At 29.9% G+C, this 57,671-nt stretch carries 47 protein-coding genes, 3 pseudogenes and 1 riboswitch (1 of these 51 only partly in view); of the genes and pseudogenes, 32 read left to right on the top strand and 18 right to left on the bottom strand.

The features are described 5' to 3' along the window. The first annotated feature begins 246 nt into the window (after window positions 1–246). On the top strand, window positions 247–1,365 hold the full coding sequence (rodA, locus tag PZA12_RS17255; protein ID WP_078117420.1) for a rod shape-determining protein RodA: 1,119 nt from the start codon (window positions 247–249) through the stop codon (window positions 1,363–1,365). A 304-nt stretch (window positions 1,366–1,669) separates the two neighbouring features. On the opposite strand, the gene PZA12_RS17250 is transcribed toward rodA, so the two are convergent. Together PZA12_RS17250 and PZA12_RS17245 are read right to left on the bottom strand one after the other, a co-directional pair. Then, window positions 1,670–2,911, bottom strand: a complete 1,242-nt coding sequence (locus tag PZA12_RS17250) for an Nramp family divalent metal transporter (RefSeq protein ID WP_077837690.1) — start codon at window positions 2,909–2,911, stop codon at window positions 1,670–1,672. Beyond that, window positions 2,908–4,164 carry a magnesium transporter gene (locus tag PZA12_RS17245; protein ID WP_077837689.1) on the bottom strand — a complete coding sequence of 419 codons (1,257 nt, stop codon included), beginning with the start codon at window positions 4,162–4,164 and terminating at the stop codon, window positions 2,908–2,910. Before PZA12_RS17245 ends, PZA12_RS17250 begins: the two co-directional genes overlap by 4 nt. A 236-nt stretch (window positions 4,165–4,400) precedes the next feature. Further along, a riboswitch (M-box (ykoK) riboswitch) is annotated at window positions 4,401–4,572 on the bottom strand. A 229-nt stretch (window positions 4,573–4,801) separates the two neighbouring features. Here PZA12_RS17245 and PZA12_RS17240 point away from each other — a divergent pair. After that, window positions 4,802–5,308 (top strand): phage tail protein, encoded by a 507-nt coding sequence (locus tag PZA12_RS17240; RefSeq protein WP_103697738.1) that lies wholly within the window; start codon window positions 4,802–4,804, stop codon window positions 5,306–5,308. Window positions 5,309–5,570: 262 nt separating this feature from the next. On the opposite strand, the gene PZA12_RS17235 is transcribed toward PZA12_RS17240, so the two are convergent. Further along, window positions 5,571–6,263: a YjjG family noncanonical pyrimidine nucleotidase gene (locus PZA12_RS17235; RefSeq protein ID WP_103697737.1), complete on the bottom strand. Its 693-nt coding sequence runs from the start codon at window positions 6,261–6,263 to the stop codon at window positions 5,571–5,573. Between the two features lie 129 nt (window positions 6,264–6,392). Here PZA12_RS17235 and PZA12_RS17230 point away from each other — a divergent pair, with 129 nt between their 5' ends. The 4 genes from PZA12_RS17230 (at window position 6,393) to PZA12_RS17215 (ending at window position 10,682) form a co-directional block, all read left to right on the top strand. Beyond that, the gene (locus PZA12_RS17230; RefSeq protein WP_206490892.1) at window positions 6,393–7,082 is read left to right on the top strand and encodes a Crp/Fnr family transcriptional regulator; all 690 of its coding nucleotides are present in this window, start codon (window positions 6,393–6,395) and stop codon (window positions 7,080–7,082) included. Between the two features lie 391 nt (window positions 7,083–7,473). Then, complete coding sequence (locus tag PZA12_RS17225) at window positions 7,474–8,130, top strand: response regulator transcription factor (RefSeq protein ID WP_103697735.1); 657 nt, start codon at window positions 7,474–7,476, stop codon at window positions 8,128–8,130. A gap of 5 nt (window positions 8,131–8,135) precedes the next feature. Further along, entirely contained in the window at window positions 8,136–9,596 is a 1,461-nt protein-coding gene (locus PZA12_RS17220; RefSeq protein WP_103697734.1) for a sensor histidine kinase, read from the top strand. Between the two features lie 240 nt (window positions 9,597–9,836). Then, a complete protein-coding gene (locus tag PZA12_RS17215) occupies window positions 9,837–10,682 on the top strand; it encodes a hypothetical protein (protein ID WP_103697733.1) in 846 nt (281 codons plus the stop codon). A 410-nt stretch (window positions 10,683–11,092) separates the two neighbouring features. On the opposite strand, the pseudogene PZA12_RS17205 reads toward PZA12_RS17215, so the two are convergent. Together PZA12_RS17205 and PZA12_RS17200 are read right to left on the bottom strand one after the other, a co-directional pair. Next, a pseudogene (locus PZA12_RS17205) lies at window positions 11,093–12,807 on the bottom strand (methyl-accepting chemotaxis protein). A 626-nt stretch (window positions 12,808–13,433) separates the two neighbouring features. Beyond that, window positions 13,434–13,775 carry a winged helix-turn-helix transcriptional regulator gene (locus PZA12_RS17200; protein ID WP_103697732.1) on the bottom strand — a complete coding sequence of 114 codons (342 nt, stop codon included), beginning with the start codon at window positions 13,773–13,775 and terminating at the stop codon, window positions 13,434–13,436. Window positions 13,776–14,129: 354 nt separating this feature from the next. Between PZA12_RS17200 and PZA12_RS17195 the strand changes: the two genes are divergently transcribed. Together PZA12_RS17195 and PZA12_RS17190 are read left to right on the top strand one after the other, a co-directional pair. Then, complete coding sequence (locus tag PZA12_RS17195; protein ID WP_103697731.1) at window positions 14,130–14,765, top strand: flavodoxin family protein; 636 nt, start codon at window positions 14,130–14,132, stop codon at window positions 14,763–14,765. 50 nt (window positions 14,766–14,815) lie between these two features. Next, complete coding sequence (locus PZA12_RS17190) at window positions 14,816–15,658, top strand: aldo/keto reductase (protein ID WP_103697730.1); 843 nt, start codon at window positions 14,816–14,818, stop codon at window positions 15,656–15,658. 221 nt (window positions 15,659–15,879) lie between these two features. Here PZA12_RS17190 and PZA12_RS17185 read toward each other — a convergent pair whose 3' ends face one another. Continuing rightward, entirely contained in the window at window positions 15,880–16,800 is a 921-nt protein-coding gene (locus PZA12_RS17185; RefSeq protein ID WP_278286259.1) for a glycoside hydrolase family 18 protein, read from the bottom strand. Between the two features lie 500 nt (window positions 16,801–17,300). Here PZA12_RS17185 and PZA12_RS17180 point away from each other — a divergent pair, with 500 nt between their 5' ends. The 4 genes from PZA12_RS17180 (at window position 17,301) to PZA12_RS17165 (ending at window position 22,809) form a co-directional block, all read left to right on the top strand. Continuing rightward, the gene (locus tag PZA12_RS17180) at window positions 17,301–19,025 is read left to right on the top strand and encodes a sigma 54-interacting transcriptional regulator (RefSeq protein ID WP_103697728.1); all 1,725 of its coding nucleotides are present in this window, start codon (window positions 17,301–17,303) and stop codon (window positions 19,023–19,025) included. Between the two features lie 289 nt (window positions 19,026–19,314). Beyond that, complete coding sequence (locus PZA12_RS17175) at window positions 19,315–20,859, top strand: acyl CoA:acetate/3-ketoacid CoA transferase (RefSeq protein WP_103697727.1); 1,545 nt, start codon at window positions 19,315–19,317, stop codon at window positions 20,857–20,859. Between the two features lie 74 nt (window positions 20,860–20,933). Further along, the gene (locus PZA12_RS17170) at window positions 20,934–22,328 is read left to right on the top strand and encodes a GntP family permease (protein WP_077841828.1); all 1,395 of its coding nucleotides are present in this window, start codon (window positions 20,934–20,936) and stop codon (window positions 22,326–22,328) included. A 64-nt stretch (window positions 22,329–22,392) separates the two neighbouring features. Further along, a complete protein-coding gene (locus PZA12_RS17165; protein ID WP_041898146.1) occupies window positions 22,393–22,809 on the top strand; it encodes a MaoC family dehydratase in 417 nt (138 codons plus the stop codon). 271 nt (window positions 22,810–23,080) lie between these two features. Here the strand turns inward: PZA12_RS17165 and PZA12_RS17160 are convergent, their stop codons facing one another. From PZA12_RS17160 to PZA12_RS17145, 4 genes are all read right to left on the bottom strand, one after another. Further along, entirely contained in the window at window positions 23,081–23,464 is a 384-nt protein-coding gene (locus PZA12_RS17160; RefSeq protein ID WP_078117432.1) for a desulfoferrodoxin, read from the bottom strand. A 592-nt stretch (window positions 23,465–24,056) separates the two neighbouring features. Then, window positions 24,057–25,115, bottom strand: coding sequence for a galactose ABC transporter substrate-binding protein (locus PZA12_RS17155; RefSeq protein WP_103697726.1), 1,059 nt, complete (start codon window positions 25,113–25,115; stop codon window positions 24,057–24,059). Between the two features lie 295 nt (window positions 25,116–25,410). After that, complete coding sequence (locus PZA12_RS17150) at window positions 25,411–26,532, bottom strand: DNA alkylation repair protein (RefSeq protein WP_103697725.1); 1,122 nt, start codon at window positions 26,530–26,532, stop codon at window positions 25,411–25,413. A gap of 157 nt (window positions 26,533–26,689) precedes the next feature. Beyond that, window positions 26,690–27,604, bottom strand: coding sequence for a helix-turn-helix transcriptional regulator (locus tag PZA12_RS17145; RefSeq protein ID WP_103697724.1), 915 nt, complete (start codon window positions 27,602–27,604; stop codon window positions 26,690–26,692). A 109-nt stretch (window positions 27,605–27,713) separates the two neighbouring features. Here PZA12_RS17145 and PZA12_RS17140 point away from each other — a divergent pair, with 109 nt between their 5' ends. Continuing rightward, window positions 27,714–28,142 (top strand): PTS sugar transporter subunit IIA, encoded by a 429-nt coding sequence (locus PZA12_RS17140; protein ID WP_103697723.1) that lies wholly within the window; start codon window positions 27,714–27,716, stop codon window positions 28,140–28,142. Between the two features lie 141 nt (window positions 28,143–28,283). Here PZA12_RS17140 and PZA12_RS17135 read toward each other — a convergent pair whose 3' ends face one another. After that, window positions 28,284–29,333 (bottom strand): galactose ABC transporter substrate-binding protein, encoded by a 1,050-nt coding sequence (locus tag PZA12_RS17135; RefSeq protein ID WP_077841822.1) that lies wholly within the window; start codon window positions 29,331–29,333, stop codon window positions 28,284–28,286. Window positions 29,334–29,574: 241 nt separating this feature from the next. On the opposite strand from PZA12_RS17135, the gene PZA12_RS17130 reads away from it, so the two are divergent. Genes PZA12_RS17130 through PZA12_RS17115 form a run of 4 tightly spaced genes read left to right on the top strand, consistent with a single transcriptional unit; the run spans window position 29,575 to window position 31,342 of the window. Further along, window positions 29,575–30,087 carry an RNA polymerase sigma factor gene (locus PZA12_RS17130; RefSeq protein ID WP_103697805.1) on the top strand — a complete coding sequence of 171 codons (513 nt, stop codon included), beginning with the start codon at window positions 29,575–29,577 and terminating at the stop codon, window positions 30,085–30,087. Then, window positions 30,084–30,536 (top strand): hypothetical protein, encoded by a 453-nt coding sequence (locus PZA12_RS17125; RefSeq protein WP_103697722.1) that lies wholly within the window; start codon window positions 30,084–30,086, stop codon window positions 30,534–30,536. The genes PZA12_RS17130 and PZA12_RS17125 overlap by 4 nt, the downstream gene beginning before the upstream one ends. Further along, entirely contained in the window at window positions 30,517–31,044 is a 528-nt protein-coding gene (locus tag PZA12_RS17120) for a hypothetical protein (protein WP_077841819.1), read from the top strand. The genes PZA12_RS17125 and PZA12_RS17120 overlap by 20 nt, the downstream gene beginning before the upstream one ends. Next, window positions 31,037–31,342 (top strand): hypothetical protein, encoded by a 306-nt coding sequence (locus PZA12_RS17115; protein ID WP_077841818.1) that lies wholly within the window; start codon window positions 31,037–31,039, stop codon window positions 31,340–31,342. The genes PZA12_RS17120 and PZA12_RS17115 overlap by 8 nt, the downstream gene beginning before the upstream one ends. Before the next feature lie 378 nt (window positions 31,343–31,720). Here the strand turns inward: PZA12_RS17115 and PZA12_RS17110 are convergent, their stop codons facing one another. Then, on the bottom strand, window positions 31,721–33,388 hold the full coding sequence (locus PZA12_RS17110) for an MFS transporter (RefSeq protein WP_103697721.1): 1,668 nt from the start codon (window positions 33,386–33,388) through the stop codon (window positions 31,721–31,723). Window positions 33,389–33,540: 152 nt separating this feature from the next. Between PZA12_RS17110 and PZA12_RS17105 the strand changes: the two genes are divergently transcribed. The 3 genes from PZA12_RS17105 (at window position 33,541) to PZA12_RS17095 (ending at window position 36,365) form a co-directional block, all read left to right on the top strand. Then, on the top strand, window positions 33,541–34,188 hold the full coding sequence (locus PZA12_RS17105; protein WP_077837667.1) for a TetR/AcrR family transcriptional regulator: 648 nt from the start codon (window positions 33,541–33,543) through the stop codon (window positions 34,186–34,188). 417 nt (window positions 34,189–34,605) lie between these two features. After that, on the top strand, window positions 34,606–34,944 hold the full coding sequence (locus tag PZA12_RS17100; protein WP_026888713.1) for a hypothetical protein: 339 nt from the start codon (window positions 34,606–34,608) through the stop codon (window positions 34,942–34,944). Window positions 34,945–35,555: 611 nt separating this feature from the next. Beyond that, on the top strand, window positions 35,556–36,365 hold the full coding sequence (locus tag PZA12_RS17095; RefSeq protein ID WP_103697720.1) for an ABC transporter permease: 810 nt from the start codon (window positions 35,556–35,558) through the stop codon (window positions 36,363–36,365). Between the two features lie 302 nt (window positions 36,366–36,667). Here the strand turns inward: PZA12_RS17095 and PZA12_RS17090 are convergent, their stop codons facing one another. After that, a complete protein-coding gene (locus tag PZA12_RS17090) occupies window positions 36,668–38,101 on the bottom strand; it encodes a DDE-type integrase/transposase/recombinase (RefSeq protein ID WP_168983577.1) in 1,434 nt (477 codons plus the stop codon). A 174-nt stretch (window positions 38,102–38,275) separates the two neighbouring features. Between PZA12_RS17090 and PZA12_RS17085 the strand changes: the two genes are divergently transcribed. From PZA12_RS17085 to PZA12_RS17045, 9 genes and pseudogenes are all read left to right on the top strand, one after another. Then, window positions 38,276–39,316 (top strand): ABC transporter substrate-binding protein, encoded by a 1,041-nt coding sequence (locus PZA12_RS17085; protein ID WP_103699293.1) that lies wholly within the window; start codon window positions 38,276–38,278, stop codon window positions 39,314–39,316. 15 nt (window positions 39,317–39,331) lie between these two features. Beyond that, window positions 39,332–40,159 (top strand): ABC transporter ATP-binding protein, encoded by an 828-nt coding sequence (locus PZA12_RS17080; protein WP_103699292.1) that lies wholly within the window; start codon window positions 39,332–39,334, stop codon window positions 40,157–40,159. Between the two features lie 142 nt (window positions 40,160–40,301). After that, entirely contained in the window at window positions 40,302–42,350 is a 2,049-nt protein-coding gene (locus PZA12_RS17075) for an alkaline phosphatase family protein (protein ID WP_103699291.1), read from the top strand. Window positions 42,351–42,592: 242 nt separating this feature from the next. Further along, window positions 42,593–42,919, top strand: a complete 327-nt coding sequence (locus PZA12_RS17070) for a thioredoxin family protein (RefSeq protein WP_065416119.1) — start codon at window positions 42,593–42,595, stop codon at window positions 42,917–42,919. Window positions 42,920–42,926: 7 nt separating this feature from the next. After that, a complete protein-coding gene (gene trxB / locus PZA12_RS17065) occupies window positions 42,927–44,150 on the top strand; it encodes a thioredoxin-disulfide reductase (protein ID WP_103699290.1) in 1,224 nt (407 codons plus the stop codon). 339 nt (window positions 44,151–44,489) lie between these two features. Next, on the top strand, window positions 44,490–45,827 hold the full coding sequence (locus PZA12_RS17060; RefSeq protein WP_103699289.1) for a hemolysin family protein: 1,338 nt from the start codon (window positions 44,490–44,492) through the stop codon (window positions 45,825–45,827). 392 nt (window positions 45,828–46,219) lie between these two features. Next, complete coding sequence (locus PZA12_RS17055) at window positions 46,220–46,855, top strand: DUF975 family protein (RefSeq protein WP_103699288.1); 636 nt, start codon at window positions 46,220–46,222, stop codon at window positions 46,853–46,855. A 309-nt stretch (window positions 46,856–47,164) separates the two neighbouring features. Next, window positions 47,165–47,452 (top strand): annotated as a pseudogene (locus PZA12_RS17050) (ATP-binding cassette domain-containing protein); the annotation flags it as partial. 512 nt (window positions 47,453–47,964) lie between these two features. Beyond that, window positions 47,965–49,977, top strand: a complete 2,013-nt coding sequence (locus tag PZA12_RS17045) for a methyl-accepting chemotaxis protein (protein WP_103699286.1) — start codon at window positions 47,965–47,967, stop codon at window positions 49,975–49,977. A gap of 254 nt (window positions 49,978–50,231) precedes the next feature. Here the strand turns inward: PZA12_RS17045 and PZA12_RS17040 are convergent, their stop codons facing one another. The 3 genes from PZA12_RS17040 to PZA12_RS17030 form a co-directional block, all read right to left on the bottom strand. Then, entirely contained in the window at window positions 50,232–51,917 is a 1,686-nt protein-coding gene (locus PZA12_RS17040) for an IS1634 family transposase (protein WP_181006061.1), read from the bottom strand. Window positions 51,918–52,066: 149 nt separating this feature from the next. Then, on the bottom strand, window positions 52,067–52,597 hold the full coding sequence (locus PZA12_RS17035; protein WP_077842564.1) for a hypothetical protein: 531 nt from the start codon (window positions 52,595–52,597) through the stop codon (window positions 52,067–52,069). A 247-nt stretch (window positions 52,598–52,844) separates the two neighbouring features. After that, window positions 52,845–53,408 carry a TetR/AcrR family transcriptional regulator gene (locus PZA12_RS17030; RefSeq protein WP_103698753.1) on the bottom strand — a complete coding sequence of 188 codons (564 nt, stop codon included), beginning with the start codon at window positions 53,406–53,408 and terminating at the stop codon, window positions 52,845–52,847. 199 nt (window positions 53,409–53,607) lie between these two features. On the opposite strand from PZA12_RS17030, the gene PZA12_RS17025 reads away from it, so the two are divergent. Together PZA12_RS17025 and PZA12_RS17020 are read left to right on the top strand one after the other, a co-directional pair. Then, window positions 53,608–54,864, top strand: coding sequence for a multidrug efflux MFS transporter (locus PZA12_RS17025; RefSeq protein WP_103698752.1), 1,257 nt, complete (start codon window positions 53,608–53,610; stop codon window positions 54,862–54,864). A gap of 6 nt (window positions 54,865–54,870) precedes the next feature. After that, a pseudogene (locus PZA12_RS17020) lies at window positions 54,871–55,074 on the top strand (isochorismatase family protein); the annotation flags it as partial. Between the two features lie 104 nt (window positions 55,075–55,178). On the opposite strand, the gene PZA12_RS17015 reads toward PZA12_RS17020, so the two are convergent. After that, window positions 55,179–56,243: an NADH:flavin oxidoreductase gene (locus PZA12_RS17015; protein WP_338481369.1), complete on the bottom strand. Its 1,065-nt coding sequence runs from the start codon at window positions 56,241–56,243 to the stop codon at window positions 55,179–55,181. Window positions 56,244–56,362: 119 nt separating this feature from the next. On the opposite strand from PZA12_RS17015, the gene PZA12_RS17010 reads away from it, so the two are divergent. Then, window positions 56,363–56,728 carry a winged helix-turn-helix transcriptional regulator gene (locus PZA12_RS17010; RefSeq protein ID WP_103698750.1) on the top strand — a complete coding sequence of 122 codons (366 nt, stop codon included), beginning with the start codon at window positions 56,363–56,365 and terminating at the stop codon, window positions 56,726–56,728. Between the two features lie 65 nt (window positions 56,729–56,793). Here PZA12_RS17010 and PZA12_RS17005 read toward each other — a convergent pair whose 3' ends face one another. After that, window positions 56,794–57,671, bottom strand: the 3' portion of a protein-coding gene (locus PZA12_RS17005; protein WP_103698749.1) for a GGDEF domain-containing protein. The gene runs 829 nt beyond the window's last position; the window shows 878 of its 1,707 coding nt (coding positions 830–1,707); its start codon lies beyond the right edge, outside the window — the gene reads right to left on this strand; the stop codon is at window positions 56,794–56,796.

Genomic DNA, 57,671 nt, shown 5'->3' with positions numbered 1-57,671 from the left:
GGTATGTTACAAAAAATTCAGGTGTATATATATTAGTATTAGTATACTTAGAGTATCTATGAGTTTAGCAATATATAGTGATTGGAAATTTAAATGTGAAAATCTAGGTGAAAATTTGATTATATATTGAAAAATTAAGTATTAAATTAAAATTAAGATTTGGCATAAGTGGTTGAATATTACAATTTATTAATACATAATTATCATATAAACTAATTGTTTCGACTTTTCAGGAGGAAATTTTACATGAATAAATATTTGATTAATAATAAGCTTCTAAAACAATTAGATATTACTATGTTTGTAACAGCTATTGTTATTACAATCTTTGGAATCATAAACATTTATAGTGTAACTCATATAAAGTTTGGATTTTATTATGCTGAACTGCAAATGTTGTGGCTAATTATTGGACTAGCAATTGTATATTTTATTTTAGTATTTGATTATAATACTATAGGTGGTTATGCAAAATTAATTTACTGGGCAGGAGTAGGACTTTTATTATTTAATGATATAACAAGCAAAGCAGTAAAAGGTGCATCATCATGGATAAGGATTGGAAATAGAGCTATAGAGCCTGGTGAGTTTGTAAAGTTTGGATTAATACTAATTCTTGCAAAAAAGTTAGATGATCTAGATGGTGATATTAACAATCCAAAAAATTTTCTTATCTTATCTTTCTATGCCTTAATTCCGATGTTTCTAATTGTAATTCAGCCTAATTTAGGAATGACTCTTATTTGTTTCTTTATTACGCTAGGAATATACTTCATTTCTGGATTGAACTTAAAGGTTCTTATCGTAGGATTTTTCTCAGTTGTTCCACTAAGTCTTATCATATGGTTTAGTGATATACTAAAGCCATATCAAAGGCAGAGAATATTAGTATTCTTGGATCCGGAATCATATCAGCAGAACGCTGGTTTTCAATTAATGCAGTCCATAACAGGCATTGGAGCTGGTGGATTAATTGGATCTGGATTTTTAAAAGGAGCTCGTGCATCTGGTGGCTTCATTCCTGAGGTTCACACAGATTTTATATTTTCTGCAGTTGGAGAAGAATGGGGCTTTTTGGGCGCTCTTTTTCTCATAGCTTTATATAGCATTATGATATATAAAATGATTAAGCATGCAAAGGAATCAAAAGACATTATTGGCCGTCTTATCTGTGTTGGAACTGCATCTGGCTTTTTATTTTCAATCTTTCAAAATATTGGTATGACTATTGGTCTTATGCCAGTTGCAGGAATTACTCTTCCGTTTATGAGTTATGGCGGAAGTTCTATACTTGTAAATTTTATGTCGTTAGGAATTGTATTAAATGTTGGGATGAGAAAAAGTAGATTTAACTTTTATAGTTAAAAGACATAGACTATATATTTTATTTTAGTGGTATTAATATATAGATTCTATATAATATACTCGTTATAAAAGCATCTTTACATTCTCTGATAGTTTAGACGAGTCTTAATGAATTAAAATTTTAAAATAAATATTATTTCGAATAAATAAAGTTAAGTAGGCAGAAGAAGATGAGTAATACTTATGGTGATAAATAAAATGGAACAAGGTATGCTTTAAATAACATACCTTGTTCTATTTTATTTATAAAGATCTATAAATAACACAGATTATAATATATATTTTATCTTATAAGTTCATATAATTATGAAATAAGTGGCGATATAAATAAGATTATTGATAAGATTATAATAAATATAACTGTAGCCCAAGAAACAATATTTTGAGTCTTATTATTAACATATTCACCCATTATACGCTTATCATTAATTAAAATTATCATAAATGTTAATATTATAGGAGATAGCAAACCAGCAATTTGCTGTGATACAAGTATAATTTGAATAAGCGATATTCCAGGAAGAAGTATAAATAATGCTCCAAGAACAATTATACCAGTATATATTCCAAAGAATGCTGGTGCATCCTTATAATCATTATCAACTCCGCTTTCCCATCCAAAGGCTTCACATATAGCATAGGAAGTAGATAATGGGATAACAGCAGTAGCAAGAACTGAAGCTCCAAAGAGTCCAGCACCAAAAAGTATAAATGCAGCTTCACCAGCAAGTGGCTTTAGAGAAATTGCAGCCTCTTCTGCACTAGTTATTGTTATTCCAGCTTTATAAAGTGTTACGGCTGTACATACAATTATGAAAAATGCTACTGCATTCCCCCAGAAAGCGCCTAAATAAACATCAAGTTTTTCATATTTATACTCAGATATACTGATTTTTTTATCTACTATGGATGATTGGAGGTAAAACTGCATATAAGGGGTAATTGTTGTACCAATCATTCCTATAAAGGTAAGAAGAAAACCTGTATTTAATTCAATGGTAGGCGTCATCATTGATTTCATTACGTGTCCCCAATCAGGTTTAGTTAAAAACGCTGATATAATATAAGTAAAAAATACAAGAGTAAACAATAGGAAGATATTTTCTACTTTTTTATATGAACCTTTGGTAACAAGTAACCAGATTATTACAGAAACAATAGGGATAGATATATATTTGCTTACATCAAATAATTCTAAGCTTGCTGCAATTCCTGCAAAATCACCAAAAACAACACCCATATTGGCAATTAGTAAAATGGTCATTGCAAAGAAAGTAAGTTTAACTCCGAATTTTTCTCTAATTAAGTCAGACAAACCTTTACCAGTTACTACTGCCATCCTTGCGTTCATTTCCTGTATAACTGCAAGACTGAAAGTGATTAAGAGCAATCCCCATAGCATTTTATATCCATAGGATGCACCAACAGATGCATAAGTTGTGATCCCACCAGCATCATTTCCTGCATTAACAGTAATTAATCCTGGACCAATAATAGTCATAATGAAAAGTAGCTTTTTAAATCTACCAGATAATACTTTCTTCATAGTGCAACCCTCCTTAAGCGTGAATGTTCATGGATACTGTCATTTAATGATACTACACCAACTAAATTATTATCTTCATCAATAACTGGAATTGAAACAAGATTATACTTATGCATTAAGCTTATAGCATCTTCAATTTCATCCGTATCCCTTAAACTTTCTGGCCTAGTTGTCATTATATTATAAAGTTTTGTATCTGGCTTTGAAGTAATAAGTGAGAATAAAGAAATAACCCCAATAAGATTATCTTTATCATTTGTTATATAGATATAATAACTTTCATCTTCGTCAGGAGCATTGCTTTGAATCCATTTAAATACATCACTTACAGTTACATCAGGTAAGAAAGTTAGAAAATCTTTTGACATAATACTTCCTACAGTTTCTTTTTCATACTCCATAAGCTCTCTAATTTCGTCCTGACTTTCTTCATCCATGTGTGTTAATAGTTTTTCAACTCTATCTTCATCCATTTCTTCTAAAATATCAGCTATTTCATCAGAAGGCATAATCTCAAGTATATCAGAAGCTTTTTCATCAGACATAGATTTTAATAAATTTACTTGAACATCAGTTTCGATTTCCTCGAGAACTTCAGCAGCTTTTTGATTGTTTAAGCTGTGAAACAATATATCTCTGCTTTTAGTATCAAGATCTTCGATTATATCTGCTAAATCTGCTGCGTGCAGAGTTTCAATTTTGCTTGCTGGCATTTGAAGTTGCAGATTATTTACCCCAGTAGACAAAGTTTGCACATCATCCCATATAATTAACTTGTTTCTTAATCTATATCTTAAGGCTTCTGTTAATATTATGAAAGGATATTCTACACCAAGACGTCTGAGTAATCCTCTAGTTCCTATATCAACGGCAACAAGCTGCCATTTGGAATTTATATTTCCGAGTCTTACATCATTGACACGTTCTACTTTCTTGCCGTTTATGTCTACTATTTGTTTATCTAAGAAATCTCTTACTAAAAAAATATCATCTTCACCAGGAAACTTTATTGTGAGGCTCTCGCTATTAATTTTAATATGATACTTTTCTTTTTCATCTTTGAATATATCTAGCGCATCAGCAGATAGATAAAAAGATTTTTTCCAATTTGTAATTTGTATATATACTACAGTTGGTTTTTCTTGACTAAAATCAAGAATAAGGTCGTTTAGTTTACCAATTATTTGGCCAGAAATATTGTGAATTTCTTTGTGAATAATTTTACTTACAAAGAAATTTGTTATTTTTTCCATGCTTTTCACCCTTTCAATTAAGGGCACAAAGAGAGTATCCAATTAATGCCCTAAAAATATTATTGCTTGAATTTAAATAAAAATGTATATTATAACTTTCCGTATCATGGTCATCCACTGGATACACCTCCTTTAAAAAAATAATAAAAGCCCTTCACTATAAGTGAAGGGCGCAACAATCAAACACAACATTATACAAATATACAGAATGCGATAGCGCAAAGTACATTTGTTGTATTAACCTTCACTCGTTGAGTTTTAGCACTATAGAGCATAGAAAACCACATGGTTTTCGGCTACATTAAGTAGAACCTTAATCCGGCAATACCTGTTGACCCATTGGCGTCTCTCGACGTTTCCGGGCAGCAGCATGTATCTATATAGGAGCCTCACCTAACAAAGTTTTTATTTAGCTTTTGTTTTCCGCCTTAATTTTACTACGACATGGTACAAGCCGTCAATAGTAGAAAAATTTTTTTTATATACATAGTAAGTGGATTTTATGCAGTTATATTTTTAATATGGAAGTTATAAAACACTAAAGTAAGAATTGATTATAATTGCAAAAAATTAGAATAAAATGTAATATTAATATGATATAATAGTATTATTAATTTAATGGATAGGGGACGATAAAATGGTAAAAAGGTTAATAATATCATCATTACTGGCCATATCAATAATAGGGATTATTCCAGTAGCAGCTTCTGCAACTTGGAAGCAAGATAAATATAAACATTCGTATTGGGTAGAGAATGGAATAAAAGCAAAGGGATGGAAACAAGTCAACGGAGATTGGTACTATTTTCAGGAAGATGGTTCTGCGACAACTCAATGGATGAAGTATAATGGAAGCTGGTATTATTTCTGGACAAATGGAGTTATGGCATCAAATTCATGGTTGAAGAATAATGGAATGTGGTATTATTTTGATGGAAGTGGAAAGTTAGTACAAGATTCAATTATTATTGACGATAAAAAATATGATTTTACCACTTTAACATTTATATTTTCAAAATACTTAACTACTGGTCAAAATATAAATACTGCTAAAGCAGATAACAAAAATATTTCAGATAGTCAAAACACAGCAAATAATCAAGTAAATCAATCATCTGAAAACAATGCAACAAGTAAGAATTAAGGAAAATAACAATATTTAATATAATATTTTAGATCTGGAAGACTAACAGATTGAAGTTGAATTATTCTGTTAGTCTTCTTTATTTTAAAGAAAATTGCAGCATTTCGAATAATGAAAGTTTTGTGTTATTTTGCTTTATTTATAAAGAATGAATTATAATATTTAGAACTTATGTGTCATGTGATATGGCAGCTTAATCCTAAATTTCATAAGTACATAAAATTTAAGGTCTATTAAATTTTAAAATGAAGAGTAATAAATCCTAGGAATTAATTAGTAAATGCTTAAGTTCGTCAAAGTTAGATATTTCATACTTAGGTGCTATATTTGAATTATTCTCAAGTTTATTTGGATTATACCAACAGGTATCTATACCGAAGTTTATTCCACCCTGTATATCAGAGGTCAAGCTATCTCCAACCATAAGTACTGTATTTTTATTAGTGTGATATATATTTTCTAGAGCATGTTCAAATATTTTTGGATTAGGTTTTGAGATAGAGATTTCCTCAGATATAACTACATCTTCAAAATGTTTTGATATAATTGACTTTCTGATTCTATTTTCTTGTACAGCTGTGAGACCATTAGTAATTATTAAGAGTTTATAGCTTTTACTTAAATGCTCTATAAGCTCTAGGATGCCATCAAATAAAAAGGAGCAGTTAGATAAATTTTGCATATATGATTTAGCAAATTCAATCTCATCAAAGGAAATTTTAAGTTTATCCGCAAGTCTTTTAAATCTTTCTACCTTAAGTTTTTCCTGAGTAATTAAGCCTTGTTCAAACTCTTTCCATATAGCAGTATTTATATCGTGATATATTTTTAAATGGTAATTTTCATCGTAATTGATATTAAATTCGAGTATAGTGTTTTTGAAAGCCTCCCTTTCAGATTTTTTAAAATCAAATAAAGTATCGTCTGCATCAAATAGTATAACTTCATAGTTCATAATATGTCCTCCGTATAGTTGAATATAAATTTGTAAAAATCAAAATTAAATTTTATTTACAATGCTCTGTTAATAAAATAATATATTTATAAGAATTTGAAAATGACATAAGTCATGTTAGGAGAGTCTATGAAGAAAATTTTAGATAATAAACTTTTAAATTATTATATTAAGAAGCATAACATAAAAAGCATATTTGATGACACAATACTAAAACATTTTCAGCTTCATTTCTATGAAAAAGAAGAATATATAATGAAGTCAGAAGAAAAACTTGAATATTATTATCTAATTGTTGATGGAAAAATTAAAGTATTTTATCCTTTTGAAAATGGTAAATCAATGCTATTAAAATTTTATAGAGATTTTAATACTGTAGGAGATTTAGAACTTTTAAAAAACATCCCTATACTTTGCAATATTAATGCAGTAGAAGATACTTATTTAATAGGAATTCCATCAGATATATTAAGAGAAAACTATTTTAATAATACGAAGTTTTTACATCATTTAGTAGATTCTTTAAGTGAAAAACTTTATGCAACTATTAATAATAGTTCATATAATTTTGTGTATCCACTTGCTAATAGGTTATCTAGTTATTTGGTGGAACATATAATAGATGAAAGTTACATAATTTTAAATTCATCTTATTTAGAGATTGCTGAATTTTTAGGAACTACTTACAGGCATTTAAATAGAACTTTTAAAGAATTGGAAGCACAGGGAATCGTAAGGTGTGAAAATAAGAAGATAAATATACTAGATATAAAAAAACTAAAGGAGCTTTCAAAAAACATTTATGTAAAATCTCTTTAATATAAATATATCAAAAAGAGATTTCTATTAAGAACTGTAAAAGTACAATCTAATAAAGCCAGCATCGTATTAGAATAATATATATAAATAGATAATACTTAGAGAAATACGAACTCTAAGTATTTTTTAGTGCCAAAATATATCATAAAATTTTAAGGGATAAAATAAGCTTATTTAAATATTTAAAACATTGTGAAAAGTTTAAGGGCTTAGGCCTATTATGAAGTAAGCATAATTTAGCTATCTTGAGCTCATATATGCAGTTAGGTCTAAATTTATTTTACAACTATTTTGCAATTTCATTGGAAGTTATGTTATATAATGGAGATGAAGGTTAAATTGAAGAATTTGCTTTAAAATATCACGTTAGTTATTAGGGGGAAATACATAATTGAAGATAAACATTTTAATTGTAGAAGATGATGAAGCTATATCTAATTTAATACGGATAAGCTTAGGAATGGCTGGTTATGAATGCAAGCAGGTATTTGATGGAATGGAGGCTTTCGATTTAATTAAACAAGAGTCTTTTGATCTTATACTCATGGATATTATGCTGCCAGGTATAGATGGCTTTGAAATAATGAAGAGAATAAGAGGTTTAAATATACCAGTAATATTTCTGACTGCTAAAAATGGACTTGCTGATAAAATAACTGGCTTAAAATCTGGTGCAGAGGATTATATTGTTAAACCATTTGAAACAGTTGAATTACTAGCAAGAATTGAAATAGTACTAAGAAGATATTCAAAAAATAATAACTGTATAGAATTTAAAAGACTAAAAATATATGAAGACGAAAGGATTATAAAAAATGGAGATGAGGCAATTGATCTTACTTTAAAGGAATTTGAGCTCATACTTTTGCTTGTGAAAAATAAAAATATGGCATTATCTAGGGAGTATTTATTAGAAAAAATTTGGGGATATGAGTATATGGGGGAGACCAGAACAATAGATACTCATATACAAAAAATAAGAAAAAAGCTTGATATTGCTGATAACATAAAAACTGTATATAAAATTGGATATAGGTTAGAGGAGTGAAATACATGAAGTTATGGCTTAAAATATATCTTTTTTCGTTACTATTACTTGTATTCACTTTAAACATAGCTGGATTTATATTGATACAAAAACTTCATAATGATCTGCTACAAAAAGAAGTTGATAAATGCTTAGCAGAACAAAAATTTGCGTCTTCACAATTAAGTGTTAATTCTATGTATATGCAAAAAATCTATTCAAGTAATACCTATGATATAAATATATTAATCGGGACTTTAATGGATGAATATAATAAGGCTGCCAATAGTGGAACAGAACAGCATGGAGACGTAGAAATCTTAGATTCTAGGAATAATATATTATTTTCAGACATGAAATTTCCATTTTCAAACGAAAAGGATGAACTAGAAGACCTTTTGCCAGGAAAAACCAACTATATTATTAGGACAGTAGATGGAAAACAGTATTTGTACGCTAGTAGCTTAGTTAATGTATATGACTATCCAATAAAAGTGCACTATGCGAAAGATATTTCAAATATATATTCTGAAAAAATAAATCAATATGCTCTTTTTATGAAATTAGATATTTTAATCTGTTCTCTTTTTGCTATTTTTATGTTTTTTATAAGCAAATTAATAACAAAACCAATAAATACATTAATAGCTTCGACCCAGAAAATATCTCTTGGCCAGTATTCAGAAAGGGTGAAAATTAAATCAAGAGATGAATTTAGCGTGCTTTCAAATAATTTTAATCTTATGGCGCAGACAATAGAAGAAAAAATAAACGAACTTGAAACATCCAATATTGAGAAGGAAACCTTTATAAATAATCTGACTCATGAACTTAAGACACCTTTAACTTCAATAATTGGATATGCAAATTTAATTAGAACATCAAAATATAGCGAAGAGGTATTTGTTGAAGCTTCGGATTACATATATAAAGAAGGAAAAAGGCTTGAAAAGATGGCTTTTAAAATGATGGATTTAATTTATACAAAGACTCAAGAAATCGAGTTAATGCCTGAAAAAATATTTACTATAATAAACGAGGTTAGAAGATTGTTATCTAGTAAACTTAAAGATAAAAATATAGACTTAATTATTGAAGGAGAGGATTGCGTACTAGATATAGACAAGGATCTAATTACTATGGCATTATCTAATCTAGTTGAAAATGCTATAAAAGCATCTAAAAATAATTCGAAAATATATATAAAAATATACATTTTCCAGAATAAAACTTACCTATCTGTAGTAGATTCAGGTTTAGGAATAGCTAAAGAACATTTAGATAAACTTTGGCAGCCATTTTATGTAGTTGATAAAGCTAGAAGTAGAAAAAATAATGGAGCAGGAATTGGTCTTTCTATATGTAAAAAGATAGCAGAGGTTCATAATGCAGATATTAAAATAAGTAGTGATTTAGGTATAGGAACAGAAGTTACTTTGATTTTTAATAATTCCGTTACTAAAATAAATGATAAGCTTGTGAATTAAAAAGTACGAACTTAACTTGTGTGCATACTTTAGATAATTAGTTTTAGATAGTTTGAAGGTCAAACAGCATAAATAAGAATAGGGAATTCTAGATTGTTAATTTACTTTATAAGTTAAGTATATGTAAGTTTACAACTATTTTACAACTACAATAAACTTTTGGGACATTCAAATTTTATACTTAAAGAGTGGGGTAAGTACTTACGCACAATTAAAAAAATGTATTATGGAGGGATTATTGTGCATTCTAAAAAAATAGTAGCAGTATTGTTAACAGTAGGAATAGTAGCATCTACTTTTGCTATATTTAATCAAATTAATATGAAAGGAGCTTTTGCAGATATTATAAAACAAAATGTTGTTTACACTAAAGATAATACTTCAACAATATCACAAGATGATGGAACAGGCCTAGTAATTGGTGATGAGAAGGAAGCTTATAGGCAGAAATCTTTAGATATTTTAAAAGAGTATTTTAACATATCATCAGTTGAAGAAAATGAAGATTTTAAGTTTAATGCAGATATATTAAATGAAAAAACTTTGGATGCAATAAAGCCACTAGAAAAAAAAGATATACAAGATTCATATGATAAGAAAGAAATATCTAAGGAAGAATATGATAAGGAAATGGATTTTGTTGAAGAAAATGATAATGGACTTAAGGATAGGGTAGCAAAATTAAAGCATGGAATGGTTCAAGCAGGATGGGTTGGAATTAATGAAGATAAATGCTATATGTTTGATTTTAATGAAAATACAAAGGAAATAGATTATGTATTGATTAGTGAAGGATATCTTGATGAATCCAAACCTAAGTTAACAATTTCTCAAGAACAATTAAAAGATACAGCTGAAGATTTTATTAAGCAGCATAAGCTAGGGGATATAGAAAAACCTAAGTGTATACTTGTAGCAGGCGAAAATGGACATCGTCTTTTTTATCAAGATGAAAATGATTCTTCTAAAAAAGTGGAGATATTTATTAGTCCATATACAGGCAAGGTAGACGGTTTTTCGATAAAAGCTTATGCAGATTTAGAATACAATATAGAAATTAATGAAACTAGGCTTGGCACTAAATAGGAAAACCTTAAGCTACTAGTCCTAATTTGGAATTGATATATTCTGGAAAATTATCAACACCAGCTTTAATGATAGCAGGATATATAACTCTATTAGATTTGATTATTCCTATGCTGTGATACCCATTTACTGAAGCGTTAGCAAAACTTTTGCTAACGCATATCATGAATCGATCAGCAGATAATTAGTTTGGGTATATGGAGTAAATTCACCCGTGATATACTAATGATTCCATCAGTATGAGCCTAGATGCCTTGAACCTGTGCTTCCATGTATATTACAAAAAAGAAATAGCCTATGCAAATTTTATTTGACAATTTATTATATTATCAAATAAAATTTGTACAGGCTATTTTATATGAGATTTGCAAAGATAATTTTAAACTTTCATAAATTATTTTGATTTTGTATTATATTTTAAATCTTTGAATCATTTCATTAAGTTTTTGTGAAAGTTCAGCTTGACTTTGAGCAGATTTTGTAACATCTGAAAGAGCAAAGGTAACTTCAGTAATGCTATTTAATATTTCTTCTGTATTTGAAGCAGATTCTTGAGCTACTGAAGATACATTTTGTATTGCACCACTTATATCTGCATTATAACTTCATCCATTTGTTTCGAAGAAGAGGCAGATTTATCTATAATATTACTTATAAATTCAGAATCCTTTTCATATTCAATTCCTGTATTCATAAGGAGTTCATAATTAGGTTTAACATTGTCAGCCATAAATTCAAGAACATCTTGTCCGCTTTTTGATAAACTTTCTACAGAAGCTTCAACTTGTGATACCATAGTTTGAATATTATAAACTGCATTGGAAGATTGTTCAGCAAGCTTTCTAACTTCGTCAGCAACTACTGCAAAACCCTTTCCATGTTCACCGGCTCTAGCGGCTTCAATAGCAGCATTTAGGGCCAATAAATTTGTCTGTTCTGCTATACTCCCAATAGAATTTGCCATTATTCTAACTTCTGATACAATTTTAGAATTTTCAATTGCTTCTAAAATGTTTGAACGATTTTTATCATAAATTAAATTACTTTCTTCAATACTTTTTGAAGATTTATTTCTAATATTAGAAGCACGTTCTTTTATTTCATTTACTGATACTAATGAATTTTCTGCATCTTTAGCGATGGAATTTATGGCGCTACTTATTTCTTCCGTTGATGCAGTTACTTCTTCTGTGGTAGCGCTTAAATCTTGAACACCTTTAGATATATGTTTTGTGGATTCATTCACAATTTCCATTTTAGAAGAAATTTCTTCAGTAGTGGCAGAAAGTTCTTCACTTGTAGCGCTTATATCGCTTGAACTGTTCATTATTTCAACGATTAAATCATGTATATTTTCTTTTGCCTTATTTAATGCCAGTGAAAGATTACCTATCTCGTCTTTAGAATCAACAGCTATAGATTTAGTCAAGTCACCATTACCAAGAGCTTCAGAAAAAACTAAAACTTTTTTTACTTGTTTTGAAATCATAAATGAAATTGATAAACCTAAAATAACGGCTAGTAGTAAACTAATAAATATTATAGAGATTGTTATATATAAAGATCTTTTAAAGGTTGAGTTATTTTCCTTGTAAGAATCATCGGCTTGGTTAACATTATTTTGTATTAATTCATCCATATTAGAGTATATGCTCTTTCTGGTTTCGGTAACTTTAGAATAATTTTCATCAGCTTCACTAAAGTTATTCTCATCTACAAATTTTATTATTGAGTTAGATAAATCAACATATTTATTAAGGTTTTCTTTAAGATTAGAAAAAGTAGGTTTCTCAGATTCAGAAATTAAAGTGCTCTCATATATTTTTATAAGTTCACTATTCTTGTCAATTAAGTTCTTAATATCTTTTTTAACTGTATCTTTTTCGCTAACATTTCTTTGATATGTAAGTTTTAGCAAATCTGAACGTATATCAGAAATATTTTGCTTTAAAGTAGTTAAGCTGTTTATTGAGGCTAAGTTGTAATCATGCATGGAAGTTGCATTGTGATTAATTATATTCATATTATATAATCCAATAAAACCAACAATACATACTAAAATTGAAACAAAAGTAAAAGTGGAAATAAGTTTATGAGATATTTTTAAATTTTTAAACCAAATCATTAAATCAGCCCCTCTTTATTTTTTTATGTGAAAGTCTTCTGTTTACTCACCTCCATTAAAAGTTGAATATAAATAATTTGTTTTTGAGAAAAAAGTTTTAATTCAATTAAAAGTCTACATACTCCCCAATTTTAATTCATAGAAATTTGGTTTAAACTACCAGTTGCTGCAAACCAAATAATCTTATCAAAAATGAATTATATTATGCAGAACGTATATATTTATAATAATCGGAATTAAAATCAAAAAATTTAGAGATAATAAAGAAAAATGTAGAAAAAACTAATATTATAACCAAGTATGGTTATAATATTTCTTAGATTTTAAGATAAGTTAAATGAGTTTTTATAATAACATTAATATGATTAAATTAGGATGATATATAATTGATCAGTAGTATAAAATCTCTAATAAATATTTAGAAATACTATAATACTAAAAAGTAGTAATATATCTCAAGATATGAAAAAGTATAATAGTAGAAGATACAGAGAAGGGACATCAGAATAAATTATGCACTCAAGTAATTAATAAAAAGGCAAGATTGATGTATTTAAAGAATAAAGAAGAATCAGATCTAAACAGAAAATGTTCTTCTTTATCTTTTTTATATAAAAGTAATAGAATTAAATACATTTATTATCTAACTCAGGGTAGTGTTTAACCGACCAAGACTCAATTTCCTTAATAATACTAGTAAGCTCTTTTCCTTTATCAGTGAGGGAGTATTCAACTTTTGGTGGAATTTCTGCATAAACCTTTTTACATACAAGTTCATCATTTTCTAATTCTTTAAGTTTTTCATTTAAGACTTTTTGGCTTATTCCTTCAGTCATTCGTTGAAGCTCTAGGAATCTTTTTGGTTCATTATATAAATGACATAATAAAACTGCCTTCCATTTTCCTCTTATAAAATCCATCGCAAAATCTAATAAGCACACATAACTTCTTCCGTTATAATTTACCATTTAGTTACCCGCTTTCGTTTTTTAATATTTAATAAATGTTACTAGATATTAGTATAAACAACCTGTCTGATAATATCAAATCAATTAACTAAAATGAAAAATATATGTTAGTAATGATTTGGAAGATTGTATAGGACAATGGTTATTTTACCATGACTATTAGAATAAGTTATATATTGCGAATTATAATTAGGATATTATTATTTTAGGAAAAATTTATTATGGCCTTACATATAGGTTATTCAATAATTCTTACCAAAAAGTAAGTTGTCTAACTAAAAAGTGCGTACTTGTTACTTACATTACTGAGTTATATAATCACATCATGATTTTAATATTATGGAGGTATGTATTATGAAAGTAGTTGCTTTTAATGGAAGTCCTAAAAAGAATGGAAATACTTACGAGGCAATAAAAGCTGTAGCAGAAGAATTAAAGAAAGAGAATATAGATGTAGAAATAGTTCATGTTGGAAATAAGGTTATACGTGGATGTATGGCTTGTGGCGGATGTGCCAGAAATATGAACGAAAAGTGTGTTATGCAGAATGATGAAGTCAACGATTGGATTCAAAAGATGAAAGAAGCTGATGGAATCATTCTAGGCTCTCCAGTGCATTATTCTGCTATAGCAGGAACTATGAAATCATTTTTAGATCGTGCGTTTTATGTTACATCTGTAAATAATGGTATGCTTAGACACAAAGTAGGTGCAAGTGTTGTTGCAGTTAGAAGGTCTGGTGGAGTTCCAACATTTACTCAGTTAAATAATTATCTTAATTATTCTGAGATGTTAATGCCAACATCAAATTATTGGAACGTAGTTCATGGTACAGCACCAGGAGAAGCAGTGCAGGATGAGGAAGGAATGCAGATAATGAGGGTTTTAGGAAAGAACATGGCATGGTTATTAAAACTTGCTGATTCTGGGAAAGCTAATGTAGAAGAAAGTGAAGCTGAAGAGAAAGTATTTACTAACTTCATAAGATAGAGTTTAAGAGGATAATGACTAAATTAATAATTTATAAGGAGAAAGAGAGTATGATAAGTAAGTTTGATAAAACAGTAACTTTAAGTAATGGCGTAAAAATGCCATTATTAGGTCTTGGTGTTTTTAGAGCAGAAGATACTCCAGAACTAGCTAATGCAGTAAAGGCTGCAATAAAGCATGGTTATAGAAGTATTGATGGTGCAGCTGTTTATGGCAATGAAGTGAGTATGGGGAAAGGAATTGCAGAAGGGATAAAAGAAGCTGGTATTTCCAGAGAAGAGTTATTTATAACATCTAAGGTTTGGAATGCTGATTTAGGATATGAGTCTGCAATAAAGGCTTATGATGAAAGTTTAAATAGGCTTGGACTTGATTACTTAGATTTATATCTTATACATTGGCCTGTAGCAGGAAAGTATAAGGATGCTTGGAGAGCTTTAGAATACTTATATAAACAAGGAAAAGTGAAGTCTATAGGAGTAAGTAATTTTCAAGTAAGCCATCTTGAGGATTTAATGAAGGATTCAGAAATTAACCCGATGGTAAATCAAATAGAATTTCATCCTCGCTTAACACAAATGAAGGTGAGAGAGTTTTGTAAACAAAATAATATTCAAGTTGAAGCATGGTCACCACTTATGGTTGGCAAGTTATTTGATAATGAAGTATTAAAAGAGATTGCTAAAAGCCATAATAAATCTGTTGCACAAGTAATATTACGTTGGGATATTCAAAATGATGTTGTGACTATTCCTAAGTCTATAAATGAAAGCAGAATAATAGAAAATTCACAAATATTCGATTTTGATTTGACTGACGAAGAAGTAGAGAAAATAAATTCATTAAATGAAGATTTTAGGGTAGGACCTGATCCGGATAATTTTGATTTCTAATTGCTTAAAAACATTATTTTAAGATAATTTATGTTTTAGTAGTTTTAAGTTCATGAGCGAAAGATTCGTAATTTTGTATTTTAAAAAAGATTAAAAACTAAATTTAATAAATTAGTATTTCAAAAATTAAATTCAATAAAATGGTATTTTAAAAGATATATATTTATAAGAATAGGATGAATTATGTTACATCCTATTTTTATTTTTTTATGAATATAATATTATTCGTTTAAACCTGTCCATAATTTATTTAGAAGAATACCATTGTAATCTTGATTATATTCCCAGAACATTGCGCCGCCAAGACCTTTTGATTTTATATACTTAATTTTATACTCAATTGATTCTTCATCCTCATAAGTAATAAATGAATCATCATTTTTTAAATAAGCGGCTTTTGCTTCATAATCCCAGTATCTAGTCCAACCATTTTTATTTATATAATTTTCAAGTAGATTTCCATATGAAAGATATTCATGACCATGATACCCATAAAAAGGAATACCTAAATTAATTTTCATAGCCGGAACACCTGCCTGCAAAAATATGTTTACTGATTCATCACAGCTAAAACCTGATCCATAGGGGGAAGAAGTTGGATAAAGATTTGCATTATGAGCATTATAACCAAAGTCATAAGTCATTAAATTTATATAATCGCAGATATTTACTATTTCATTAATTTCAACATTATTAATGTAAAATTTATCTGCTCCAGCTGCAATACTGAGTATTTTATTCGTTCCAATTTTGTTACGTATAGATTTAAGTAAAAGCGTGAAATTTTCTTTATCTTTAGGAGTACATTTAATTAGGTTACAAGAGTCGCTAACAGGATATTCCCAATCAAGGTCTATTCCATCTATACCATAGTTATTTACGATATCCAGACAGCTATTTGCAAAACTATTCCGTGAGGATTCTAAATAGGCTGCATCGGAAAAGCCTTCAGCTCCCCAACCACCTATTGAAAGAATGACCATTAATTTGGGATTTTGAGATTTTAATGATACCAAATTCATTAAATTTTGATCATCAGGAATGAAAATTGAACTGTTTATAATACTTCCAAAAGCGTAATTAATATGAGTTAATTTGTTAGGATTTACATTGGTAGTGGCACCGTGTATATATCCTACTATTCTATATTTAGCTGTATTAGATGAATAATAAGATGAAGTTATTCTTTTTATTTCTATCAGTCCCTTCTAAATGTTTATAAAATATTTATATTTAATTTAAGTACATATATATTGCAATTATTTAGGACTAATTGACTACTTGGCTCGCTAGAGTTTTAAGATAGATTTATTATTGGAATATGTGTGTAGATAAATCAATTATGGCCTGGATTCACACTATGAAATATATCCTAAATAACAATGCTTTTAATTTAGATTCGTTAGATGAGCATATTAAAAAAGTTGATAAAACTTTAAGTTAACACATAAATATAGTTTTAAAGGCTAATATCTATATTTTTAAAAGTTTTATTTGTATTTAATAAAAGTATATGTGGAAGGCTTATAAATGGGAATATAAAGCTGAATACCATGTTCCAAAACAGTTACTTTATCCCTTGTATTTACTTGGAATCTTTAGTAAAATACTTAAAAATAAGATTTAAGAGAGAAGGTGTTACATGAGCAACAAACCATTATTCAAAAATTATATTAGTAAGCTTGAAGTAATATTAGATAATATGTTTAATGCAATAATTGCAGTTGATAGTAACGATAAAATACTTTTTATTAATGAAGCAGCTAGTATTCTTTTTGACATAGATAGTAAAGGTGGTTTAGGCAAGAATATTAACGAAATAATGCCAGAGCCAGATATAGAATACTTTCTGTCAACTAAAAAAGAGGAAATTAAAAGGCCAATAGTAGTTAATGAATTGAATTTGATCTTGAGTATTATACCTTTTGGAGAAAATACTGATACCCAGAGATCGATGCTGATTTTTAGTAATGTGACAAATTATAATCAGTTAATTCATAAGCTTGAGGAAGAGAGAGATAGCAAAGAAATACTAAATACTGTGATTGAAACTGCTTATGATGGAATGATTATCATTGATAAGCAGGGGATAGTTACTATGATCAGTAATGCCTATACAGAATTTTTAGGGATTAAGAGAGAGGATGCTATCGGCAGGCATGTAAATGAAGTGATAGAAAATACTAGAATGCCAATAGTATTAGAAACTGGAAAAGAAGAAGTAGCGCAACTTCATAAGATAAAAGGAAGCTATATGATAGCGTCAAGAATACCAATAGTAAAAAATGGAGAAATTATTGGGGTAGTGGGGAAGGTCTTATTTAGAAATGTAAAAGAATTAAATAGCCTTTATAAACGAATAAGCGTTATAGAAAAGGAATTAGCTACTTATAAATCAAAGCTTAGAGAATTCAATAAAGCAAATTATTCTCTTGAAAATATTATAGGTGATAGTGAACCTATTGTTATGGCTAAAGCTATAGTTGAAAAAGCTGCTCATACAAATTCAAATGTTCTCATTTTAGGGGAAAGCGGTACAGGTAAAGAAATCTTTGCACATGCAATACATTCAGAAAGTAATAGACATGAAGGGCCATTTGTTAAGGTTAATTGTGCAGCAATTCCAAGTGATTTACTTGAATCAGAATTATTTGGCTATGAAGCAGGAGCTTTTACAGGTGCCAAAAAAGAAGGTAAGATAGGAAAATTCGAGATTGCAAATGAAGGTACTATATTTCTAGATGAGATTGGAGATATGCCTCTCCATATGCAGGTAAAGCTATTAAGAGTTATTCAAGAAAGAGAAGTTGAAAAAGTTGGTGGCGTAGCTAGTAAAAAGATTAATATTAGAATAATTGCTGCAACAAATAGGAATCTTGAAAGATTAGTTGAAGAAGGTAAGTTTCGTGAAGATTTATATTATAGACTTAATGTCGTGACAATTGAAATTCCACCTTTAAGAGAAAGGGGAAACGATATAATACTTATTTCTAATCATTTAATAAAAAAGCTTTCAGTTGATTTAGATAAGAAGGTTAAAGGAATCTCTAAGGAGGCTGAACAATATCTTAAAATTTATGAATGGAAGGGTAATGTAAGAGAATTAGAAAATATATTAGAGCGGGCTATAAACATTATGGAGAACAGTGAGATTATTCAAGTAAAAGATTTACCGAAAGAGATCACAGGAAAAAAGGTTTCAATGGTTCCTAAGAAGCTTCAAGATATTCTTGCTGAAAGTGAAAAAAATGCTATTATTCTTGCCCTTAGGGCTGCGGATGGTAATAAAACTAAGGCAGCAAAAATTCTTGATATAGGGCGTACTAGTTTATATGAGAAAATAGAAAAATATAAAATACAAACATAGTTGTTCGTTCTCACGAACAACTACTTTTTTTATGCAAAATAATTGTACGGAAAATCATACACTATGTAAATGTTTACTTAAGAAATTGTACGAAATAACGTACAAAAACTTTCTATGATTAAGAATTTTTTGTGAAATTACTTATAGAAAAGCGCAATTTTACGTTGAATACATGCTCGAAATCTTGGCATGGATATTGCTTATATAAATAAGTGTAAAAGGAATTATAAATAAAATATTACACTCTTGCTTTATGGAGTATATAAAAGTGTGAAAAGGAGGAGTAAAGATGAACAAGATAATGTCGGTAGAACAAGCAATCGCCTTAATCAAAAGTGGAGACACAGTTGCATTTGGTGGATTTATAGGTGCTGGGCATGCAGAAGGGGTTTCTAAGAAGCTTAAGGAAATATACTTAGAACAAGGTGCCCCTAATAATTTAACTCTTGTTTATGCAGCGGGACAAGGAGATGGTAAAGAAAAAGGTTTGAATCATTTAGGACAAGAAGGCCTTCTTTCAAAGGTAATAGGTGGTCATTGGGGATTAGCTCCTAAGATCCAAAAACTCGCAATTGAAAACAAAATAAAGGCTTACAATCTTCCACAAGGAGTAATATCTAGTCTTTATAGAGATATTGCGGCAGGTAAACCAGGTACAATTACTCATGTTGGTTTAAAGACTTTCGTAGATCCAAGAGTTGAGGGAGGAAAATTAAATGAATGTACAACAGAGGATATTGTAAAGGTTATTGAAATTGATAATAAAGAATATCTCTACTACAAAGCTTTTCCTATAGATGTAGCTGTATTAAGAGCAACATATGCAGATGAAGATGGAAATGCAACTCTTCAAAAGGAAGCAGCAACACTGGATGGTTTATCTATGGCACAGGCAGCAAAAAATTCTGGTGGAAAAGTAATTCTTCAGGTTGAGAAAATAGTCTCTAAGGGAACTTTAGATCCAAAGCTTGTAAAAATCCCTGGAATACTTGTAGATTCTATAGTTGTAGCTAATAGTGAAGACCATATGCAGACATTTGCTGAAGTATTTAATCCTGCTTATAGTGGAGAAATAAGAATGCCGGCAGATTCTATCAAATGTCTTTCAATGGATGAGAGAAAAATAATAGCAAGGCGTTGTGCAATGGAACTCATACCAAATGCAGTAACTAATCTTGGCATAGGTATGCCAGAGGGGATTTCAATGGTTGCCAATGAAGAAGGAATAGGAGATACAATGAGATTAACTATTGAATCAGGCCCGATTGGTGGAATCCCAGCAGGAGGTTTAAGTTTTGGTGCAGCTATAAATCCAGATAGCATTATAGATCAGTCATCTCAATTTGATTTTTATGATGGCGGTGGCTTAGATGTAGCATTTTTAGGACTAGCTCAATGCGATGAAAAAGGCAATATAAATGTAAGTAAATTTGGTCCTAAGATAGCTGGATGTGGAGGATTTATAAATATAACTCAAAATTCAAAAAAGGTTATATTCTGTGGCACATTTACAGCCGGAGGACTTAAAATTAATGTTGCTGATGGTAGGCTAGTAATCGAAAATGAGGGAAGGTCAAAGAAGTTTATTAAGAATGTTGAACAAATCACATTCAGTGGAGATTACGCTAGAGATGTGAATCAACCGGTATTATATATAACTGAAAGAGCAGTTTTCAGATTAACAAAAGATGGAGTTACATTAGAAGAAATAGCTCCAGGAGTAGACTTACAAAAGGATATTATTGATCAAATGGACTTTAAGCCAATAATATCAAAGGAATTGAAAATAATGGATGAAAGAATTTTTAAAGATAAGCCTATGAAGTTGAAGTAACAACTAATATAAGTGAATAGGATACGGATAAAATATTTGAAAATAAAAATAATAAAATAACGGAGGTTTTGTATATGGCAGTTATAGGAATTTTATTAAGCTTAGCACTTTTAATGTTTATGGCCTATAAGGGGTTCTCAGTTATTGTTTTCGCACCTATATTTGCGATTATGGCAGCTATATTTTCAGGAATGGCGATTATGCCAACTTATACGGAAATATTCTTACCTAACTTGGGTAACTATGTAAAAGTTTACTTTCCATTCTTCTTACTAGGTGCAGTATTTGGTAAGGTTATGGAGCAATCTGGTGCAGCAAAATCAATAGCAAAATTTATAGTAGATAAATTAGGAAAAAAACGAGCTATGCTATCTGTAATATTAGCAGCAGCTATACTAACTTATGGTGGAGTAAGTCTTTTCGTTGTAGCATTTGCTGTTTATCCATTTGCAGCTTCTATATTTAAAGAAGCAGATATACCAAAGAGACTTGTCCCTGCAACTATTGCTGTTGGTGCTTTCACATTCACAATGGATGCGCTTCCAGGAACACCTCAAATTCAAAACTCTATACCAATGAAATTCTTTAACACAGATTTATATGCAGCTCCTATATTTGGAACTCTAGGTGCAATTATGGTTTTAGTTTGTGGTGTATCTTACTTAGAATGGTGCAAACGCAAAGCTCAGGCAAAAGGAGAAGGATATGGAACAAACCATAAGCAAGAGCCTGTAATTGTTGAAGACAGCAGCTTGCCGAATCCATTTATATCAGCATTACCATTAGCATCGGTACTTATAGTGACTCTAGTTCTTCAAAAAGTTGTATTTCCTAAATGGGATATCGTTTCTTGGGTAACTAAAGCTCCATACAACATACCGGAAGCTGGTGTTGTAGGTTCAATGAATAACTGGGCTCTTATGATTGCACTTGTAATTGGTATTACTCTTGCAGTATCAATTAACCCAAAACGTATGAAAGGAAACTTTGCTGCAGCAATCAATGCTGGTGCAATTGGATCACTTTTAGCAGTTATGAACACAGCATCAGAAGTAGGATTCGGTAATGTTATCAAAACTTTACCAGGATTTCAATCTATAGCTCATGCTTTAACTAATATTAACCCAGATGGAAGCCCATTACTTTCAGAGGCAGTTACAGTAAATGTTCTTTCAGGAGTTACAGGTTCTGCTTCAGGAGGAATGAGTATAGCACTTGACACTTTTGGAAAACAATATTTAACTTGGGCAAATAGTGTTGGAATAGATCCACAATTACTTCACCGTGTTGCTGCTATGGCTTCAGGTGGTATGGATACATTACCTCATAATGGTGCAGTTATAACATTACTTGGAATTGCAGGATTAACTCATAAACAATCATATAAAGATATATTTGTAATCACTTGTATAAAGACAGGAACTGTATTTGCATTGATAGCATTACAAAGCATAATACATTTTGTTTAATTAGAATTAAAAATACTTACAAATAATATTCTGAAAATTATATAGCAAAGAAGGGGGATTACTAGTGAAAGGATTAACTATAAAGGAATTAAAGATTGGAGATAAGGCATCTTTTCAAAAGACTATTACAGAAACTGATGTATATTTATATGCTGGAATAACAGGAGATTTAAATCCAGCACATATAAATCAAGTTGAATCAGAAAAAACAATGTTTCAAGGTAGAATCGCTCATGGAATGTTAACTGCTGGTTTAGTATCTGCAGTATTAGGAATGCAATTGCCAGGGCCAGGTTCAATTTATCTTGGACAAGAATTAAAATTTACGGCGCCAGTAAAAATAGGAGATACAATTAAGGCTGAAGTGGAAGTAATAGAAAGAATTGAAGATAAAAATAGAATAAAATTAAGTACTACATGTACAAATCAAGATGGTGTTGAAGTGCTTAAAGGCATAGCAACAATAATGCCTCCTAAATAAAGACAAGCTTTAAAAAACAGTGTGAATTTCAATAATTTGAAGTTTACACTGTTTTTATGTATTAACTAAAAATATAAAAAAATAACGAATGTATCTGCTTCGTATTTGTATTATATGAAAGTATATTATTATTTTCTTAGAAGGTTTTAGGTGCTAATATCCAAATGACAGTTTTTCAAGCAAAACAGTAAGCCTGTACAATTTGATTAATATATGTAAGGAATAATCAAATGAGTACAGACTTTTATTCATTTAAATAAAAAGTTTTTTATTAAGAATTTTTTTCAGCCCACAAACCATGTAAGTTGCAATATTCTCTAGCAAAAAGGACAGGTTCATCTACCTTAAAGAAAGCCTCAGGCTTTTCACCAGGTTTTAAGAATTTTTTATATACGTTACTTTCAGTATGAATTTCAATCCATTCTATATAGTGATTATCAAGCATAGGATGTTCTACAGAGCCTACCTTTACTAAAACTCCACCTTCAACTTTTTCAATTACAGGAACGTGCTTTTCTGTTGCTCCATCAGTAGTATTTTCAGCTTTAAGCTTCATTGGCTGATTACAACATACTAGTGTACCTCCAGCATTATGAACAACCTCCACAATATTACCACAAACTTCACATTTATAAACTTGTTTTAATTCAGTCATTTTATTACCTCCTAAATTTAATTATAAATCTTTAACTATTTCTTCGTAATTTTTCTGCAAGATCTTGGATATAAAGTTTTACTTGTCTCTAAATAACCAAGTTCAATTGTCATTGCAACAATCTTGTACTCTTTAAATTTATTTCTGAAATGTCTTTTTAATGACTAAGAATCTTAAAATTATTATTTATGTATATTTTAAGATTGAAACCATCAAATTGTTTAAAATTTATCTAACATAATTAGAAAAAATGAGAGTCTTATCGTTAAGACTATTATATACATAACAATCATATTAGTCAATAATTATTATTAGTTAATAAAATGAATTGATATGAATTCTCTATTGAATTAAAAATAGCAGGTAATATGATAAAGAAGTGAATGTTTAGAAACATTATTAAATTAAGCAGATAACATTATAGTAAATATGTAATTTTATTAAACAATGTTAAGTTTATAAATCTGCAAGAAATTTTGCATAGTAAAAAGGCTATTTGTTAACAGATAGCCTTTTTACTTAAAGATTATATTGAAGTATTATTTAACATTTGCTTACAATTCAATGTAATTCTATTTAAATATTTAATTTTTTATTGAAACATTGGGCCGGTATATTCTTCGTATGGTATACGAACAGCAGCTCCAGATTCATCTAATTTGTATGGTGTTCCTTCAGTAGGATTTATTCCATGAGCTAAATTAGAACCTATGGTATAAATAGCATTAGCCATAATACTAGTATCTTGAACAGGAGAACCTAACATGAAGCCTTTTGAAATTAATTCTTTGGCTTCAGGAACGCCATCCACTCCAACAATAGGAATTACCTTGGATTTATTTCCAGTATTATAGCCATATTTTTGTAATGCTTTAGTTGCACCAATTGCCATAGAATCATCATTTGAAATTATTGCTTCCACCTTACTTCCAAACCTCAAAAATAATGCATCTACAGTATTTTGTGCTGTTTCTCTATCCCAATTCAAAACAGGCGACGCAAGTTCTTCTGTTTTGATTCCAGCTTGCTGAATAGTTGAAGTAGAATATGCTGATCTATCGATAGATGTTTTATTAAGTCTTTCGCCAATAAGCATTATGTATTGTAATACGTTATCTTTATTTTTATCAATTAAATCCTTATGCTTGTTCCAAGAATCGGTAATAATTTTACCTTGTAAAGCGCCAGCTTGTTTTGAATCAGTACCTACATATAGAGCCTTCTTATATGATTTTATAGCGTCCATTGTAAGTGGTTCTCTATTAAAAACTATTACTGGAATTTCATATTTTGATATTTTATTAATTAAGTCTCCTATATCATTAACATTAACCATATCTAATAATATTAGATCGACTCCTTCATTAAGTTTAGTATCAAGTTCTGCATTTTGAGTTGATTGATTGAATTTCGCGTCATAAAATGTGAAGATGACTTCGTTTGGATGTTGATTTTGTATATCTTCAAAATTTTTACGGAGAAATATAAGATAATCATCATTAAGATCTGCCGAAAACAGGCCAACTCTAATGGTAGACATTTGTTTAGAATTTTCTGCAACGGCCGTATTATTGAAAAAGTTGCTTCTAAGCACAGCGCTAAATATTATAGTAATTGCAGTTATAGCTAATATCTTTTTTAATATTTTCATTTAAATCCTCCAGTCCTGTGTACTTATAAATGTATTATACGTTTTAAGAAAAAGTTTATACTTAATTTAATGATATCTATAAGTTAAAAATAATTTTCTGTATAAATAAAAAAGCCCCAATAATGGGGCTAAAAGTGGATAGTTTAAATCATGAAAACATCTATATTATATGAAATTTTCGTAGAAATATTCATGTAATATGAATAGTATTTGAATGCAATATATATTCCGATAATGCAATTACATTGTTTGTTTAATATTATTGATACCCCTGTTTTTTAATTTCAATAGTAGATTATTTATAATCATATTTGCCTCCAAAAATATTTAATGTAGTCTGCGCAGCTTCTATGCCGTTAACCATAAGGACAATTTTATGAATGCCAGGATGATGCTTTCGGACAGTAAGATCTGCAAAGCTATGTATACGCGTACCTTGTAAATGTGCATTAGGTAACAATGTTTTGTCAGATAAAAAAAATAATTTACGTGATGGTTTACCATTTGATTTTATAAAATCAATGCCATATTCCAAGCGGATATGTACTGGGGAACCCCAGTCTATATCCAGTGAATAATTCAACTCACAACTGCCTCCAATTTTAAGGTGGTTAGGTTGAGCAGAGATTGAGGCATTTCTAAATATGGGATTTTCAGCTGAAGAGCTAGTGTAACCAAAGAGTGACATTGCATTGGGATTAGCTCTTTTAATAAGAGTGCGACAGCCGTGTCTTAAAATCCAATCAGTATTTTGATTATGACATATCCAATTTTCCGCTATCGCTAAAACAGCGTCAGGGTTATCTTTTGAAATGTCATTAAGGTTGTTAGCAACACTCTTGCGTACATAAAGAGAGTCGTCTTCTTTCAAATTTTCTAACACTTTAAAAACAGGTAATGGATCGGCTTTAAACATCGGAAGAGCTATTCCCCAAGGAAGACGTGGCCGACAACCTTCACTTGAAAGACGCCGTATATGCTCATTGGGAGATAATGACCATTTCATCATATATTTCATTACACTGTTAGAGTCACTCAATAAAAAGGGTCGAATCGCAAACTCTGACGATGATTGTTGAGTGAAGCGTTCTAAAGCATTCATGGAAAGCTCAAAATATTCCCCGTGTCGTCCATATGTAGCAACAAAATCAGGAAAGAATAGATATGGGAATCCCACACAGCTTTCATTAATAGAGAATAAGATATTTAGTGCATTTTCAAAATCATTAGGAAGGTAGTTACCTAATATTTCAGCTATTCTATGAATACGAGCCTTTAAAGGTAATTCATCCCACGGATAAGCTAAAATTGAAGCAACAAAATCGTTCTTATTAAATTCTGCATAAACATTGTGTATTTTATTTGCAAAATCATTTAAAAATTCTAACGTATAAATATTTTTTAATGGTTCACTCATAAGTATTTCATAATCTCCTTGTGACTACTGTATCAAAAACTTGATATTTTATTATAATTTGAATTTAAAATATAATAAAATATTTTAATGACGTAATCCTTATACAGTTAAATTTTATTTATTATTATTTTAATAAACTAAACTTGACTACATTATGTCAAGTTTTGGAAGTATATTTATTTATCATGTTGCCTAAACGGTTAATAATTTCGTTTCGGATATCTATAGGCTCTATAATTTCCAACATTGCCCCGAAAGAAAGAAGATAATTATAAATCCATTCACCTTCAGGCATCGAAATGTCTATAGAGTAAGAGCCATCTTTATTCATAGTTATATTTTCTTCATCAAAATCATCATATACTCTATAGGCACCTTCTGATGATACTTTTAGCTTAAGATGAATTAGTTCACTGAATTTTTCTGATGGTGAATCATTAATAAGATCTTGTAAATCTTGATGTATACAACTTTCATCTGTAATATTAATATCACTCATACGAGTTATCTTAAAGGTTCTAAACGCTGTTCTTTGAAGACAATATCCGTGTAGATACCAAGATTTATCTTTGAATAACAATTTAAAAGGTTCAACATATCTATTACTTTTCATACCGTCAGCACTAAAATATGAGAAATTAATTACTTTTTGCTTTAGTATTGATTCTTTTATTAGATTAAAGATCTTTTTTTGTTTTTTCTCACTACCCCAGTTTGAGAAATCAACTTCAATCCAATTAATATCACTTTTCTGAAAAAGATTGCTTAATTTTGATAATACATCATTAATATCATCGTATCCTACAGCGGAAAGACTCTGTAGAGCAAGTAGAATTTTATCCTGTTCTACTTCAGAAAATAGTGATTTATCAAAAATGAATTTATCTACTAATGAAATACCGCCTCCTTTACCTTGACTTGAATATATAGGAATTCCAGCCTGGCATAGAGCGTCGATATCTCTATAAATTGTTCTGACAGATACTTCAAAATGATCTGATAGTTCCCTTGCTGTTATTGATTTTTTTTTGAGTAGAATATATATAATTTGAAACAATCTGCTAATCTGCATAATATCACCTCACATATAAATATATAATATATAACTTGACAACATAATGTCATATTATATCATTAATATAGAAAGCCTAACCGAAAAAACTTTAAAAGGGGTAATTTTAATGATAGGAATAATTGTAGGAACTCATGGAGATTTATCTAAAGAGTTAGTTAAATCTGCAGAAATGATCTATGGAGAACAAAAGAATATTGGATGTATTACATTTAAGCCAGGAGAGGGAATTGAGAATTTATTAGAGAAATACAATAAACTTATACAAGAATTAAATTGTACAGAAGGAATTCTAGTCATGGTTGATCTCTTTGGGGGAAGTCCATTTAATGCTGCTAGTATGATTGCATTAGAAAAGGAAGATATGGAGGTAATAACTGGAGTTAATATGCCAATGCTATTAGAAGTTTTTGCGAGCAGAGATATTTCATCAAGCCTTTCAGAGCTATTAGAGATTGCAAAAAATGGGGGCAAAAACGCCATAAAACAATTGGAGAAACAAGCAGGCAGGAATTTAGATGATGATGACATATTATGAGCAAATAGGAGAACTAAACCTGAATGGGAGGAAGTTCTCCTATTTGCATTTAAAATGTTAATTATAAATTTTATGATAGTATATACGTTTATATGACCTATAAGGAATTATTTATAGAATAAAGTTTATGAAAATAGAAAATTATTGTTTTTTTATATATTCATGAAAAGGCAATTTGATTATAGGACCAGTTCCATCAAATTCATAGTTTGTATGACTAAGTGGTTGAGCACCAGAAATTAAATTCAATCCTACAGAGTGTATGGCATCTGCATAAGCACGAGTATTTTGAATAACTGTACCTGTCATAAAGCCTTGATCTATTAGTTTCCTAGATTCTGGTATTGCATCTACACCAACAACTGGAATGCATCTTGAATTGCCGCCTTTGTTAAAACCATATTTTTGAAGTGCTTCAATAGCACCAATAGCCATAGCATCATTATTAGAAATTATAACCTCAATCCTACTATATAGATTTAGGAGGGAAGATTGTATGTCGTCTCTTGCACAATCTTTATTCCAATTGCATGTAGACGATAGAAGTTCTTCTGTTTTTATACCCTCATCATTAATTGTTTGAATACAATACTTACTTCTTAAAGGTGTTGACGGATCGCCAATGGGTCCTTTTAACATAATATACTGCATTACATTATCTTTATTTCTATCTAAGATTTCTTTATTAGAATTCCATGTGTCAGTAAGAATTTTTCCTTGAATAGAACCAGATTGGGCATCGTCTGCACCAATTATGACAGCTCGATTATAAGTTCTAATATAATTTATTATGGGGTCACTTGGAATTAGTGTTACAATCAGCGGAATATTATGATTGAATATTTTGCTAAGGGCATTTTGCGAAAAATTTGTGCTAGAGTTAACCAAGTCTACCACAAACAGATTAAAGTTCTGATTAAATGACTCATCAATATTTTGATTTTGAATAGTTTCATTACCTTTTGAATCAAAGAATGTAAACAGGACTCTATTTTTATTTTCTTTTTCAACTGCCTCTAAATCTTTTTTTAAACTTGAAATAAAAGGTGAATTAAAATTGCTTAGGAATACTGCAATTTTAACTTGATTTTGAGAATTAGCATTTGGGCTAGCGTATGCAGAGATTTCAATGTTATGCAAGAGTAATATTGAAATTATTATAAGAGATAGTGCATTTTTAAAAAGCTTCATTGTTGTCCTCCATAGTTAGTAAATTATTTGAAATACACATGTAATTAGGTTGTCCTGTATTAAAAAAATTATTCATTTTAAGAGTCTTATTCTTATAAAATGTTTTATAAGAATAAGACATTTTATAGTGAGAAAGCAAAGTTATTTAATTTAAATTAATAAATTTTTTATAATTTTAAAAAAAGTTGAAGTGTTTTTTATTTATTGATCGTTATATTTAATGTAAGGATTAATTAAGGTGGTGATAGATATTGAAAAAGAACAATTTCCAAATTGCATAAAACAATATGAACGGTTAATTATCACTATTTGTTTATCCTTCACAAAAAATTATTTTGATGCTGAAGATTTGGCTCAGCAAACATTTTTATCAGCATATCAAAATTGGGAAGGCTTTGATGGTGATAACCTTAAGGCTTGGCTTGCTAAAATTGCTGCAAACAAGTGTAAGGATTATCTTAAGAGTAAGGCGAGAAAAACAGTTAGTTTGTCAGAAGATGAGTACCAAGATCTTGAGTATAGAGGAGATTCACCGGAGGAAACAGTAGTTAAAAAGAATACTACAGAGAGAATACAAAGTTTATGCAATAAGCTAAAAGAGCCATATAGAACTGTAGCTACAAACTATTTTTGCAAAGATGTCAAACTATCACATTTGGCAAAGGAAACGGGCCAGAATATTAAAACCTTGGAAACGCAACTTTACAGGTCAAAAAAAATGTTAAAGGATTTATGGAAGGAGGAGTTCATGTGAATAATAGATTATTTGATAAAGAAGGTCATTTAACTAAAGAAACATTAACAATGCTTAAATTTGATATTTTAGGCGACGAAGAAATGATTGATATATTAGAACATATTAGTGATTGCCAAATGTGTGCTGGTGAATTTGCTGATAGTTTTAAAGAAGATGAACTTGCAGAAGCTCCTTTAGGTTTTCAAGAAAAAGTACAAATTAAAATAAAAAGTAAGAGGCAAAGCAAGATTCAGTTCCGTTTTTATTGTGTTAAAGTTGCAGTTGCAGCTAGTGTGGCATTAATATTGGTTTTTTCAAATGGATTAAATTCTTTGGTTAATAAAGCGACAAATCATGTTAAACCATTGGATTCTAGGATTGTAGATTCGGTTAATGTAAATCTTAATAACTTTTCTGAAAAAATAATTAAACTGGAGGTTTTTAATAATGATCAAGAGAAAAAGTAGATTTTTGACTTTTGTTTTTTCAATGTTGCCAGGTGCAGGACATATGTATATGGGTTTTATGAAAATAGGAGTATCTTTTATGTCTGTATTCTTCTTTTTAATATTTCTTTCTTCTTGGCTTAACATAGGACCGCTATTATATATAGCACCACTTATTTGGTTTTATTCTTTTTTTGATTGTGCTAATAGAATGAGTTTAAATGACGATGAACTTTTACTTTTAGAGGATAAGTACTTGTTTTCTATTGATAAGCTAGCAAAATTAGACAAAGATATATTTGAGAAACGTAAACTTACAGTAGGAGTTATATGCTTATTTTTAGGTGTATATTTAGTTATAGAAAATATAATGAGTATTTTAGAACCATATATTCCATATGAACTACGCCGTTTTATTATTTATGATTTAATGAGAGATATTCCTAAAGTAATAATAGGAGTAGCAATAGTTACACTTGGGATAAAACTTATCAAGGGGAAAAAAATGGAGAGTGAGATAGATGATTAAGGGGCGTAAGGTAGGAACGCTAACCTCGGGACTTGCTTTAGTTATATTTGGGATAATGTTTTTACTTAGATTGTTTATAACTAACCTTAGTGTTCTTTTAATTGTATCAATGTGGCCACTTATCTTAGTAAGTGTTGGAATAGAGATTATCGCAGCTTATATAATAAATAATCAAGAAAAAATGCAATATGATTTTAGCGCAATAATATTAGTTATTATTTTAGTTTTCTTTGCTATGGGAATGGGAGGAGCGGAATTTATAGTTACTCATTCGCCACAGTTTGGAGCAACAATTTAATCGGAATTTATGGAGTAAATATTTCGATTTATAAATTAAAGTTATATTTATTACGATTTGATGGTTGATAGATGAAAAGTGAATAATAAATTTATTATATAAAAGTAATTCAAATGAGTGCATATCATTTTAGCTAGAATGAAGACTTGACTATAGATAGTAATATATCTAAGCGTCAATAGCTATGGTAAAAAATAAGCCCAAGGCATATCGAACTGTCTTGGGCTTATTTACTGTAATTAGAATTAAGCAGTATAATTATCAACAGAATGCTGAAAAATAAATATTATATTGAAAAATAAAACTTCTATATTATAATATGATAAGAGTTACTTTACTGAAAATATTAATGTCATTTCAATGGTTATTTTGAAATATTCATACTACAAATTCTGGTTTGGTTTTTCCAAGTTCAGTTTCTTTCATTTTATTAAAAGGTACTGCCGCTAATCCTAAAATTGCGATAATTGCTGTGAGTAGGAAGCACTTATTATAAACTTTATTACTTTCATCATTTTTTATGACAGTCATGTTATCTAAGACCTTATGGATTTCTTTTGTTTGAGTATTAAAGTTTTCTTCTATAGCTGGCTTCGTTTTATCAGGAACAGAAGCTAACACAGTATCCTCTTTGTCTTTAATTAATTTATCAACCATATCTTTCGAAAAGGAAGTATTTTTGCTGGTGTCTGCAGTTTGTATTTTATCAATTATCGTAGATTTCACTTGATCCTCAAGAACTGTATTGTTATTAACAAGTTCTATTATTCTGTTTTTGGAATTATCTATAGCTTGAGTAGTGTAATAGCTGCTTAATGTTGAAACTAAGGCTATAGCTAAACAGGCAGTTAGTTGCCTAAAGCTGTTCAGTATTCCTGAAGCCAGACCATTCTTATCTTTTGAAATCTCGTCAAATGCACTTTTATATAATGGAGAGGTTGAAGCAACACCAAGTCCTACTACAATGAATGCGCCATAAATTATCTCCATATTGTTTGAATTATTCATAAATACAAGCATAAGATCACCTAAAGATACAAAAATTATGGATAATAATGAAATAATTCTAGCACCATACCTCTTAGATATAATTCCAAAGATTGGAGAGGTGAGAAATGAAACACCACTTACTATACCTAAAATAAGCCCAGATTTTAAAACAGAATAACCTAATTGGTTTTCTAGATAGAAATTCATTAAATAAGATATAGGCATATAAGCAAAGAATATTACTCCAACTATTATTATTGAAGAAGTAAAGCTTCTTATTTTGAATAATTTAAATTCTATCATTGGATTCTTTGATCTTAGTTCATATATTAAGAAAGCAATAATTGAAATTGCTGATGTTATTATTAAAGTAACTATTTTTGTACTACCCCAGCCATAAGTGCTTCCTTTAACAAGGAAAAAGGTTAGTGCTCCGATTCCGTAAGCTAATAATATAGAGCCAATAAAATCTATTCGCTTTTCAATTGTTCTATCATAACATTCTGTAAGACATTGAGCCCCAAAGATTAAAGAGACGATTATAAAAGGAACATTTACATAGAATATTGCTTTAAAGCCAAAGGCTTCATTTAAGACTCCGCCAACAACAGGACCAGAAGCAGCAGCTATAGAAATTATCATACCAATTGCAATAGCAAGTTTTGACATGGCATCTTTACCAAATAGTTCGATACCTAAAGGAATGGCTAATGGAGCAAGAATTGCAGCGCCTATCCCTTGCATGATTCTAAAAATTATAATCATGGAAAGGGAAGTGGAAAGCCCGCAAAGTATTGATGAAGTACCAAATACTATAAGACCAATTATAAATAGTTTCTTTCTTCCAAAAATATCTGCAATTTTAGAAAAGTTTATTAAAAGAGCTGAGAATGGAATTAAGTACGCGGTACTTACCCATGATATTCCTGTTATATCTGTGTTGAAATAATCAGCCATAGAAGGTAAAGATACATTAACTATGGTTGAATCTAATACTGTTAAGAAGCAAGCTATTGCCAGTGAAATAAATGCTAATACTTTTTGTTTTTTATTCATGATATCCTCCAAAAAATTATATTATAAAATATGAAACAAAGTTCATATTCATATAATACGCTGGAAAAAATTAAAAGTCAATACATGAAATGAATTTCATATTTTATTGACTTTTATTTTTTTATCTTTTATTATTTATATAGGTGATAAAGATGGAAAGAAAGACAAGAATACCAACACAAAAAAGAGCATTAGAAAAATACGATAGAATTTTAGAAGCGGCTTACAAATTATTCAATGAAAAAGGTTATTATAATACTACAACAGCAGATATATCTAATGAAGCCAATGTAGCAACAGGTTCTGTATATGCCTATTTTGAAGATAAGAAGGAAATTTATCTTAAGGTAATTGGGAGGATTAACCAAAGATTTGATTATCCAAGTCATGATTATTGGTTAGAAAATGCTGATAAGGAATTTGATAATGCTAAAGTAGTAAAACAACTATTTAAAGTATTTATAAAGATGATGTTAGATTATCATGACTTTTCTAAAACTTTTCATGATGAAATGGAAGCATTAACACTATTAGATAAAGATGTAGCTGCTTTGAGAAAAGAATATGATGAGCAGAGAAAAGATAAAATTAAAGAAATTTTCAAAGCTTTGTCTTTACCTTTTAAAAGTAAAGAAGACGAAAAAATATTTTATCATTATTCACTTTTTATTACAGATGATGTATGCCATAGAATTAAATTTGATGATGAAATTAAGGACATAGATTTGTGTATTGAGAAATGTGTAAATATGCTGTATTGCTTGTTTAAAGATTGTACAAATTATATAAAGATAACATAGAATATTAATTTGCTGGCACGAGTGGCTTCGGAGTCAACATTATCTTTTAACATAAAGATAACGATATTCTTATTATAGTGAAAAATTTTCTTCATAGAATTACATACACTTATATATAGATTAAATTTATATTATTAGTATTATTTGTATATATTAAAAAAGCCCCAATAAAGGGGCAAAGAATGAATGCCTAGGTTTAAGAATAAACCCATTCATAGTATACGTAAAGTTGAAATTTTTATACGCAACTACTGTTGAACTTTTATTAATATTTATGAAAATGCGGAATTTCTATTTTATGAGCAATTATTAGAGAGTATATCGTAAAAGCAATAACAAATATAGTAAATTAGCATAGTATATAATTAGAAGTTTAATCAAAAGATTATAAATTTGATAATTTACGGAGGAAAAGAAATGGGATACAGATGTCATAGAAGAAGATATAGAAATTCTAATACTCTTGGAGCTGTAAGTAATAATAATAATTGTAACGGAACTCTTGGAGAAAATGTACGATGCAATTGTAATGGAACTCTTGGGGAAAATGTGCAATGTCATTGTAGGAGAAATTACCCTTCAGCTGGTGCATTAGAAGATGCTTATAATCAAGGATACAAAGATGGATATTGTGCAGGAGTAGAAGCAGGACGTGAAGAAGGGTATTGTCAAGGATACCAAGAAGGTGCACAAGAAGGATGCCAAGATGCAAAAGAAGCTGCTGTAAGGTGTATAAATAGCATTAGATGTAATTAGAGTAACAGATTTTTTATAATAAAAATTAAGAAATAGAGAGAGCAAGGTAGTAGTACAGTGCTGTCTCTATTTTATATAATTTTTATATATTACTACTGTGAAAAAAGTAAGTTATAAAATGTTTAGAATATAAAAAATGCTTAGAGCAAAATAGGAGCTTTAAGTGTTTTTTGCTTTTACGATAAAACATAATTTGGAATTCAATAGTAAAAATAATTTTCATAAGTACCGTTAAGGGATTACTTATTTAGTTAGTGTAAATATATATCAAAATAATTTTACTATAAATGTGAAAAAAATACATGAACTTATTGTGTTGAACATTGAACAATGATAGTATTACATTGTTCAATAATTGAACTTCTTGAGCCGTGTGATATTATCAGGGTTTATATTAATATATAAACATATTTCAAGTTACTATATATTTTTTGGAAAAATAAATCGTACTTTTCTGATATGATTTGTGGTATTTTTTTATTGACAATACTTGGATGGTTTAGTAAGATATATTTAAAATTAAATCATAGTAATTCTATAGGAAAAGTAAAGAAGGGGGATATGTATGAAAAATAGATGTAAAAAGAAATGGGGGAGGGAAATTAACCTATATGAATAATCAAGACATAGCTACGAAAATAGTGAAAAGAAAAAGAGGTGAAATTTTTTATATTGGCATTTCTTTTACTTCTGTAATCATGTTCTTTATTGTATGGGAAATTGCCACGAGCAAAGGCTTGATTAATCAAGTATTTCTTCCATCTCCTCAAAAAGTATGGCAGGCATTTATTGAATTAGTTCAGCAAGGTTATAAAGGAGAAAGCTTGTTATCTCATATTGCAATAAGTATGGAGAGACTTTTCATTGCTATTTTTTTTGCGATAATAATTGGTGTTCCTTTAGGACTTATTGCAGGCAGCTCAAGGATTGTAAGGGCGATTATAGATCCGTTTATTGAATTCTATCGTCCGCTTCCACCACTAGCGTATTATACATTAATTGTGCTGTGGTTTGGAATTGGAGATGAATCTAAAATTATTTTATTATTTTTAAATGCATTTGCACCTTTATTAATTGGGGTTATATTTAGCGTTCAAAAGGTACCACTAGATAGAATTAATGGAGCTAAATCATTAGGGGCAAGAGGAATAAATCTTTTTATTAGTGTTATTTTCAGGTCATGTTTACCAGATATATTAACTAGTCTTAGAACAGCCATTGGTGTTGCTTATGCAACTTTAGTTGCAGCAGAAATGGTTGCAGCTGTATCAGGAATAGGCTGGATGGTATTAGATGCAAGTAAATATCTTAGAAATGATATTGTCTATGTTGGAGTTATAATTATGGGAATTATAGCAATTATATTAGATTCTTTCGTGAGATTTTTGATCAGAAAAGCTTCACCATGGCTAGAAAAATAAAAAAATAGAAAGTTCTTTATATTGAGTAATAGTAGATTATTAATAAAATCAATCAATGTACAAGCAGGTACATAGAGATATTGGTAGTGTAAAAAATATATGAAAAATCAATCCAACTACCATTTAATGTTAAATTATGTTTGCTAGTTGCCCTTGACACACCTAAAGATAAATGGTCTTAGGCAGTTAAGGACGGGTGAATGATAATTTTGAACATGACTAATAGACCCGCCTATTGAGATATTTTACCATTTATCTTTGTGGGCGTGTCAAGGGTGCGTTTCACCAACTGCTTTAGATCATTAGGCAGTTATTGTACAGTTATTTAGAACAAAGTCTTGAGATAGTTCAATAAATTTGCACCATCTAGTAGGCATGTTGGACATTGACTCTAACTCTTCAAGGATTACAGGAGTTTTGCCTTCAAGGGCAGAATGTGGTCTTAGAAAGTTAAAGTATGCCACAAACATAGTTACAAATGCAACCGACCCGTTAGGACTTCCGAAGCCAGTAGTAGCTCTATAATTGCCTTTAAAGGTTCGGTTAAGACGTTCAATAATTTGCTTCAATGGCCTATATTCTTTTGAAACTTCATCTTTATTGGTTAAGCCTATAACTTGAGTAACATCGAATTTTATACTATGGCTTGCAAAGAAGTGCTGTGCAAGAAGATATATAGGGTTACCATCAGTTATAAGATTAAGATCTTCAGGTATTTCTTTTAACTTACTTAGAACATCATCGATGGCTTTTACAGCCGTTTCGGTATCTCTATGTGGTGATACTCTGTAAGATAGAATAATCTTTTTAACAGCATCAAAAAAGAAGAAAATATAGTTCCACTTACCGTTAACTTTTATGTAGGTTTCATCGCCGCAGAAAGAGTCAGAAAGTTTATAATCGTAGTTATCTATAAATGGCTTAACTACAATTGAAACGGCATTAACATAGTTTAAAATTGCTTGATGAGATATTTTAATATCATGAATATCTTTAAGCAATGCAGCTGTCTTTCTGGAAGATAAACCGTAGTTAACGTAGTAAGTTAGAATGAGTCCTAAGGTGTAAGAAGAAATCATAATGTTTGGAAGAGAAACCTTTGATTTTACCGGACTTTCTTTAGAAAGTGGCTTAAAGTCAAAAGTGAAATCTCTAAATATGTATCTAACTTTGAACTTACCAGGATTCTTCTTAAAATCTTGTTTTTCAGATTTTGTCATTGATTTAAGATTATTTTGGTAAAAAGAGCAATTATCATTCTTACACTTATAAACGTAGAAATCCTTACGCGCCTTGATTCTTTCAAGTGTTTTACTGCAGTGAGGACATCTTAACACTATGGATTTCTGATAGTAATTTTTAGGATTGAATGTGGTATCACAGACTTTGCAAAGATATTGTCCTCGGCCTCCGTTATTATCGTAAAGATAGGTATGTGGAGCACCACACTTAGGACAGATAACATCCTTAGGAGCTAACGCTTTGTTTTTGCGAGGTTTCACAGGAGCAAATTCTTTGCCGTGCTTAAACTCATATTCAGCTATTAGAAGCTTATAGTTAAGTTTTTCGGGAACATCAAAGATTGGTTGATCATCTACTTGAAGCTTTCGGTATTCTTTCTTAACAGGTTCGTCCGAAATGCTTTTAAGCAAGTTTTTGCCAACCAGCAAAGTCATGAGATACTTTATAATTTCAATAAGATAAATTACAGTTTCAAGAAGAAACTTATTAATCATGGTAATAGCTTGCCTCCTTTTTTAGTTCAGTGTTTTTGTTTTGCAAGTATAAAATATCTTAACTTTTTGGGGGTGGCAAGTTATTTATATAAAAAATAAGAAAAATTAAAGGGTTGCTGCCTTAGTTAGATAAAAAACTTTGACAGTACCGAGATATTTAAAGGAGTGTTATTTATGAAAATTAAAAAATATACAGTACTTCTGTCAGCTATTTTATCCGTTGGTATTTTAATAACAGGCTGCTCAGGAGCAAAAACAGCTAGTACAACAGGGAATACTCAAGCTTCAGATTCAGCGCTGCCAAAAGAAATACGTTTGGGATATTTTCAGTCTCCAAATGGAGAACTTCTTGCAAAAGGTGAAAAGTTACTTGAAAAAAAATTCCCAGGAGTTTCAATTAAGTATGTTCAATTTGATGTTGGGCGTGATGTAAATGCTGCAATGGCTAGTGGATCTATAGATATTGCAACTATTGGTACACCTCCAGGAACAACTGGAATTGTTAATGACCTTCCTTATAAAATTTATTATTTACATGATATAATCGGTTCAAGTGAGGCACTTGTTGCAAAAAATACATCTGTAATTAAGTCTTTAGCAGATATAAAAGGCAAAAAAATTGCAACTCCATTTGGTTCAACTTCACACTATAGCTTACTTGCTGCATTAAAACAAAATAATATTTCAGAAAAAGATGTAACTATTTTAGATATGAGTGCACAAGACATTATAGCGGCATGGAGCAGAGGGGAAATTGATGGAGCTTACATTTGGCAGCCAGCACAATCAAAGCTAGTTTCAGATGGTGGAAAAGTAATACTTTCATCTGAAGATGTTGCTAAAGGCGGAGCTGTTACTGGTGAATTTGGTATTGTAAATAATGACTTTGCAGCTAAGTATCCAGATGTAGTTAAGGCATATATTGATATATTAGATGAAGCTACTAAGTCATATAAAACTCAATCAGATGATGTGGTTAAAGCATTATCTCAAGAACTTGGGCTAAGCGTTGAAGATACAAAGCAAGCTATGAATCAAATTTCTGTTTTAGATAAGTCTGAGCAAGCACAATATATAGGAACATCAGACAAGCAAGGTAAACTACCACAAATTTTAAAGGATACAAGTGATTTCTTGTTAACTCAAAAAGCAGTTACTACTTCACCAGATATTGAAACTTTCAAGAAGGCGGTAAGAAACGATTTATATAATTAATAGAGGAGATATAATATGGAATCGTTAGTTGAAATAAATAGACAAGAAGAGAGAAAAGCAAATTGTTCTGTTGAATTGAAAAATGTTAATCTAATATATAAAAATGGAAAAGAGTATTCGAATGTCTTAAATGACATTGAGCTTAAATTATTTGATGATGATTTTGTTTGTGTTCTTGGACCGTCTGGATGTGGGAAAACTTCATTATTAAATGCTATTGCTGGATATAATACAGATATCTCAGGGCAAGTACTTATAAATGGAGCACCGCACACTAAGCCAAATCCAGATGTAGGAGTTGTTTTTCAACAGCCTAACATCTTTCCTTGGTTAAGTGTTGAAAAGAATATTGAATTTGGACTTAAGATGAAGAAGATTCCTAAAAAAGAGAGAGCAGAAATCGTAAATCATTATGTTAACTTAGTTGGTTTAGAAAAAGCTAGAAAACTGCTTCCTCATCAATTGTCCGGAGGAATGAAGCAGCGTGCAGCAATTGCAAGAACATTAGCTGCAGATTCAAAAGTAGTTCTGCTTGATGAACCTTTTAGTGCATTAGACGCTCTAACTAGAGAAGCTATGCAAAAACATCTAAAGAAGATATGGAAAGAGACTAACAAATGCTTTTTCTTTATTACTCATGATGTGGAAGAGGCGATTCTTTTATCAACCAGGATTATTGTAATGAATGCTAATCCGGGAAGAATTGTGAGTGATTTTAAAAATCCACTTCAACAATATGATGACAATAGCTTTAAAAAAATCAGATCTTCAGAAGAATTTGGAGAGCTTAGAGACTCGTTAATTGAATTGATTCAGGGAAATGACTTAGAAAATGAAGTTTAACAAATTATACGCTATATGAAAGAAAGCGCACGATCTATTCACAAAAATAAGTATCAATATTAAGAGTAATAGAAATATTTGATTTATTATCCTCTTGATAAAGGTACATTAACAGCAGAATTGTTGAAGGGAGATAAATATTATGAAAAGAGCAGCACTTACTCAAAAATTATTAGTCTTAGGCGTAGATGGCATGGATCCAAGAGTGAGTCAAAAATTTTTAAAAGAAGGAAAAATGCCAAATTTAAAAAAGCTGATTGAACGTGGTTCAGCGAGAGAAGACTTGAGACAAATTGGTGCGATTCCAACAATTACACCACCTTGTTGGACAACACTTGCTACAGGTGCTTATCCAGGAACACATGGAATTACTTGCTATTGGAGACAATCTTCTGAAAATCTTGATGCAGTTGTTTATAATATGGATTCGCGTAACTGTACTGCTGAACAGATTTGGAATATTACTTCAGAAGCTGATTTAAAAACATTAGTTTGGCATTGGCCAGGCAGTTCTTGGCCGCCAACTTCTCATAGTGAAAACTTAAGTGTTGTAGATGGAACTCAGCCAGGGTCTGTTAATATGGGAGTTGCACAACTTGATTGGGAAAAAGTTATTGTTGCTTCACCTGAAATTGAAGAGGTTCGCTATGCACCAAGAGTGGAAAAGCCAGCAGGTGTCGGTTGCATAATTACAGATTTAGAAGGAACTTTAGACGATGAAGTTGATGATGAAATGATGGAACTTTGGTGGGGAGATACAGCTCGTCAAGGTGGTGAAATTCGTACCTATGTTATGGATGATAATGATACAGAAATTGTTATTGGAAGTAAAGTAGCTTATGATATTGTAAATTCTCCACTTAAAGATGCAAAGGGATGGAAAAACGCGCCAGAAGGAGCAAAAGAATTCACTATAATAACTTCAAGTGGTGTAAATAGGCGTCCAGCCTTAATTCTCAAAAATGAAGCTGGTGAATATGATAAAGTAGCAATTTATAAAAATAAGAAGGCAGATGAACCAATCGTAATTCTAGAGAAAGATAAGATGGTAACAGGTATCATTGACGATGTTACAAAGAAAGAAGTAACAAAGCCTGCATGCCGTTCAATGAAGATTTTAGAACTCGATCCACAAGGCAATAAAGTTAGAGTTTGGATTAGTAATGCTCTTGACATCTCCAATGATCAATTATGGCATCAAAAATCTTTATACAAAGATATTACTGAGAATGTTGGACATGTTCCGCCTGTTAGTTTAATCGGCGGAGAAGATGATGAACTAGTGAGGGAAATCTTTGAACCATCCTGGGCAATTTACGATAAGTGGCAGGCGGATTGTCTTAATTATTGTATTAAGGAGAAAAAATATGATATAGTATTCTCTCATCTTCATAATATTGATTGCGCAGGACATCAATTATGGCATCTTGCTAAGACGCTTGAGCCATGGGATTACACTGATGAAAAAGTATATCAGGAATTTATTGAAAAATTCTATATTCAAACAGATGATTATATTGGTGAATTTCTACATCTATTAGATGAAGGCTGGACTGTATTACTTGTAAGCGATCATGGGCTTATGGTTGGAGAAAATGTACCTCCAATTTTAGGTGAATATGGCGGATTAAATACAAAAGTCATGGAAGAGCTTGGTTATACAGTTTTGAAAAAAGATAAAGATGGCAATTCAACAAGAGAAGTAGATTGGGAGAAAACAAGAGCTGTCCAGATTCGTAGTAATTATATTTATATTAATCTAAAAGGCCGTGACAAACATGGTATTGTAGATCCAAAAGATAAGTATGATTTAGAAGAACAAATCATCTCTGACTTGTATAATTACAGAGATGATAAAACTGGTAAAAGAGTTGTAGGCATATGCCTTAGAAATAAAGATGCTATCTTGATTGGTACTCATGGACCAGAATGTGGTGATATATTCTTCTCTATAGAAGAAAAATATAATAGACTCCACGGAGATAGCCTTTCAACTTCAGAAGGATATTTTGATACATCAGTTTCACCAATCTTTGTAGCAGCAGGTTCTGGTGTTAAGTCAGGATTTACAACTGAACGTATTATAAGACAAGTTGATGTTGCACCTTCAGTTTCTGTATTATTAGGTTTACGATATCCAGCACAGTGTGAAGGAGCTCCAATTTATCAAATTTTCTCAGAAGATATTTAGGTATATTAGAAAAAATAACAAGTTCATCTTTTTTTATAGAAAATTAGGGCTATCGGAAAGTAAGAACTCTGATAGCTGCTTTTTAAAATAGGCAGAAAATTTATAAGGAAAACTAAATAATAAGCGCATAGAAGTTTTGCTTATTATTATAATGAATTTATTTAATAAATTGATTATAAGGTGTCCAGCATTATAGTCTCTTAAAATTACGGTTTTAAAATAATTATAGAGGAGTGAATAGTATGTCTTTACAACATTTAGATTCTAATGAATTTGATGAAATTATATATGACAATGCTGAATCCAGTCTAGTGATTTTTTCTAGGGAAAGTTGCAGTGTATGTCAAGGAGTAGTACCAATTTTAGAAGATTTAAAGTCAAAATACGATGGTAAGTATAATTTTTATTATGTTGATGTTGAAGAACAAAAGAATTTATTTCAGAGATTTTCTTTAAAAGGTGTTCCTCAAATTCTGTTTTTTAAAGACGGTGAGTACCAAGGAAAATTAGCTGGTCATGTGGAAGATGATGCAGTTGAAGAAAAAATCGCTGAAGTTTTTGAGGAGTGATAAAAGTATGGACGATGTGACTAATTCCTACGATTTAATTATCATAGGTGGTGGACCAGCAGGACTTTCAGCGGCAATTTACGGAGGAAGAGCCAAACTTAAAACTCTGGTAATTAATAAAGGAGTAGTTGGAGGTCTTGTAAATACAACAAGGGAAATAGTTAATTATCCAGGTTATGAACAAATTAGCGGACCAGAACTTATGAAAAACTTTAAGAAACATGCAGAGAGCTTTGGAGTTGAGTTTCTAAGAGATGAAGTTGTAGATACTGATTTGTCCTTAAGAGAAAAACTCATTACCACTAAAAAAGGAAAGCAATTCTTAGCTAAGGCTATTATTATAGCTTGTGGCAGTGAACCTAGATTATTAGACATCCCTGGGGAAAAGAGACTCCAAGGCAATGGAGTAGCATACTGCGCAACTTGTGATGCAGAGTTTTTTGAAGGAGAACATGTTGTAGTAGTTGGAAGTGGTGATCAGGCTATTGAAGAAGGTCTGTATATTACAAAGTTTGCAAGTAAAGTGACTGTTATAGTGCTTCATGATGAAGGGATTCTAGATTGTAATAAAGTAAGTAGCGAAAGAGCTCTAAACAATAAAAAGATGGAGTTTATCTGGAATTCGACCATAGAGGAAGTTCTTGGGACTGAAAATGTTGAAGGAGTAAAAATTAAGAACTTAAAGACTGGAAATATAGAATATATAAACTGCCAAGGAGTATTTTTCTTTGTAGGTATGGTACCATCAACTAATTTTCTAAAAAACAGCGGTCTTGAAGTTGATTCAAGAGGGTATATATCTGCAAATGAACTTATGGAAACTAGCTTTGAAGGAGTTTATGCAATAGGAGATAATAGAGTTAAATATTTAAGACAGGTTGTTTCGGCTGCTAGTGATGGAGCAACTGCGGCTGTAGCAGCTGAGCGTTACATTGAAGAATTAAATGACTTTAATGAAAGTATTCTAAAAAGTGAAAAAAGAGTATTATTACTATTTTTAGATGCTTTAGTTAATGAAAACTTAAGATTTAGAACACTGCTAGAAGAGATAAATAGGGAATTAGTTGATTGTTATAGGATTAAAGAAGTAAATATAGCCACAAAGAGAAATCTTATAGGAAAATATACTGTTAGAAATGTGCCTGAAATAATTGTGTTAGATCATGGTAATGAAATTAAAAGATTAAAATATACAATGGATAAAGAACAATTAAAAAGTCAATTATCTTAACTTGTCATCTTTAAGGTAATAGTCAGTAAAATTTATTTCATCAACAAATAAGAATATAAATATATCGTATAAATACTAAGAGGTAGCAGGACTTGAGTCCAGTATTAATGAAAGAGAATATAATAAAAGATTTATATAATGAAATAAGTTAATTAATGCATATGCAACTCCCAGTATTAATATAATATTTTATAAAATTTAAATATTAGTGAATCAAATTACTATAACACTTAATATTATATGTAAATAAGGAATATTTGAATTAATTGAAATTTTACTTTAAATAGTTCTTGTGATATTATTATATTAAAAAAATTTTATGTTGGAGGAAATGTTTTTATGGATTTAGACCCGGAACAGACGAGTATCACGTCACAATTAATTTTAATAGTCATATTGACTTTGATCAATGCATTTTTCGCGTCAGCAGAAATGTCTATAGTATCATTAAATAAAAATAAAATAAAGCTTCTTGAGGAAGAAGGAAATAAGAAGGCCAAGCTTTTATTGAAACTTATGGAAGAGCCTACTAATTTTTTATCTACTGTACAGGTAGGAATAACTCTTGCAGGATTTTTTAGTAGTGCTTCAGCAGCAACAGGACTATCAAAGGATGTAGCTCTTTATTTAAAGGGACTTAATGTTCCTTATAGTGGACAAGTTGCGTTGGCATTAGTAACAATTGTATTATCTTATATTACCTTGGTATTTGGAGAACTTTTTCCAAAAAGAATAGCGCTTAAAAAATCAGAAGCTATTGCAATGTTCTGTATAAAACCATTAGTGATTATAGCTAAAATTGCAGTTCCATTTGTAAGGTTGCTTTCAGCATCAACTAATATATTAGTTAAACTGATTGGCCTTGATAAAGAGGATTTAGGTGAAAAAGTATCAAAAGAGGAAATCAGATCTTATGTGGAAGCTGGACTAGAACATGGAGTCATAAATAAGACTGAAACAGAAATGATAAATAGCATATTTGAGTTTGATGATAAATTAGCATGTGAAGTAATGACACCGAGAACAGAAGTATATATGATTAATATAGAAGATCCATTAATGGAATATTTGGATGAATTGATTGATGAAAGATATTCAAGAGTTCCTGTTTACGAAGATGATACTGATAATATAATTGGTATTCTTTATATGAAGGATTTCTTTAGTCAAGCAAGAAAATATGGATTTGAAAACGTGGATATAAGAAGCATATTGCATCCACCGTATTTTGTTCCAGAAAATAGAAAGATTGATACGTTATTTAAGGAACTTCAAAGTACTAAAAAGCATATGGCTGTATTAGTAGATGAGTATGGGGGATTTTCAGGTATAGTTTCTATTGAGGACTTAATAGAAGAAGTCATGGGAAATATAGATGATGAATATGATGAGGATGAGCCATCAATAGAAGAAATGGATAATGACACTTTTATGATATCAGGTATGCTTTCAATTAATGATTTTAATAATTACTTCGATACAGATATTAAAAGTGAGAATTATGATACTATGAGTGGTTTTATTATTGAAATTCTTGAACGTATTCCTAGTAATACAGATGAACAAGAGATAGAATATGAAAACTTGATCTTTAAAATAGAAGAAGTAAAGGAAAAAAGAATTAGTAAGATAAAGCTTTATATTCAGAAAGATGATGAAATTTTAGCTGTATTATAAGGCTGTAATATAAAATAAAAGTGGCTGTTTTAGAATAAAAGATAGAATAATATAAGTACTGTTTTTTTATTAAAGACTATTTATGTTGTTCTAAAAATTTATTTTATAACAGCCTTTTTATTTGCAGTTTTATAATTGATATCTAATGCAAATTGTGTGATATATCCTTAATTATGAAATATTAATATAGAAGTTAATTGCAAGATAGATAATTATGTTGAAATTATGAATCACTCGAATGAAAACTTTTACAAAAAGCATATAAATTATACAAAAGATTAATGTATATCTATAAATTCATGCGATTACTGTAAATTAAAATATAAATATAGCATAATGTTAAATCTCCCTGCATAAATATCAAAGGTATTTCAATTTAAGGAGGAATTTTTATGAATACTAGAGCAGAACTGAAGAGATTTGCCAAAGATCAACTAAAAGGGAGGTGGGGACTGGCTATTGGAGGAATTTTTGTTGCTGGATTTCTAATTCCAATTATTTTTAATTTAATTTTAAGAGTTGTTAGAGAGAGTTTTGGTTTAAGTTTAATCGTATTTTTAGTAACAATATTTGTTAGTGCGGCAATAGGAGTTGGTATATGCAGATTTTCTCTAAACTATGCTGAAAAAGATAGTAACCCTAAATTTACAGATATATTTTCAGGATTTTCAATAATTCATAAAGCTGTAGGCCTATATATTTTATTGACTATAATTGTTACCATAGGATTATTTTTATTGATAGTTCCAGGCATTATATTTATATATATGTTTTCACAATCATTTTTTATTTTAGCTGATGATAATAATAAGTCAATAATTCAATGTTTAAAAGAGAGCTCAGCTATTATGAAAGGGCATAAATTTGAGTACTTCGTTCTTACTTTAAGTTTTTTAGGGTGGATAATACTTGGAATGATTCCACTATGCATCGGTCTATTATGGGTGGTTCCTTATATGAACGTCACAGTAGCTACCTATTACTTAAAACTTAGAGATAGTTATAATAATAATGATAAGATAGCATAAAGAACAATAATTTATTGTTCAGAAATATATATATTGCAAAAATAATTCTTTATTATAATTCTAAAAATATTGTAAGAATTTTAGCTGTAATTGTGAATTGTGAAATGTGCATTGTGAATTGCAACATATATATTTATAAAATATTATATGTATTAAATTGAAGACTAAAGAAATTCTACCTTCAGTAATGCCGTAAGAAAGCGTTACTGAGGGATTTTCATTTTTAAATACAAGTGGTTTCTCAAATTTCAGTTCCTTATAAATTCCTTATAATTAGGATTTATTATTTAGTTGTAGGGAGGAATGAACATGAACGAAATAATTTTAGAAACAAAAAATTTATGTAAAACATTTAAGGGGCAAGAAGCAGTTAAAGATATTTCAGTATTAGTTAAAAAGAATTCAATATATGGGTTGCTTGGTCCAAATGGAGCAGGAAAGTCAACACTATTAAAGATGGTTACGGGAATGCTTAGACCAAGTTCGGGAGAAATCTTATTTGATGGGCATAAATGGGGCAGAAAGGATTTACGCGAAATTGGGTCATTAATAGAATCAGCGCCTTTATATGAAAATCTAACAGCAAAAGAGAATTTATCAGAAAAGCTTGGAGGGGCTAAAGTTGTTATAGAATTATCTATTTTATTTAATTAATCAAAATAGTTAGCTAAATAATAGGAAATTATTTATTATTAAAACAACTATTAAACCTAAGTAAAATTAATATTTCTAATTATAAACCTAATAAGAGCCAAGAGTATAGATCTCTGTGAACATGGAGATTTTTACTCTTGGTTTTGTGATTTTATAAAACAATAAATAAAGGATTATTTTATAAACGAGAAGTTATTGTAAAATCCAAATATGTAAAAGTTATACATTGACTTTGAGTGCACTCTAGAATATATATTAAAATTAAAACAGTTTTTTAGAAAGAAGGCGAATTATATGAAATATATTAATTATACAAGAAGCGTAACTTAAGTTAATGATATTTTTGCATGTTACTAAAGATAAAGCAATCAATACATATAATGTATTGATTATAAGGAATATTTATGTTTAACATTGTTATACAAATTTTAAAATCAAACAGGAAGTGAATTAAAATGAAAAACATTAAGACAAAAGTTATTCTCTTGGTCGTAGCAGTTTGTTTTTTTAGTTTATTATGTTCTTCGACGATAAGTTATTATCTGTTTTATAAAACAACTGTGGTTGAATCAAAGGATAAACTAAGGGTACTATCTGAAAAATATGCAGAAACTATAGACAAATGGATGGCTAATCAAGGAAACTTTGTTAATGAAACAGCTGAAAACATCGAATTTAACAATAATTATGATATTACAAATCTTTTGAAATATATGAAAGTTAAAGCAGCGTCAAATACTGATATTATGGATATATACTTTGGTTTTGAAGATAAAAGTTTTGTTGATGAAGGTGGATGGCTACCAGATAATGACTTTAATTGTACAGAGAGAGATTGGTATAAAGATGCATTAAAAAGTGACTCTGTAATTTATTCTGATCCATATGTAGATTCAGAAACTAAGAAATCAGTAGTTACAGTTGCAAAAGCAGTTAAAAAAGATGGAGCAGTCATAGGTGTTTTAGGTACTGATATAAATATAGAAAATATTTCAAATGAAGTTCAGAAGGCACAACCTATAAATAACAGTTATGGATTCTTATTAGATGAAAAAGATGAATTTGTGATTCATCCAAATAAAGAGTTTCAGCCAAGTGCAGATAAGCTAAAGAATATTAGAGATGTATTGAGTGGAAGTTTAAGTAGCATGGTTGGAAAAGATAGTTCTAAAGCTAATGTGGTAAAGCTAAAAGATTATGATGGGATAAATAAATATTTTGCAACAGCTCCTATTACTTCATCAAAATGGACAATGGGTATTGCAGTTCCAAATGCTGAATTTTTAAAACCGCTAACAGGTTTAATTATCAGTTTTATTGCCATGTTTGTATTTTTAATGATTATTTTTTCTATGGTTGCTTTATATTTTGCAAGTAAGATATCCAGACCGATTTCATTGGTGACTAATTTGATAAATAAAACTACTAGCTTAGATTTAGAAATGAAGAAAGAAGATGAATTTGAGAAATTACTTAAAAATAAAGATGAAATTGGAATTATTGCTAGAGCTGTAACATCACTAAGAAAAGAGTTGAGAGAAACTATTGAAGTTCTTAAGCAAAAATCAAAAGAGTTACTTGATCATTCAGAAGGAATTGCAGTTTCAACTGATGAAACGCTTCAGGGAATTCAGGGGATTTCTTCAACAGTAGATCAGCTTTCAGTTGGCGCATTAGATCAAGCAAGGAATACAGAACTTACTTCTGAAAAATTATTGCATCTTGGAGAGAAAATAGATATCTCATCAAATAATGCGGATTTAGTAACAAAGCTTTCAAAAAAATCGCACCATATTAGCGAAGAAGGGATTAGTGCTTCAAGGGATCTTATGAATAATATCAATGCTAATAATGAAGCTTTGGAGAAAGTAATTAGAAATATAGACTTATTATCTAATAAATCAGGATCTGCAGGCAAAATAATAAATACAATTCAAGCAATTTCAGAACAAACTAATCTTCTTGCATTAAATGCAGCAATTGAGGCAGCAAAAGCAGGGGAAGCAGGTAAGGGATTTGCGGTTGTAGCAGATGAGATACGAAAACTTTCAGAACAGACTTCAAATTCTACTAAGGAAATAGAAAGCATTGTGAATGAAATTATAAGAGAGATAAATGCAGCTAAGAAAAGTATGGATGAAGAAAAAACTATAATGACAGAAGTAAGCAAAACTACCAAAGAAGCTATTAATACATTCCAACTTATAAATAGTACATTTGATGATACTATAGAAAATATAGAAGAGTTAACTTCTAATATAAAGTTTATAGATGAAAATAAAGATTCAGCAATAAGCAGCATTCAAGAAATTTCAGCTGTAGCAGAGCAGTCCGCAGCTTCAATTGAAGAAGTTTCAGCTACTGTTTCAGAGCAATCTAATTCCATGGAAAAGATATCATATTCTGTAATAGAGCTTAAGAATATTGCGGATAAATTAGAACAAATAGTTGGAAAGTTTAATGTATAGAGTAAGGAGTTAAAGTAGAATAATAGGTATATTGCCAGGTTTATTTGAAATTCTGGTAATATATTTTTGAATATTGGTTAGAAGAATAATTAAAGTCATAACTCATATTTCGCTGAATGCTATGCATTTCAGTGAAATATCTTTTCTTTATTTAAAGTTTGGAATAATATATATCTATATGTGAATTATTCCATAGTAAATTTCTAAACTATCCCTAATGGAATCATTATTAAATTTTTTGAAATATATACTTGTTAAATAGCATGTCCAACAAAAATACTTTCATCCAAACCTAAATAATTCAATATCTGCCGTTGATTATCTTTTAGTGGTTTTTGAAACTTTCTTATACAATTGTTATTAACTTTAATTACTTGTATAGGCACATACTCAAAGATACCCATTATAGCTTTTAAACTCGGCTTGGACATTTTTATTTTTCCAGGTCCAAGTATAATCGTATTATCTTTCTTCATCTCACGTCTGACTACATGTTCCATTACTGATAAAATCATTAAACCAATAAGTATCATGTATGTTAAGGCTTCAACTCTTTTGGGAGTTTTTACAAAAAGGTCATCTATAAACTCTGGTGCTTTTAGCTGCTGAAACTTTTTCTCTACGCTGCTTTGAGTTTTGTATTCTTTCAGCATTTCTTCACATGAAATATCAGAATCATTACTTGCTAAGATGAAAGTACACTCTCTTTCAATTGCTGCTTCAATTTTTGAATCTTCACGGTTAATTTCTAAATTAATAGTATATTCATATTCCTTTTGTGAATCCTTATTATCAGCTTTTTTACGCTTACGTTTTTCATTCATTTCAATATTCAAATTAACAGAATGGTATTTTAATTTTTTCCCTTTAGTCTTTAAAAACTCTTCTATTTCTTTTTGTGAATCTGCTTCGCACGCGAAGCTACGCTTGGAAAATACTTTGATTTTTTTCTCTAATTCGGCATATTCTTTTTCTGCATGCCTAGAAATAGTTTTCCTTTTGGTTTCTTCAAGAGTGAAGGAATAACAGACTGCCAGTTTAACTGGAATCCCCTTATATTCTGATTTATAATCTAATACTTGATATTTAACTTTTTTACCTTGGGCATTTTCAAAAATAACATCTTTTGTTAACTGTCTTTCACTAAAAAATTTACCAATATAGATTTTAGACATATTTGTTGTTTCAGGAGCTCTTGTTATAAATTTTATATCTCTACCATTTGCTTTATTAATATTTTCTTCTGTAAAAAATGCACTATCTGCAACATAGTAGAATGAATCTTTACTAGTTTTGGATTTTTTTAAAATTTCATCAACATCATCTATAGCGTCATTATTATAAGTTTTATCATCTGTATTACCCGAAAGAACTTTTGCGTCTACAACTATACCGTTAGCTGTTCCAATTCCAATTTTTATTTGTTTCTTATCATTTCTTTTATCTTTACTATATCCATAATCAATTGATATTTCATCTATTTTACCTTCTTCTGTTTCATACTGGCCCCACATTACCTTTGAGGTAGTATCGTAATTAATATTCTTTATACTCAATCCATACGTAGCGAAAGCAGTCATACTTATTTCAGAAAAAATTTTTCTTGGACCAGCTTCATGAAAATTATCAAGAAAACAGCCAAATCTATCATCTGTAAGATTATGAGGCTTCGCATCGCTGTTAAATGTCCCTTCAATATCAATATGTTCAAAATACTCATCCATAAGATATAATGGTCGTCTTGAATGACAAAGATTTGCTAACATCATTTGAGCCATTATCCCATAAGCTATATCAGGCTTTCTCCCATTTTGTTTAGTCAAATATTGATCAAAGATGTTGATAACTCCTAGTTTCTTACACATACCTGCTACAAGCGTCGCTTTTCCATGGCTATATGCTTCCATTTCAATATTTTCCAATAACAACTCTTTATCCATTCCAATCCCCCCATTAAATATTATTTGCATACCGTAATCATAATAATTTTTAGTCAAATAATATAGTGAATAGTTGAGGTTAAATAGGAAAAATTAGTTAGGCGGAATATGAGTCATAAAATAATTACTAGATTATTTTATGACTTTAATTATAGAATGGTTATTTGGGCTTCTTCTTCTACTCTTTGAATAGCCCCAACTGTTCTTAGCAAAGTGCCAATACAAGAGTATACAAAACCAGTAGTTATATTTATGTTAGGCGTAATAGAAAAGTTACTTTTACCTGATTGAATGTTACTATATAGTTCATTAAGCCTTATAAATGAAACTCTAGTATAAGAAAGAATCACATATACACCAAGACAGCTTGCAAATGCAGCTATTTCACTTGGAGTTGGGTGTTGTACATCAGACTTCTGTTGATTCTGACCATTTTGCTGATTTTGCTGTTGGTCTTGTTGCTGACCCTGTTGATTTTGTTGTTCTTGTTGACTTGGGGATTGCTGTTGCTGAATCATTCTCTGAATTATTATTTGCTTAGCTTTTACTGCTGAAATGATACCAAGTAAAGTCGCTATTAAATCAACATAGGATGTTTGTAGTTCTATGTTAAGCAATTCTAAATCTAATTGATCGTTACCAGTTGGAAAATGTATGGTAGCATTATAATTCTCCTGCATATTATCACCTAAAAAACTATTACATTATAATATATTGTAAATATACGTTAATGTTCCAGTTTTTTTTTACAGTATATTTTATAAACAGGCAAAATATAGCACGTTATAATATAAAAATTAGCAGCACAGCAAAATTTACATTATGATATGCTGCTTTATTTTGTAAAATAATAATTGAACATAGAAGTCACTATTTGGAACATAGATATGTAGTTAACATTTTGAATTAAGATAAAAATTTTCTTAGTTATTTTTCTGATATCGATAAAATAAAGTCATCTATCATTAATTTAAAGCTATCTTCTAAGTTGACTGGATTTTGAAAATATCCGTGAGAGCTCAAGGAAACAAATCCATGTAATAGACTTCTTAAAGACCTACTTTTATGAATTATAAATATTTTATCACCACTATAAAAATCTAAAATTTTACGTATTATTGAATTAGTTTCACTAGCCAGACGCTTAACTTCATCACTTTCAGTACTCGGAATATTCACGTAGAGCTTATAGCCACTCTTGTTTTCAAATGCAAAATCTCGATACACATAAGCAAATTCTCTGATAGCAATTTCTCCACTTTTACCAATTAATCGTTCCATTAAAGTTGAATTTAAATTATTTAAAAAGTATATGGTCATTTTTATTTTAAGATCTTCAATGTTGGCAAAATGATTATATAAAGATGGATATTTTATATCCAGTTTTTCTGCAATCTTTTGGAAAGTAATCTGATTAAGTCCAATTTCATCAGCTAATAAAAAAGAAGCTTCAATAATTTTTTCCTTAGTTAAATTTCGTTTCTGAACCATTTTATCACCTCTTACAATTCTGATTAATAAAGATAGTTTAACATGAGAGATTATTTTTATCAAATTGGAAATAATTTGTAAACTATAATTTATAGTTTACAAATTATAATTTATAGTCTATGCTTATATTTAGAATACAATATATATAATTTATTGTATTGCGATAACAATACTAATTATAAGAAGGAATAAATTTATTATGGAAATGTGGAAAAGAAATTTAAAAGTTTGTTGGTTTGGAATGTTTGTGACAGGAATAGGTATGAGTCAGATAGCGCCAGTATTACCACTGTATATACAGCATTTAGGAATTCAAGATGCAGCTTCAATAGAGAAGCTTTCTGGAATTGCTTTTGGTAGCACGTTTATTATTTCAGCTATTTTTTCACCCATTTGGGGACATGCTGCTGACAAATTTGGACGAAAACCAATGCTGCTTAGAGCAAGTCTTGGTATGGCAATAGTTATAAGTTGTATGGGATTTGCGCCTAATGTATATGTATTAATAGCACTTAGGCTATTACAAGGAGCTATCACAGGATATAGCACAGCCTGTACTACTTTAATTGCAACTCAAACAGATAAAGAACATGCAGGATATGCTTTAGGAACTATTTCAACAGCCAACATTGCAGGTTCGTTACTTGGACCTACAATTGGAGGATTTGTAGGAGAAACTTTTGGTTTGCAAAATGTATTTTTTATAACAGGCGGGCTTATGTTCATTGCATTTATTACTACAGTATTATTTGTAAAGGAATCTTTTAGTCGTGAAGATAATAAAGTTTTAAGTTTCAAAGAAGTTTGGAATACAGTTCCGGAAAAAGGCTTAACCATTACTTTGTTTATAACTTTTTTTATATTATCTGTAGCAATGTATTCGGTAGAGCCAATAGTAACAGTTTATGTTACTCAACTATCTAAGGAAGCGAGTCATATTGCATTAATAGCGGGAATAACTTTTTCTGCATCAGGGTTTGCTAATATAATTGCAGCTCCAAGGCTTGGAAGGCTCTCTGATAAAGTAGGAGCACATAAAGTTATATTAATATGTCTCATAATAGCTGGAATAATATTTATACCTCAAGCATTTGTAACAAACACTTGGGAGCTTATGGGACTTAGATTTTTACTAGGACTCACAGCTGGTGGCCTTAATCCTTCTGTTAATATATTGGTTAAGAAAATTACTCCATCATCTCTTACAGGTAGAGTATTTGGTTTTAGTATGGCAGCAGGATATCTAGGCGTATTTGCAGGATCAGTTCTAGGAGGACAAATCGCAGGATATTTAGGAATAAAATGCGTATTTTTTGTAACGAGTGCATTATTATTAATTAATGCAGTGCTTGTGTATTTTAAAGTTTATAATAAACTTAATATAAATAATAACCATAAAATAGAGAAGTATGGAAATGGGATAAGAAATGGGAAACTTCAAGTCAGTGGAAAATAAATTTGTAGAGGGATTGATACTATTGTGTTAGGTGGGATTTCTACTAACATTGGTGTAGATACAACAGCAAGGGAAGCATATAAATATGGATATAATCAAATATTTGTAGAAGATGCAATGACGGCAGTGACAAAAGAGGAACATGATTATGTTTGCAAATATATTTTTCCTATGATTGGAAGGATTGGAACAAGCGAAGAAGTAATTTAAGCATTAGAATAGTTAGAAATAAAAAATTATAAAAAGGTACAATGCATATAAACTATAAGCATTGTACCTTTTTTATGCAACTAAATTTGTAGTTTGAGGAACATTTATTTATTATTCTTGTCGAATACAACTTTTCCAGGACACACTTCAGATTGACCAAACCACATGCACTTTGCACAATTTAAACATTTTCCAGTATCTTTTCCATCCATAGCATAGTTTGCCCAATTAGGATTTATAAGAATCCCTTTACCAATATCAACGATATCTACATTTGTTTCATTTAATATCTCTTCTGCAATTTCTGCTGAATTAATTCCATTAACTGCAAATACTGGAACTGATACTTCTTTCTTGATCTTCTCAGCAGCATAAACAGCATTGGAATACTTATAATCTTTGCTTACATTAATTTCTTGTTCATTAAAGAATCCATAAGAAATGTCAAGAAAATCTATTCCGTTTTTATCTAATATTTTAGCATAACGTACTCCATCTTCTAATGATGGCTCAAATCCTCCTAGACGAATTCCTACAATAAATTCTTTTGGAGTTACTTTTCTAATTCCTTCTAGTATTTCTATTACAAATTTTTCTGGATTAGTGCCATATTCATCGGTTCTTTTATTAACATTCTTATTTAAAAATTGACTTATTAAATAACCATGACATCCATGTAGTTCAACACCATCATAGCCAGCTTCGTAAGCTCTTCTTACAGCTTCAATATAGTCGTTTTGTATTGAGTCTATATCTTCTTTAGTCATTTCACGTCCAATAACTGTTCCAGCAAAACCTTTATATTCATATGGACTTGGACATAGAGGAGATTTAGATATTCCTGTAACACCAGCATGATGAATTTGAATAAATATTTTACAACCTTCTTCATGAACTGCATTAACTATGTTTTTTAATCCTTCAATTTGGTTATCTTCCCAAATTCCAATTTGCTTTTCTGATAATCTTCCATCTTTATTAATACATGTAGCTTCTTGTATTATAAGTCCTGGACCACCTTTAGATAATTCCTTATAACGGGCTAAATTTTCCGATGTTACATATCCATCTTCGGCTAAACCTACAACCATTGGAGGTACACATATACGGTTTTTTATTTCTATATTTTTAATACTAAATTCTGAGAATAACTTTTTCAAAATATCCACACTCCCATTTTGACTTATTTACATATTACCATTTGTCTGGTATGTTATTATTATAGTTTAATAAGGAACATAAGAACAAGTACGCACATTTTTGTGCCTTAGAGTTGGGGGGATTACTTATGAAAGGTGAACTAGAAAAAGCGCAAAACAAGTATTCTAAAGCATGTCCTGTTCTTCGTGCACTTGAAATCATAGGAGGTAAGTGGAGGCTTCCTATTATATGGGAGATATCAGTTTCAAAGAGCATTAGATATAATGAACTTAAGCGAAGCATACCTGGTATAACTAATATTATGCTGACTCGATCTCTGCAAGCATTAGAGGAACATGGACTTATAAAAAGAACAGAATATAATAAGATTCCACCGCATGTAGAATATTCTTTGACGAATCACTGTAATGATTTACTTCCTGCATTAGCAATCATAAATGAATGGGGAAAAAGAGTATGGCCAGAATATGAGGCTAAAAATGAAGCAAAATGAAAGAGTTTAGACGTGATGAATGTTTAAACTCTAAATATAATTATAGTTTCCTAGTGATTTTGATGCTAGGAATTATTTTTTATTTCATTTGTATAACAAACGCAAACAGCATTTCTACCATTCTCTTTTGCATTATATAAGGCATTGTCAGCACGCCTAAACCAGCTATGAAAATCCTCAACTATATCTTTTTCGGCTATGCCTATGCTAACAGTTATTTTATTTACAAATTTGAATTTATGATTTTCTATGGATAATCTTATTGTTTCAGCAATTATAGTACTTTCTTTTGAATCTGTGAAGGGGAGTACTGCAACAAATTCTTCTCCTCCCCATCTAACAAGAATGTCTTCTTTCCTAAGGCATTGCTTAATAATCATAGCTGTTTCAGATAAAACTAGATCTCCAGCACTATGGCCATAGGTATCATTAACTTTTTTAAAGTGATCAATATCAAGAACCAACATTGATACAAGGTGCTTTTCTTTGTCGAGTTGAAGAATTTTATTTACAACTGTTTCTTCAAAATAGCGTCTATTATATATATTTGTAAGTTTATCTGTTATAACTTCTAATTGAAGCTTATTATTAACTTCTTTTTCATGTTTTATTTGTTTAATAATTCCGATGGTAAATAATAAGGTTTCAATAGAGGCAGCAGGATAGCATATGCTAAAAGCAAAGATATTCCATTCAAGTAAGCCATAAGAACCTAAAATATATATGATAAAGCCAGTAAAAAGTATAAATATGCCAACCAAGTAATATATAGATCCCATACCAAATTTAAAATAAGAATATATTGAAATAAGAATATATAACCCTACTATGATCATGTGCAAATATAAAATATCATAAGTAAATCCGTCAGGAATAATTTCAGATATATAGAGAGAAAGTACGAGAAAGAGTATTGAAAGTTTAAAAAAATTATTTAATATGG

This window comes from Clostridium beijerinckii (assembly GCF_036699995.1).
Lineage (GTDB): Bacteria > Bacillota > Clostridia > Clostridiales > Clostridiaceae > Clostridium > Clostridium helianthi.
This window is presented reverse-complemented; position numbering and strand designations above follow the sequence as displayed.

What these genes read in the sequence shown, in the direction of transcription:
- trxB (WP_103699290.1), top strand. Translation starts at nt 42,927, where the DNA reads ATGGACGATGTGACTAATTCCTACGATTTAATTATCATAGGTGGTGGA.
- PZA12_RS17110 (WP_103697721.1), bottom strand. Translation starts at nt 33,388, where the DNA reads ATGAATAAAAAACAAAAAGTATTAGCATTTATTTCACTGGCAATAGCT.
- PZA12_RS17150 (WP_103697725.1), bottom strand. Translation starts at nt 26,532, where the DNA reads ATGAGTGAACCATTAAAAAATATTTATACGTTAGAATTTTTAAATGAT.
- PZA12_RS17095 (WP_103697720.1), top strand. Translation starts at nt 35,556, where the DNA reads ATGAATAATCAAGACATAGCTACGAAAATAGTGAAAAGAAAAAGAGGT.
- PZA12_RS17230 (WP_206490892.1), top strand. Translation starts at nt 6,393, where the DNA reads ATGAAGAAAATTTTAGATAATAAACTTTTAAATTATTATATTAAGAAG.
- PZA12_RS17010 (WP_103698750.1), top strand. Translation starts at nt 56,363, where the DNA reads ATGAAAGGTGAACTAGAAAAAGCGCAAAACAAGTATTCTAAAGCATGT.
- PZA12_RS17235 (WP_103697737.1), bottom strand. Translation starts at nt 6,263, where the DNA reads ATGAACTATGAAGTTATACTATTTGATGCAGACGATACTTTATTTGAT.
- PZA12_RS17035 (WP_077842564.1), bottom strand. Translation starts at nt 52,597, where the DNA reads ATGCAGGAGAATTATAATGCTACCATACATTTTCCAACTGGTAACGAT.
- PZA12_RS17055 (WP_103699288.1), top strand. Translation starts at nt 46,220, where the DNA reads ATGAATACTAGAGCAGAACTGAAGAGATTTGCCAAAGATCAACTAAAA.
- PZA12_RS17115 (WP_077841818.1), top strand. Translation starts at nt 31,037, where the DNA reads ATGATTAAGGGGCGTAAGGTAGGAACGCTAACCTCGGGACTTGCTTTA.
- PZA12_RS17070 (WP_065416119.1), top strand. Translation starts at nt 42,593, where the DNA reads ATGTCTTTACAACATTTAGATTCTAATGAATTTGATGAAATTATATAT.
- PZA12_RS17030 (WP_103698753.1), bottom strand. Translation starts at nt 53,408, where the DNA reads ATGGTTCAGAAACGAAATTTAACTAAGGAAAAAATTATTGAAGCTTCT.
- PZA12_RS17090 (WP_168983577.1), bottom strand. Translation starts at nt 38,101, where the DNA reads ATGATTAATAAGTTTCTTCTTGAAACTGTAATTTATCTTATTGAAATT.
- PZA12_RS17155 (WP_103697726.1), bottom strand. Translation starts at nt 25,115, where the DNA reads ATGAAAATATTAAAAAAGATATTAGCTATAACTGCAATTACTATAATA.
- PZA12_RS17250 (WP_077837690.1), bottom strand. Translation starts at nt 2,911, where the DNA reads ATGAAGAAAGTATTATCTGGTAGATTTAAAAAGCTACTTTTCATTATG.
- PZA12_RS17120 (WP_077841819.1), top strand. Translation starts at nt 30,517, where the DNA reads ATGATCAAGAGAAAAAGTAGATTTTTGACTTTTGTTTTTTCAATGTTG.
- PZA12_RS17045 (WP_103699286.1), top strand. Translation starts at nt 47,965, where the DNA reads ATGAAAAACATTAAGACAAAAGTTATTCTCTTGGTCGTAGCAGTTTGT.
- PZA12_RS17080 (WP_103699292.1), top strand. Translation starts at nt 39,332, where the DNA reads ATGGAATCGTTAGTTGAAATAAATAGACAAGAAGAGAGAAAAGCAAAT.
- PZA12_RS17040 (WP_181006061.1), bottom strand. Translation starts at nt 51,917, where the DNA reads ATGGATAAAGAGTTGTTATTGGAAAATATTGAAATGGAAGCATATAGC.
- PZA12_RS17160 (WP_078117432.1), bottom strand. Translation starts at nt 23,464, where the DNA reads ATGACTGAATTAAAACAAGTTTATAAATGTGAAGTTTGTGGTAATATT.
- PZA12_RS17190 (WP_103697730.1), top strand. Translation starts at nt 14,816, where the DNA reads ATGATAAGTAAGTTTGATAAAACAGTAACTTTAAGTAATGGCGTAAAA.
- PZA12_RS17245 (WP_077837689.1), bottom strand. Translation starts at nt 4,164, where the DNA reads ATGGAAAAAATAACAAATTTCTTTGTAAGTAAAATTATTCACAAAGAA.
- PZA12_RS17200 (WP_103697732.1), bottom strand. Translation starts at nt 13,775, where the DNA reads ATGGTAAATTATAACGGAAGAAGTTATGTGTGCTTATTAGATTTTGCG.
- PZA12_RS17170 (WP_077841828.1), top strand. Translation starts at nt 20,934, where the DNA reads ATGGCAGTTATAGGAATTTTATTAAGCTTAGCACTTTTAATGTTTATG.
- PZA12_RS17085 (WP_103699293.1), top strand. Translation starts at nt 38,276, where the DNA reads ATGAAAATTAAAAAATATACAGTACTTCTGTCAGCTATTTTATCCGTT.
- rodA (WP_078117420.1), top strand. Translation starts at nt 247, where the DNA reads ATGAATAAATATTTGATTAATAATAAGCTTCTAAAACAATTAGATATT.
- PZA12_RS17135 (WP_077841822.1), bottom strand. Translation starts at nt 29,333, where the DNA reads ATGAAGCTTTTTAAAAATGCACTATCTCTTATAATAATTTCAATATTA.
- PZA12_RS17145 (WP_103697724.1), bottom strand. Translation starts at nt 27,604, where the DNA reads ATGCAGATTAGCAGATTGTTTCAAATTATATATATTCTACTCAAAAAA.
- PZA12_RS17025 (WP_103698752.1), top strand. Translation starts at nt 53,608, where the DNA reads ATGGAAATGTGGAAAAGAAATTTAAAAGTTTGTTGGTTTGGAATGTTT.
- PZA12_RS17180 (WP_103697728.1), top strand. Translation starts at nt 17,301, where the DNA reads ATGAGCAACAAACCATTATTCAAAAATTATATTAGTAAGCTTGAAGTA.
- PZA12_RS17075 (WP_103699291.1), top strand. Translation starts at nt 40,302, where the DNA reads ATGAAAAGAGCAGCACTTACTCAAAAATTATTAGTCTTAGGCGTAGAT.
- PZA12_RS17140 (WP_103697723.1), top strand. Translation starts at nt 27,714, where the DNA reads ATGATAGGAATAATTGTAGGAACTCATGGAGATTTATCTAAAGAGTTA.
- PZA12_RS17060 (WP_103699289.1), top strand. Translation starts at nt 44,490, where the DNA reads ATGGATTTAGACCCGGAACAGACGAGTATCACGTCACAATTAATTTTA.
- PZA12_RS17105 (WP_077837667.1), top strand. Translation starts at nt 33,541, where the DNA reads ATGGAAAGAAAGACAAGAATACCAACACAAAAAAGAGCATTAGAAAAA.
- PZA12_RS17195 (WP_103697731.1), top strand. Translation starts at nt 14,130, where the DNA reads ATGAAAGTAGTTGCTTTTAATGGAAGTCCTAAAAAGAATGGAAATACT.
- PZA12_RS17175 (WP_103697727.1), top strand. Translation starts at nt 19,315, where the DNA reads ATGAACAAGATAATGTCGGTAGAACAAGCAATCGCCTTAATCAAAAGT.
- PZA12_RS17240 (WP_103697738.1), top strand. Translation starts at nt 4,802, where the DNA reads ATGGTAAAAAGGTTAATAATATCATCATTACTGGCCATATCAATAATA.
- PZA12_RS17100 (WP_026888713.1), top strand. Translation starts at nt 34,606, where the DNA reads ATGGGATACAGATGTCATAGAAGAAGATATAGAAATTCTAATACTCTT.
- PZA12_RS17220 (WP_103697734.1), top strand. Translation starts at nt 8,136, where the DNA reads ATGAAGTTATGGCTTAAAATATATCTTTTTTCGTTACTATTACTTGTA.